Here is a 57,671-nt window from a genome sequence, read left to right as displayed (position 1 = left end):
GCTACCACCACCTACGCTACTGGAACCGCCGCCCCCGCCGCTACCCAGTGAAATAGGCTTTGTCGGATCAAACTTCGCCGTTAAATTCCTATCGCTGCTTTGAACTTTATGCTCTTTTTTCGGCTTAGGTTTTTCGACCGGTTTTGGTTTTTCTACCGGCTTTGGCTTAGGCTTTTCGACCGGTTTTGGTTTTTCGACTACGGGCTCTGGTATAGGCTCCGGTTCAGGAATCGGCTCGGGCTCCGGTATTGGCTCCGGTTCAGGCGGAGTTGGTTCCGGTTCGGGCTCGGGCTCCGGCGGAGTGGGCTCTGGCTCAGGATCCGGTTCGGACTGATCGGAAGGAGGCGGGATATTGGGTTCATCGGAGATATCGCCCTGCTTGGCCTCATCCATTATGCTATCGATAGAAAAGGCTATCATATCGGGCATGCTAGGCGGCTTCGGTGCCGACGATAAAAGAACAAAAACACCTACAGCGATGATGCAATGCAGCACCAAAGATACAATGAAGCCTATTGCGCTATCTTTATTCATTGCTCTTTTTCGGTCACGATCGCAAATTTTTCATGGCCCGCCTTTTTTAGGACATCCATGATAGAAATGAAAGAGGAAAATTTCGAGTCTTTATCGTTTTTCAATACGACAAGATCGTTTTTATCGAGTGCGGCAATTTTTTTCTCAAGCTCATCCTCGCTTATTGTAATATCGTCTAGGTAAATTTTAGATTCACTATCCACTTTAATGGTAACTTTTTTATCCTCTTGCGGGTTTTGCGAGCTTGAAGAAGATGGAAGATTTACCTTAATATGCCCCTGCGCAATGAAAGTCGAGACACTAAGCACGATCGCTAACAGCACCAGCATAATGTCGATGAACGGGACGATATTTAGCCCGTCTCGTCTAGGAATGCTCATTTATTTAACCTCATCGTAGCGGTTTAGAAGCACATCTACCTTGCGGACGAAACCGTTGTAGATGATGAGCGTAGGTACGGCGACGACTAGACCGGTAGCCGTAGCTTTAAGGGCAAGCGAGAGACCTTGCATGATAGCCTTGGTATCGATACCGCTTGCGGTACTCATATCAAAAAAGGTGATCATAATGCCGATGACAGTACCTAAAAGACCGATATACGGGGCATTTGAATAAACGATGTAAAGCGTCGTTAGATTTTTTGTCAGAGCCTCTTCGTAAAGCGCCTTGCTTTTGTAATTGCTCGCCTTAACCTTCGAATAAAAAAGCAGCCTTTCGATAGTAAACCACACGACTAAAAAGCTCATAAATCCGAGGATTGCAAAGATAATGTAATCCACGTAATGCGCCAAAAATTCCATAATGCCCATAAGCTCTCCTTAAGAATTTTAAAATTTTATAAATTTAGCAGATCCATTTGCTAAAAAATGAGCGATTTTATCAAAAGTAGATTTAATTTTTACTAAAATTTTGATGAGCGATATTTAAATTATATTTTATCATTTAGCTTTATTTAATGATAACAAAGCATTCGGAGATAAAATTCTAATGATTTTAAAATGTCTTGATAATTAATATAAAATAAAGGATTAATTTTATATTAATTACCGTTTTTTAATCTCATTATCATTTAGGAGTTTCGTATGAAAAAATTTCATCTGGCTTTGTCCTTGTGCGCAGTTCTTTGCTTAAGCGCACAAGCAGACGAGAAATCAAGCGCTACGGACGTATCCAAAAGCAAAGATTCAAATAGGCAAAGCCTGGACGTAATCGAAGTTACTAGCGATTCTAGCACACCTAGCACCGTGGATGATATCAAAATCAATACTCGCAACGCTACGCTCATCAAAGATGTATTTCGCGACATCCCAGGCGTTTATGTGGGCGGCACCAACGGCATGAATCAAAAAATTTATATGCGCGGCGTGAGCGATCGCGGTCTAAATATCACGATTGACGGCGCGAAACAAAACGGCAATACCTTCCACCACAACGCCGATTTACTAATCGATCCGGATCTTATCAAAGCCGTAGAGATCGATGTCGGCGCGCGCTCGGTCGTGAACGGCTCGGGCGCCTTGGGTGGCTCGGTAGCTTTTAAGACTGTGGATGCCAACGACCTGCTCGAAAAGGGTCAGGATATAGGCGCCAAGCTCAAAGTGGGCTATACAAGCAATAACGAAGGCTATTCGCAAAGCGCGATGCTTTATGGCAGGGCGTTTGATAGCCTAGATATGCTTGCTGCGTTTAAGCACTACGGATACGGCTTCGGCGAATCCGGCAATGGCAAACCTACGGGCGGTGATGGCAACGATATAAATTATCTATTCAAGGCGGGCTATAGCTTTTTGGATTTCCATAAAATTTCACTATCTACCGAGCATATGCAGTATAAAGGTCTCTATCCGCTGCGACCGGAATTCGGCTCTTGGCTGAACGGACAGCTGGATAACCACAAATACGAGCGCGATACGCACACGATCAAATACACGTATAATCCAAGCGACTTGCTAGAACTCGACATCACGGGATATTACACCAAACATCAACGCATCGGATCGACTTCAACGAACGTAAAATGGGGCGTCGAGACCAAAGGCAGCAAAATCGGCGCTAAGAGTAAATTTGAAACGGGCGATTTAGCGCATACGTTGCGTTATGGCTTTGATTACTACCGCTCCGAAAACTACGTTAAGCCCGGCAATCTACGCCCCGAAAAGGTCGATAATTATAGCTTTTATATCGAGGATGCTATGCGCTACGGCGGGCTTACGGTAACTCCCGGCGTGCGCTACGAAAGGCACGAGCTAAAGACTTATAACGGCAGAGGCGCTAATATCTCTAGCTACAAATATAAATTTGACGAAGTAAGCCCCGCCTTGGCGCTTGATTACGAGATTGGCGCTGGATTTGGGGCATTTGCGAGCTATGCGCGAGTATTTAGAGGACCCGACGTAATGGAGAGCATGATGGCTGCGGGCACTAGCCGTGGCAGACCGCTAAGCTGGATGGCTAACGAAAATTTAAAAGCCACTACGGGCAACGCCTACGAAATAGGCGGTCGCTACGAAAGCGAGCTAGGAGAGAATTCCTCGGTAAGCCTAACTGCGAAGTATTTCAGGACGGAATATAAAAATCTCATCGTAGATAACAATGCTCGCGGCGGCGTTATCGGCTGCCCGGGAGGAGCAGCAAATACCTTATGCAGGGCTAATGCAGGCGGCGCGGACATTGACGGCGTCGAGCTTTTCGCAAGATTGATATTAGATGATTTGAGCCTTGCTGCGGGTTACACCCACCAGCACGTAGAATATAAAGACCGCGTGCGCAGCGGCTCGGGCTATCTAAGCTCAAACATCATCGGCTACCGCGACTATGGCGATAAATACACCTTCAATGCCGAGTACGCAATCTCTGCGGCGGATCTACTGCTGGGCTATAACTTACTATTTTTCAACTCCAAAAACGTAGCCTCCGCAAATAGCGACGAAAAAACAAAAGTGCCTAGCTACGCGGTTCACGATCTATATGTGACCTACGCTCCGGATAGTGGGCGATTTAAAGGGCTTGAGATCAACGCGGGCGTTTACAATCTCTTTGATAAAGCCTACGCATCGCACTCGCAGCGCAGTACCGATTTCACCGGAGATTCAAATGCTATCGACTGGGAGCCTGGACGAAATTTCAAGCTAAGCGTGGCGTATAAATTTTAAAGCTTACGCGAGATGACGGTACGAAATTTTGCACGCTAAAGCGGCGAAATTTTAAAAATTCAAAGCCCTTGGAATTTCAAAATTCCTAGGGCTTTGTAAATTTGAAATTCTTAGACTTAGAATTTCAAGCTTTTAAATTCTACTAACAAAAATTTTTCTCGTAAAATTCTCATTCGCAATGAAATTCTAGCTTACGGCAAAATCCCCAAAATTAAAAGCGATATCCGCAGCGCTTCACATCCGAAGTTCGTTTAGAATTTATAAAATTCCTCCCGCTTAAAGCGCCGTCCGTTTACTCTTCATCGTTAAAATTCTGTTTTAAATTCTACTTAAAAGGAGAGCCTTTGTTAAATTCTACTAAAAATGCCATTCGCGGGGCATTTTGGACGAAACCGTTCATAGTTTTAGTGCTGCTTTTGCTGCTGCTAATCCCACTAAGCTTTATCGATAATCTTACCTACTCGCGCTCCGAAACCAAGCAGCTCGCGCAGGATTCGATCCTCACACCGGTGGGCGGCGAGCTGCAAATCCAGGGTCTCGCGATCGTCGTGCCCTACGCAGAGATAATCGAAGCGATAGATAAAAGCAACAACGAGCTCATAAAAAGGCGCGTAGAGAAAAATTTCATCATCGTACCTAAAAACTACTCTCTCGCGGCGGAGATCGACCCCACCTATCTAAAGCGCGGGATTTTTCGCGTTCCGATATATAACGGCGATTTTGCGCTTAAGGCGGACTTTGAGGCGATAAACTATACCGAGCTCGGCGTCGATCCTGCGCGGCTAAATTTCGACGAAGCCGTGCTAGTGCTCGGCGTAGGCAATCAAAAATCTTTCACCGCCTCCCCCGCTTTAAGCTTAAACGGCAAGGAGCTTAAGCAATATCACGGCAACACCGAAGCTAAAATTTTTGATCGAAGCCTAATCTACAAGCTCCCCGCTTCCGCGCTGTCGTCTGATTTTAGCATCAGCGGTACGCTTAAAATCCAAGGCGGCGAGGCGCTTCATCTAGCTCCGATCGCACAAAATAGCCGTTTTGAAATTAGCTCTACTTGGTCATCGCCTAGCTTTGGCGGCGGCTTTATCGCCAAATCGCGCGAGGTAAGCGCTAGCGGCTTTAAAGCTTCGTGGGAAGTTACAGGCTTAGCCGCGGGCATTGCTCCTGCGTGGCTAGCAGATCAAGACACGCAGATTGCGATGACGAGCCGGCGCAGCTACGACGATAGAAACGACGCCGTAAGTATCGGCTTCATCGAGCCCGTGAACAACTACTCGCTGATTAAGCGCTGCACGGATTACGCGTTGTTATTCTTAGCGGTGCCGTTTTTAGCGATCTTTTTGTGCGAGGTTTATACTCACGAGCGCATCCACCCGATCCAATACCTATTAATAGGACTTGAGGACGTCGTTTTCTACCTGCTTGTGCTCTCGCTCTCCGAACACATCGGCTTTGCGATCAGCTACGCTATCTCGGCGATCGCGGTAAGCGCGATAGTATTTTTCTACGCAAGCGCGATTTTCAAAGGCGCGCGCTGGGGCGTTTTCATCACTTGCGTTCAGCTCGTTTCATATGCGATCCTCTATGTTATCTTAAATTCCGAAGACTACGCCCTATTAATGGGAAGTTTGATGATCTTCGCGGTGATTTCTTTGGTAATGTATTTTACGCGCAAGCTCGATTGGTACGACACCGCGATCCCAAGCGGCGAGAAAAAACAAGAGCAAGAGCCCGAAATTTAGCCTTTAAATTTGCCGCTAAATTTAATCGCAATGGCCTTTGGAGCTTTAAAATCCAAAGGCCTTTTTAAATTTGCCCGCTAAATTTCGACTGCCAAAATTTCATCTATTTAAAATTTTATCCGCCGCGGCAGACAAACTGCGACCGAGCCGAACGACGCATTTTAAAATTTTGCCCCGCGAGCGGAAGTACGTCGCGACAAAGACAAAATTTAAAGCGCGCCGTTTTAAATTTTAAAATTTCATCTGCGCCGATTTTTGAGTATAATGAGCGAAAAATTTTAAGGATTTTGTGTGATACTTGCTATTGAGAGCAGCTGCGACGACAGCTCGGTCGCGGTGATGGATGAGCGCAGTTTCGAGCTGAAATTTTACGAAAAAATAAGCCAGGAGGCCGAGCACGCCAAATACGGCGGCGTCGTGCCCGAGCTTGCCGCGAGGCTGCATACGGAGGCGCTGCCGCGGATTTTACAGCGTGCAAAGCCCTATTTTAGCGAGCTTAGCGCCGTCGCAGCGACCAATACCCCAGGGCTTAGCGTGAGCCTGATCGGCGGCGTGAATATGGCAAAAGCGCTCGCACTCGCGCTAAATTTGCCGCTCATCGGCGTAAATCATCTCATAGGCCACATTTACTCGCTGTTTTTGCACGGCGAGGCGCGATTCCCGATGGGCGTTTTGCTCGTTAGCGGCGGACACACGATGGTTTTGGATATCGACGCGGCGGGGGGTATCGAAATTTTAGCGACCACGGGCGACGACAGCTTCGGCGAGAGCTTCGATAAGATCGCCAAAATGCTGGGTCTCGGCTACCCGGGCGGCGCGCTCATCGAGGAGCTTGCAAAAGGCGGCGAGCCGAGGTTTGAACTGCCCGTACCGCTAAGGGGCGACAGGCGGCTGGAGTATAGCTTTTCGGGGCTTAAAAACGCCGTGCGCGTGCAGATAGAGAAGCTAAAAGAGGCGGGCGAGCTGGATGAGCAGGCGATGCGCGATCTGGCGCGCTGCTTTGAGGATGCGGCGTGCGCGCACATACTGGATAAATTGCAGCGGATCTTTGAGCTGCGCCGCTTTACGCGCTTCGGCGTCGTGGGCGGAGCGAGCGCAAACCTGCACCTGCGCGGACTTCTAACGGATCTGTGCGAGCGGGCGGGCTGCGAGATACTTTTCGCGCCGATGAAATTTTGCTCCGACAATGCCGCCATGATCGCGCGCGCAGCGATAGAAAAGCTGCGTAAAAAAGAGTTCACGGCACCCGCAGAACTGCAAATCGTTCCGCATCTAAATCTACGCTCGGCATTTGAGTGAAATTTTAAAATTTACAAATAGTCTGCGCCCGCTAGCGAATTCTCGCGCATTGGGCGTTTGAGTAAAATTTTATCTCGCGCTCGCTCACGGTTAGGTTTTGGATAAATTTCGCTTTGAATTTACATATCGCGTTTAAGGCTAGCGCCACGTTTTGTTAAATCTCTTTCATGCTCGCACCGTCATCGGTGCCGCTACCGTTGCACATCCTCGCTGCTTGCAATGTCTGCTAAATTTTGATCAGTTTTGTTAGCTTGTCATTTTTTGCACTTTCTTAATCGTGCAGGAAAGTTACGACTTCGTGTTCTTTTGGCAAGAACTTTCTACCGTGTATACCGCTTTCGCCATATTCTATTAAAGCTTCACCAAGCACCTTATAGAGCTCATCTAAAGAAATTCCGTAAGTGCTGGAATTTATACTTTCTAACTTATATTTGATAAAAAACGGATTATCGACTAGCATTTTACTGGTAGTTTCGTCGTAAATTCGCCTTATATCAAGCTCAATAACATTTCCCTTATAACATAAAATATAAATCTCCTCACCCGTAAATCCATCTCGCGGATCCGGTAAGTGCGGATCACACACAAAGATAAACCAAATATCCCTCTGCCTATCGATGACCCAATCAAGCTGCTCTATACGTTGATCGCCCAATGGAAGTTCACCAAAATTTGCCCTGGAGCTATTTACTATGTCAATAACGCCATATTTCTCAATATCCTCTTTAGAGATATATTCTGCTACGAATGCCATTTTATTTTTCCTTTCTTACATCTATTAACGCTACACTAAAATCATCCTTATCCTCCCAGCCTGGTCTAAATTTAAAATCAATCAAAATATCTCTCAATATTTTAATAACTTCATTATCTGGAATAATAGAATTTATAACATTTACCTCGATAATTTTCCACACCCTTTGAAATTTGCGTCCATCCACTTCTTGATCATATTCGTAGTCCAAAAGAATATCTAAATTATTTCCTTGAATATAAAGCCTCCATAGCTTTTTGCTCCCATAACCATAATCATACCCTTCATTTGGTAGTCTTTTAATTAAAAGAAACCAAATATCTTTTTGTCTATCAACAACAAAATTTCTAGGTAGTTCTTCATAATACGGACTATATTGATAAAAAATTTTACTCAACCCGTACTTTTCATCATCCTTTTTAGTGATGATAGCATTTTCAAACGCCATTCTCTCCTCCTTAAAATTTAATTCTCGGATTATACTACGATATGTTTATATCCGCCTATGCGCTAATAAATATATCGTAGGGTTAAATTTATAATTGATTTTCGCCTCAAACCGCATGCAACGCTCGCATTAAAATTTTTCAAATTCCGAAGCGCAGTTTAAATTTACAGCCACAGCTCGGCGCGCGCCAAAGTGCAGGCCGCCGCACGTTTAAATCTAGCCGCAAATCATATGGCGCTACGCATTCAAAACCCGCGTATATCAGGTGCTGCAATGACGCGCCGAGCTATGCGGGCTCGGTAAATTTCGCCGCGGTGTACCTAAACTTCTATCGCATAGGGGATTTTATCCTTCGCGCAGGCGCCCGCAAAGCCTTTAAGCCGCAGCAAGCAGCTGTCGCAAAGCCCGCACGCAGCGTCCTCGCGCTCGTAGCAGCTCCACGTAAGCTCTAGCGGTACGCCGATTTTAAGCGCTAACGAGACAATCTGCGCCTTGCTAAGGTGCACGAGCGGGGTTTTGATGCGCGGATGAAAGTCGCGGCTCGTGCCCAGCTCAAGCGCTCGCTCAAACGCGCCGATGAAGCCCGCGCTGCAGTCGGGGTAGCCGCTACTGTCCTCCTGCACCACGCCGATGAAGATCGCGTCGCAGCGCTCCTTCTCGGCAAGGGCGGCGGCGATGCTCAAAAACACGCCGTTGCGAAACGGCACGTAGGTGCTCGGCAGATCCGAAAACACGCTCTCGCCGCTTGGCGGTGAAATTTTATCGCTTTGGCTTTGCGATGAAATTTCACCCTCTGCGCGCTTCGATGAAATTTTATCGCCCTCTTGCGGCCCGGCTCCGCTTTGAGATAAAATTTCACCTTCTTGAACCAGAATTTTGCTGCCCTGCGACGGGATTTTGTCGTCGCGAGCTAAAATTTTACCGCCTTGCGGCGAAGGCTCATCGCCCCCTAGTAAAATTTCAGCGTCTTGAATTAAAATTTCACCGCTCTGCACGCAGCTGTCTCGCGCCGAATCTACGGCGAGCGTAGCGCCCGCGGGGCTCGTCAAAAAATTTGCCTCGGTAAAATTTTGCCCGCCAATCTCGGCATTAATATAATTTGCCGCGATAGAATTTTGCTCGTATAGTTCGGCGGCGGAATTTGTCTCGATAAAATTTAGCTCTCCGAGCTCGGCACTCTTGGAATTTGCCGCGCTGTCAATCTCGGTGCCGGTAGTATTTGTTGCGCCGCAAAGCTCCGCAGCACCCTTTCTGATCGGCAAAGTACCGTCCGTAAGGGCGCTTCCGCCGATTTGCGCGATGAAGCGAGCGTCTAAAACGAACCTCTTTGCGACCCCCAAATCGTCGCAAATTTTACTGAAGCACTCGCGCTCCTTGTCCATCGTGCGCTGATTATAATCAAAGTGCAGCGCCACGATCTCGTAACCTTCGCGCTTTGCGATATAGGCGCAGGTCGCGCTATCCATGCCGCCGCTGATCACGCATAAAGCTCTCATTTTCGTCCTTTTTTTGCTAAAATTATACGAAAATTTTATAAAAGAGGGGTAAAAATGATACTTTGCGAGCAGCCCTATCCCGAAATTTTGGACGCTATCGCGGCGGAGCTGGGCGGCGGGAGCGTCGAGCTAATTTTCGTGCGCGGCGAGGAGATGCGGCAGCTAAACGCGCAAACGCGCGGCATCGATAAGACGACCGACGTGCTGAGTTTCCCGCTCGATCCTGCGGCGTTTGCGGGCTTCGGCGAGGATTTGAGCGAAGAGAGCTCCGCGCATGAAAACAGCGGCGGCAAAATTCTAAACGCTGCAAATTCTGCTAGTGAAAATACAGACGCCGCGAATTCTGTGAGCGAAAATTCCAATACCATAAATCCTGAAAATTCCGAGGGCGAAAGTCCTGGCGATGAAAATTTTAAAAATGAGAATTTTGGCGGCGAAAATTTCGCCCCCGCGCTACTCGGCTCGGTCGTGATAAATTTAGACCTCGTAGAGCTGAAAGCCGCGCAGCTAGGGCACGGCAGGGATGACGAGACGGCGCTACTTTTTACGCACGGTCTGCTGCACGTGCTAGGTTACGACCACGAGAGCGACGACGGACAGATGCGCGCCAAAGAATGTGAGATCATCGAGAAATTCCGCCTTCCAAAAAGCCTGATCGTACGAACGGATGAAAGCGAGGAGTAAGCGCTGCGGATAGCAAGCTGCGCGGTAAGCTCTATATGGATCACGAAGTAAAGTTTATATTCGAGCAATAAATTTGAAGTGTCGAGGCATGAGTGAGAAAAATTTTGCGATATATTGAAAAAGTTTATTTGACGTTAGCAGAATGAATTCCTGCGCGTATTTTTAAGTAGAATTCTTATCGCATCAGATATTGCGGAAACGTTATACGACATATTTATGCCCCTTTTAATGAATTTTTATATGCTTTATTTAGTTGAAAAAATGTAAAAAATAAAACTAGCGCCAAGATAATTCCGCTGAATAAAAAGAGTTTTTGTTCAAAGAAATTTTGCCTAAGATCAACTTCGATGATTACTTTATTATCACAATCTCCAAATTCTACGATATGAAGATTTATCATTTTTAAGATTACGCATTTATTATTAATGTATCTACTAAATATAAAATCACAAAAGTATTTTTCTTCATAGTCGTATTTGTTTGTATCAATATGAAAATCGATAAATTCCCAAGAAAAGATTTTGCCATTTCCCGCTACAGATATCTTGCAACCATTACCGCTTTTATAACTATGAAATCTAAAAAATTTCTCTACTGTTCCGGAGAAAATATATGGATTCTGTAAGGACTTCTCACTGGGTACAACTGCATAAGCGGCCAAAAAACATATAGGCATAAGAACCATAGAAAATACGGCAATCATAGCTAAAAAATTATGCTTTTTAGCAAAGCCGAATTTTATTAAATCATTACAATAATCCACGTAACGAAGCGGATTTTTCATTATGTTCCTTTAAATAAACATAGATGGCAGCCCAAAAAGCGCACGCTATCGCAAGTTCGGTACTTAGACTTAACGGCTACCCTCGATACCCACAAAGTGCGAATGAGCGTACAAAATCCAACTGCACTTTCATTAAATTTCGAACGATACATTGATGTATTGTATTGTGCGGCGGATTAAATGCTGCTTAATATTTTTATTACAAACGCGAAATAAAAAGCCTAGAAACAAAGGTTTGTACGAGCTAGCTTCTACATCGCAATTATCAAATACCTTTTCTTGCGGCCTTCTTAATATTTAAGACCGCTATCTTTCGTAGTAAAATAAATTTTTACATTCGAAAAAATAGGCAAATCTTGTAAATTCTCTAGTTCTACCTTATACATACCTTTTTGTAAGGGCGTGCAGGCGATCGTCGCACTATATGCGTCATAGTGTTTCTCGCCCCTATAAATACTCGTTTGCATATACGCGGGGCGTAAATTCCTCGCCTCTGCAAACACGGGTTTTAACTTATAATAAAAATACTCCTTTCCGCGTCCAAATTTATTCGGCTCATTATCTATTTTGTATATCTTTAGACTTAGCGGTATTTTGGTACCGCGCAGCAGCGTTTCGTTCACGTCGTATTCCCCTCCTATATACGTATTTGCGAACTCATCATCCAAGAGCTTCATATCTCTATCGTAATCGTATGAGACAAAATCCAAAGTAAAATATCTACAAATTTTATCATCTTTGTTATTTATATATAATTCCGCTTTATTGCCGGCTTTAGTTAAATTTATATCGGTAAATTCCATAGGAATGCGCGGCTTAATTATCAAATAATTTATAAGCTCCTCCGCCACATAACAAAACAAAATAGACGCCGCTATTATAAAAATAAATTTTAATACTCTCATATTGCTCCATTTATAGGCATTTTAGCGGATTTATCCTTTCGCTTTAAGCATAATAGATTTTATTCACATTCATGAATATATGGATCTTTTAGGGTAAATTCGCCATGATCTCCCAACCAAAACGTCGCATACTCAAAATTATCAATAGCAAATGTCGCATGGTGCTCGCTATACACTCTGCGCGATCTGCATTTTTTGCCTTTGTAATCATAGTGATCTGATAGCTTTTTATAAAACTCGATGCTTTCGTTATCAAAGTCGTAGCCCAGCGCGATATCTTGATTTCGCCCGTCGTAAAAATGGATATAGTCGAAATCGAGGTTGTAATAAACCTTGCAATAACCATTTTCGCCGTTTATTATGGCATCGCTGCAATATTTTTCTAGTTTTAATTTCTCTTTTTCAAACTCATGCCTTAGCTTGGTTTGCTCAGACGGGTCTAAATTTTGTGTTTTCTCAGTAAAAAATTCCTCTTCATACCTAAGCGCCTTCTGCAATAAAATAGCCGCATATTCGGCTCTTTTGGAATAAAAATATAGAAAATAGGAGGTGTATAACATAAAGATAAAACCCGCAAAAATCATAAAATTTCTAAGTAGTTTTTTCAAATCGTTGCCTTTATATGCTCTATATCGGTGCAAATAGTTTTGCCTCTTTCAAAAAGAGCGATGACTTATTATATCCCGTTAAGATTAAAACGCTGCAATTTGATATTATATTTTGATTTTAATCGGATATAAGAACGACAAGACGTAAAATTTATCGTCGTATCATGTAAATTACGCGAGCAAAATTTAGGTGAATAAAATTCGCTTAACTGCACGCCTAGCCAATACTCACGGAGTCTATATTTGTTCCTGCGGACAAACCCTCAAGCGCACCGATTTAGAATTTAAATTTCTTAAATTCTATCTTTTCATCGAAAACCGACATCGTGCGCCGCAGCTCGTCTATATCGACATTTAGCACGGCTAAGAAATACTCTCGTAGCTGCACATATTCATCTTTGTTTGCCATCAAAATATTCATTATATCGACGCTGGCGTTTTCTTTATATAGCACAAGCTGATCGTGAATGCCGAAAAATCCGAGGCTGCCATTATGTAGATGCATAAATATCTTAGAGCCGTAAAGCAAGGTAAGTACCATAGTAAAAATACAAACTATATTTCTAATATTAACACTCACGCTTTCGTCGTCTCCGCCAAGCTTAAGCGCGAGTAAAACCCAAACGGCGATAACGATCTTAAGGGCTAACGGTATTTGCTGCCTCCAACTCCATCTGCAATCGAAGCTAACCGCCATCGCACCGATCTTTTGTAGCTCAAAAAATTTCACAATTTCGCCCTTTTTATAATACGCGACGGTAGAGTTCGTCATCACGAAATATGCTTCGCCCTCGCGCCTAGCCGCCTCTATGAGCGGCAAGGGCACTAGGATAAACATTCGCAATACGCCTAGCTCTGGCGGCCCCACCACGATGATGGCAAAAAACAAAAATATTAAAAATACGCAGCACATCGCAGGGAATTGATATTTAACGTAATCGCGATATAGATGATCCGTGATGATTAATGGGGCTCTGTCATAATCTATGATTATGGTATTATCCTTACTCGAAAGGCTCGCGTCCTTGTCGGTATATGTTTCTGCGCTATCATCCGCAAGCTCCAAGCGGCCTAGCTTTAAATTTGGTTTTAAATTTAGATCGCAAGCATCAGGCTTGTCACTATCTGTCTGCGATCCGCAAGACGCCTTCGCGCGCCTTCTGCGCAAGGCCTCTCTTAGCTCATCTAAATTATCGCTCAAATCGTCTCCTTAAATTTTGCCCGAAATTTTGCCACTCTTTTTTAGCCCGTTCCGCAAACAAACGCTGCAAAAAAGCGTCCGCAATGAATAAAATTTCGCTCGAATTTTAAAAGCTCCGTCTAGCCGAAGTTTACGGGATCCATATCGATTTCGACGGGCAGATGCTCAAGCGCGCGCGCGGCGTTGATTAGCGGCACGTGCGAGCTAGCGCGCAGCAGAATTTCAAAGCGAAATTTCGACGCGATATAGGCGATGCCCGCCTTGCCGTAGCCGATGATCTCAAAGCTCTCGCTCGCCTTCTCTTTCAAATACTGAGTGGAATTTTCGGCAGTATTTTCGGCCGCTAAATTTATAAAATTTTGCGCGATCTCGTTTCTTTCAGGCTTTAAATTCACGTTGTCCGCTTCCTCGTCGCAAGCTGAAATTTGCGCGGCATTTTTTAAATTTGAAGCGTTTTTTTGGGAGCTTAAATTTACATAACTCTCGCGCAAATCCGAGCCTTGAAATTTAAAATTTGGCATCTGTTTACCGTCCTGCTGCGCAGAATTTTGTAAATTTAAAGCGCTTAAATTTGCTCTCCTAGCGTCTAGCCCGTCACGCGATGCAAACGCGCTATCTCCCGCCTGTTTGCGGCGCAAAAGCTCAAGCGCGGCGTTCATTATCTCGCTCGCCGTCTTTTCATTTTTATGCGAGATCAGCACGCGCAAAAGCCGCATATACGGCGGATAGAGCCCCTCTCGAAACTCCGCCTCGTCGCGCAAAAAATCATCGTAGTTTTCGATATAATCCCTAAAAAAGCTGCTCTGGCGCGTCTGTATGACGACCCTGCCCTGCCCCGAGCGACCCGCGCGGCCAGCCACCTGCATCGCAAGCGCTAACGTCTTTTCGCGCGCCCTAAAATCGGGATAGCTCAGATGCTCGTCAATCCCCATTATCACCGCAAGATCCACGCCGTGGTAATCGTGCCCCTTACTAAGCATCTGCGTGCCTACCAAAATGTCGATTTTATGGGCGTTGAAGTTATTGAGTAGCGCCTCTAGCTTGCGCTGCGTGGTGATCTCGTCGCGATCAAATTTTGCGATGCGAGCGCTCGGGAAACGCGCCGCAAGCTGTGCCGCAAGCTCGCCCGTGCCGATCTTGCGCGCCTGCATCACCTCGCCGCCGCAGTTTTCGCAAGACGCCCTGTAAAACGTGCTAAAGCCGCAGTAATGGCACTTCAGCGCTGCAGCGTCCGCGTGATAGCTCATCCCGACGGCGCAAAACGGGCAGCGCACGATCTGCCCGCAGTTTTCGCAAACCATATATTTGTAGTTCGCGCGCGTCGGCAAAAACACGACCGCCTGCTTGCCTGCATCTAAGCTGCGCCCGATCTCGGTTAAAATTTTGGGACTCAACCCCGTTTCGCTCTCGTCGAAAATAAAGCGCTTGGCGCTGCTAAAGTAGGTGCCGCGCAGGCGGAAGTGCGGCTGCTTCGCGTAGGTGCTAAGCGCGGGCGTCGCAGAGCCCAAAACCACGCGGATGCCAAGCTTCTTGCCGACGAAAATTGCGGCGTCGCGGGCATTTAGGCGCGGCGCGGCAGCGGATTTGTAGCTGTCGTCGTGCTCCTCATCCACGACGATGAGGCCCAGATCGCTAAAGGGCAAAAACAGCGCTGAGCGGGCGCCCGCGATGAGCCGAATTTCGCCTGCGTTAAATTTTTCTAAAATTTCACGCTTTTTCTTGGGCGAAATTTTGGAGTGCCAGACGCCGAGTCGCTCGCCGAAATAGCTCTGTAGCCGCTTCGTCATCTGCGGTGTTAGCGAAATCTCGGGCATCAAAAACAGAGCCTGTTTGCCCGCAGCGAGCGCCTGCGCGATCAGCGCGATATAAATTTCGCTCTTGCCGCTGCCCGTATCGCCGAAAATCAGCGACGTCTCATTGGCTTCGGCAAATTTACGCGCTTGCTCCTGCGCGGGGGTGAGGTTTGGAATTTTACCTATTTGAAGCGGGGGTAGCGGCTGCGAAATGGGGCTTTGCGCGGTAGTGTCGAAATTTTGAATTAGGGCAGAATTTTGCGCTGAAGTAGAATTTTGAATCGAAATAGAATTCTCTCTCTCAGTAAAATCCCGCTCTTGGATCGAATTTTGCGCGATAGCGAAATTTTGTTTGTGTGTCGGCTCGAGGGCGGCAACAAAATTTATTGTCGTAGCGGGATTTTGAGCCAATGTAGAATTTTGAATTGAAACGGAATTTTGCTCATCGACAAAGTCCCTCTCTTGGATAGAATTCTGTGCGGCGGTAGAATTTGATGCCAAATTTTGTGAGATAATATTTTGCGCCTGCTTTAAATTTTGCTTTTGCATGGAATTTGGCGCGATGACGGAATTTATGACGGTAACAGAATTTTCTGCGGTAGTAGAATTCCTCCTCAATTCAGAATTTTGAATTGAGGCGGAATTGTGTGTGGCATTAAAATTCCCATCGAGCGTAGAATTTTGTGTGGTGATGGAATCCTGCTCGAAAATAAAATTTTGTTCGCGGGTAGAAGCTTGTTTGCAAGCGGAGACCAACTCACTAACGGGAATTTGCTCGCAAGCGCAATTCCGCTCGGTCGTAGGATCCTCCTGCGAATTCCGCAAATTCTGCGTCGTCTCACTTGAAGGCTCAAAGATCCCGAATGCAACGCCCTTTTCGCAAACATAATAATGCGCTATAAAATTTGCTAGTATAATTTGAAACTGCGTAAATTTAAGCTGCGAAATCTTTAAAATTTTCTTAGTTTTGAAGCTCGGCTTTGCAACCTCGCGCAGAATTACGGCGGATTTGATACTTGATTTTATGGGAACGGATACGATTTGATAAGCTGGGATTTTAAAATTTAAACTATAAGTAAGCGGCTTTAGGCTGGCGCCCAAAACCGCAACTTCATAATAGAGCATTTAGCTATTGAGCTAAGGATTGGCAAAGCTCGTCTTTGTGATCGCAGTCGAATGAACCTACGTTTCTACCCGCTGCCGTAGCCAAAGCCGATGTCGGATAGTAATCAAAAGTAGTACTCTTGCCTGCTACGCTAGCCCTATATGTAGACGTTGCGTTAGCATTGCCGTTCGTAACCAAAGCCCAGCCGTTCCTACCGCCATCTCTCATAGGATAGATAGGTTGCTGCAAAACGCCTTCAAAAAGAGTGGCATTGTCTGAACCCTCCAAAGCAGGCCACATAGTCACGCCCCTCATCATATTCTCGCTTCTAACTAGCGAAAGTCCGCTTCTAATGGCGGCGATATCCCCACGCATCTTAGCGATTGTAGCATCATCGCGCGTAGCGGCTAATCTAGGCACCGCAATGCCCGCCAAAATACCTAAAACGACGATGACAAAAACAAGCTCTATCATCGTAAAAGCTTTTAAATTTTTCATGTTAAATCCTTTGATTTAAAGTGAGATGATTATAGCCAAATTTAAATAAAATTAATTTTAGTTAAAGAAAAAATCCTGCATTTTAAATGGAATTTTGTGAAATTTCATTAAATTCTGCGATTTTTTGTCCGAATTTTACGGACGTATCAGCCGGGGTTTCAAATTTTAAAAACTCGCTTTGCGCTACGAGTACGATCGTTGAGCCCAGCTCGAAATTTCCCAAATGATTGCCCTTTTTAAATTTTAAATTTTCATATTCGTAAAGCGCCTCAGCTCTACTTGCGCATGCATTCGTCTGTATTCGCGTATCGAAATCAAATCTCATCTTGCCGACGTTTAAAGCACCCACGAAAACCATCCATAAAATCCCGCCGTTTCGCATTTTGCACTTCAAAATCACGCGCTCGTTTTTAGCGTAGAGGTTTGGAATTTTAAGTAAAAGCTTCTTCGCCACGCTGTAGAGATCGGCAGGGATATAAAGCGCCTGCAGCACGCCCAGATCGCACGGCGCGTGATAATGATGATAATCACGCGGGCTTAGATAGATATTTGCGTAGCTTAAATTTGCGCCGCTTGTATTTTTGCGGCATTGGGCGTCCTCTGCGCTCGTTTCGCGGCTCGCGCTATTTTCATCTCTGTAAATTTCAGCTCGCACGCCGCTTGCGGCATAAGTTGCGCCGCCGCCTATGATTTTCGCTTGAGCGGCGTCCGCGGCGTCATCTAATTTTTTAACCGCGCCGCTTTCGCTTGCAGTAAACGTGCGCCCCAATAGCTCGCTAAGGCTATATTCACAGCCCTTTACGCTAAAAGCCCGCAGATCGTCGCAGCATCCGCTCTCAAAGACCACACCGTCGCTAGGGCTTATAAAAGCCGCCTCGTCTGCCGCTATCTCGCGCGGGCGCAGCAAGCGGCGGGTAAAAAGCGCGTTTAGGCTCGCGTAGCTTTGCGGCGGATCAAATTCGCTCATATCGATTTTGAAAAATTCCACATATTTGCGGTTGATAAAATTTTGTATAAATTTAGGAAATTTCACCGCGGCGATAACCCCAAAAATCCTCGAAATAAAACTTCTCATCTATGCCTTTCTAAGCTTAAGCAGCGCGATTTCGGCATCCGCAAAGACCCTTATCGGCGGGCCCCAAAACCCTACGCCGCTGCTTACGTAAATTTGCTTCAGCCCGTCGTTATACAGCCCGTAAAGATACTTCTGGCTAAGCAGCACCAAAAGCGTCCACGGGAAAATTTGCCCCGCGTGCGTGTGTCCGCAGATACACAGATCGACCTCGTCGCGCACGAAATCCACGACGTATTTGGGCTGATGCGCGAGTAAAATTTTAGGCTTATCGGGGTCTGCCTGCGCTAGCGCAGCGCCGAGATCGGGCTGCATGTATCCGAAGCGAAAGCCGCTAAGATCGTACACGCCCATTAAATTTAGCCCTTCAAATTCCACGCTTTCGTTTTGCAGCACCCGCACACCCGCTTTTTGCATCGCCGCTATAAGCCCGCTTGCGTCGCCGCGGTAATATTCGTGGTTGCCCGTGACGAAAAAGATAGGCTTTTTGATCGCCTCAAGAGGCTGCAAAATATCCCCGAGCTCATCCGAGCGCAGATCAAACATATCGCCCACGATCAGTAGCGCATCATAATTTAGCGAGTTTATCTGCGCTACGACGCCTTGCAAAAATTCCTTTTTCAAAAACTCGCCCAGATGCACGTCCGAAATAACGACGAAGCTTAGCTCGCGAGCTAAGTTTTTGATTTTTATTTCGCGCTCGGTGATTTTTGGAATTTTTAGTGCATTATAAAGCCCCTTAAAAATATAGCTAAACGCCATTATTACAAAGGTTACGTCTATAAAGGTTTTTAAAAATTTTCGCCTGTTTTGGCTAAATTTAACTACATGCGCAGCGGCGCTTAGCACATCGTAAGCAAGGCAGATAAAAAAGAGCGAAAAGGACGCTGCCATGCAAAATACGCAAGCTTTATAAAGCAGCTCATTTTTAAAGCTTCCATTAAGCCCAAAACCCACAAAAAATATCGCATCTAAAATCGCCAAAGCTACGCAAAGCAAGCTCAAGGCAGGGCGAAAGATCACGAAATTTTTATATGGCGTAAAGCGCGCGCCGATCGACTTATAAACGTAAAGATTGAAAAACAGAAATAAAACCGTACCGACGATCGGAAAAATATAGGCGCTTTTCAAACTCTAGCCTTGGATATACTCGTCCAGCTTATCTTTATCAAAGCCCGTGATTTCTTGCTTATCGTCCAAAATTAGCGCGCCACTCTTTTTAAATTTAGTGATGGTGCGCGAAAATGTTTCGGGGGTAACATTTAGAATTTTGGCTATTCTAGTGTATTTTGTGCTCATAAAAATATCAAAATTTTCGTTGATAAACTTAGCGATTTTGCCGTCGCAGCTAAGCACGACTTGATTATCAAAGACCGCATTTAGCGCGCGGATCTTTTCAGACATCGATTTTAAAAGCTCCAGGCAAATTTTAGGATCGCTCATAAACTCGTTTTTAAATTTTTCATAATCGATCTTTAGCACCTCGCCGTTTGTCGAAAACACGCCACTTGCAGGATAGCTCGTCTCTTCGAAATTTACCATCTCCGCCACGAGCGAGATGGGGCGGATCTCGCGCATATGGATCTCGCGCCCCTTTGCGGAGGTTTTATAGATTTTTAAAATTCCTTTTAGCAGGATTAATAGATACTGCGAGCGCTCGCCCTCGAAAAATAAAATTTCGCCCTTTTTGTAGCTTTTATGGATGCTAATCTGCTCCAAACGATCGATTTGCGCTGCGCTTAGAGCTTTAAAATAAGGAATTCTCTCAAGCATCGCCGTAACCTATTTTTTAAGCAGGTCTCTTATCTCGGTAAGAAGCTTAATCTCTTCGCTAGGCTCCGCAGGTGCTGCCGGCTCAGGCGCAGGAGCGGGCTTTTTAAGCTTATTGATCGCCTTGATCGCGCAGAATATACAAAACGCGATGATGATAAAATCGACCGTTACCTGGATAAACGAGCCGTAGTTTATCGTAACGGCCGGGGTCTGCCCCACCGCTTCTTTTAGCACGATCTTAAGATCGGTAAAATTCATTCCTCCCGTAAGAAGTCCTAAAACCGGCATCATAATGTCGCTTACGAGCGAGGTTACGATCTTGCCGAAAGCCCCGCCGATGACGACGCCCACCGCCATATCGATGACGTTGCCTTTCATCGCAAATTCTTTAAATTCCTGAATGAAACCCATATTTTCTCCTTAGATAAGATGCGCCGATATTAGCCTATTTTTGCTTTGTTTTTGCTTTTTATTAGGAAGTAAAAAGTATAATCCCAGCTTAAATTTAAACCCAAAGGACCTAAATTGTATCGCTTCGCTCCATCGCCCACCGGCGATATGCATATCGGAAATTTACGCGCGGCTATTTTTAACTACATCTGCTCTCTACAGGATAAAAGCGGCTTTATTTTACGCATCGAGGATACCGACACTGCGCGCAATATCGAAGGCAAAGATCAAGAGATCATCGAAATTTTAAAGCGCTTCGGCATCTCGTGGCAGAGTCTGTATTATCAAAGCAAAAATTTAAAATTTCATCAGCAATTTGCCGCTAAGTTACTCGCCGAGAAAAAGGCGTTTTGCTGTTTTTGCAGTGAGGAGGAGCTTGAAGCGAAAAAGCAAGCCGCCAAGGACGCGGGCGAGGCTTATCGTTACGACGGGCACTGCGAGCATTTAAGCGATGAAGAGGTGCTAAACTGTGAGAAGCCTTTTACCATCCGCCTTAAAAAACCTGATCACGCGCTGGAATTTACCGACGCAATCAAGGGCCGTATCGCATTTGAGCCGCAGAATATCGACAGCTTTGTTATCATGCGTGCGGACAAGACGCCAACTTATAACTTCGCCTGCGCCTGCGACGATATGATGCAGGGCGTGAGCTTCGTAATCCGCGGTGAGGATCACGTCTCAAACACCCCGAAGCAAAACTGGATCCGCCAAAGCCTCGGCTACGAGGGCGAGATCAAATACGCGCACCTACCGATCATATTAAATTCCGAAGGCAAAAAGATGAGCAAGCGCGAGGATAGCTCGTCGGTAAAATGGCTGCTTCAAAGCGGCTACCTGCCCGAAGCGATCGCGAATTATCTGATCCTACTGGGTAACAAAACGCCGCGCGAGGTCTTTAGCATGGATGAGGCGGTGGAGTTTTTCGATATCGCTAAAATTTCAAAAAGCCCGGCGAAATTTGACGAGGACAAACTCGCCTTTATAAACCGCGAGCATATCAAAAGAGCGAGCGAGCAGCGCCTGGCGGAGCTTTTTGAGCTTGAGCCAAAATTTTCGCCTTTGATAAAATTTTACACTCAAGAAGCGAGCCTAATCCCACAGATCAAAGAGAAGATCGCAGCGATCTACGGCGCGAAAGATATCCCGCAGGAGTGGGCGGCGCAGGCGCAGGCGCTGCGAGAGGCGATCTTAAATTTATTAAGCTCAAACGGCGCAAGCGCGGAATTTAATGATTTCAAAGCGGCGCTTTCGCAGGCTACAAGCTTAAAGGGCAAGAGCCTGTTTATGCCGCTTAGGTTTTTACTAACCGGCGCGCCCCACGGACCGGAGCTTAGCGAGCTGTATCCGCTGATCCGCGCCGATCTGAAGGAGATCGTATGCTAGCAAACAGCCTGATCTACGGCGCGCTCATCACTCTGCACTACGCGCTGCAAGCCTATATGATCGTGATCTTTATCGCGTGCGTTTTGAGCTTCATCCGTCCAAATCCGTTCGGTAAATTTTATAAAATCTACCGCGTCATCTCTGCGCTTACCGAGCCCGCGTTCGCGCTGGTGCGCCGCTATCTGCCTACGACTTTCGGCGGGTTTGATCTTTCGCCGCTTCTTATCCTACTCGTGCTTAATTTCTTTGACAGCGCGATAATCTATATCATCAATAGGACGGTCATTTGAAAATATTTCTGAAATTTAGCCTTGTTTTAGGACTGCTGTGCGCCGCAAGTAGCGGTAAAATTTTAAGCTACGAACAGATCAAAGACGAGCCAAAATCCCTAGCCAAGGACTATTACATCTATCGCCTAATAGATGAGACGAAATACAACAAAGCGGAGATTAGAGCCTTAAAACAGAGCATCTTTCGCTACAAGGGCAAACTAAAAGAGAAGCTAGATAGAATTTTCGGCGCCATTCGCCCTCCTAAGCGTCCGGATCGCTGCGCAGGAGTAACGGCGGCAAATATTTTAGATGCAAATTTAACCTGCAAAAAGGCGCGCTCCTATCCAAATTTTATCGCCAAGCTAAGTCCGTCCGTGCGCGAGACACTCGCTTCGCAACTAGAGAGTCACCAAGACGCGGCTTCGCGAAACGCCGTAAATTTACTGCGCGGATTTAACGACGAAAATCCGAGCGAGTATTTTATGCAAAGCCGCAATGCGCAAAACTACTTTTTATATTACGACTACTTAAAAGGCGCGGGCAAAGACGCTCTGATCGACATCGACGCCGACGCAGCCTTCGTAAGCGAACTAGCTTCACAAAAAGGCTTCAAAGCGGTTCTTAACGACGCACTAATCAACCGCAAATACCCACGCTTGCGCCGCTCGCTCACGGGCGTCGATCCGCTAACCGCGGAGAAGGACGTAGCGTTTATGCTCGGCGTAAATGCCGTCATGCAGGGCGACGAAGGGGCGGCGCTTGCGTTTTTTAGCCGCGCAGCAGCGAGCTTTGAGAAGCCTCACGATGTACACAATGCGAAATTTTGGATCTACCTGCTAAATGGAGATCAAAATGTCTTGCGCCAGCTTGCTAGCAGCGATTATTACAGCCTCTACGCGCTGTACGCCAAAGAGGTCTTGGGAAATAAAAATTTAAACATCATCATCCCAAACCCCGCTAAAAATTCCATCGAAGGCTACGATATCACCGATCCTTTCGCTTGGGTTCGCACAAAAAATAGCGCCGATAGAATGTCTCGCGAGCAGCTTTTGGAATTTGCCAAAAAATTCGACACCAAGCAAAGCATCGGCGAGTACTCATATATCATGAATAAAGCAAGCGGCGGCAAGGACAACTTCTATCCGACGCCGTTTATGGAGTATATCGGCGACGGCGACAACCGCCGCAAGGCGCTAATTTTAGCGCTCGCTCGCCAAGAAAGCCGCTTCGTACCCGCATCGGTATCTACGTCGTATGCGCTTGGGATGATGCAATTTATGCCGTTTTTGGCTAACGAGATCGGCAAAAAGCAACTCAAAATCGACGGCTTCGATCAAGACGACATGTTCCGCCCGGAGGTCGCTTACCGCTTCGCCAACATCCACATCGACTGGTTAGAGCGCAAAATTTACAGCCCGGTTTTCATCGCATACGCTTACAACGGCGGGCTCGGGCTCGTCAAAAAGATGCTTCAGCGCGGCGATATGTTTAATAAGGGCAAATTTGAGCCGTGGCTTAGCATGGAGCTCGTGCCGTATGCCGAGAGCAGAGACTACGGCAAAAAGGTGCTCGCAAATTTTATCATCTATTCGCAGATCCTCGATCCGCGCGCGAAAGTCTCGGTGCAACAGGAGCTGCAAGATCTGCTGGTACCGAGCAGAAGCGACGATTTTAGATAAATTTACGAAGCGGCGAAATGAAAGCAAAGCGAAATCTTATAGTTAAAATTTTAGCCGCTTCGGCTTTTATCTGCGAAATTTGCGCGGCGACTCAAAATTTTTCGGCTACTAAAGATGCCGCGAAATCGCTTAAAGAGGATGAAATTTTAATCCTTAAAAGCGATCTTGCCGCTGCCAAAAAACAAGGCGGCGCGCTGCAAGAGCTAAATTTAGAGGAAAGGGAGATTGCAAAAAACGCGCTTAAGCTTCCGTTTGAAATTTACGAGCTGCGCCTTTCGGAGGATCAAAATACGCTCTTCGGTTTGGGCGACGACAAGGGCGGTATCGTCCTGATCGATGTTACCTAGCCGCACACTCTAAGGCTTGCGGGCATATTTTCTTTTCCGCAGCATGAGCTTGATCCCGCTTACATAGATATCGCGCAGAGCAAAAACGGCGAAAGTCTATTCGTCGCCGATCCGAATTTCGGAATTTATAAGCTGGATCTTAGCGACCGAAGGGATATTAAAATTTCGGCTCGGCTTGAGGCGCGATTTGTAAATAAAATAGAGCTTTCAGCCGACGGACACACCCTTTTTGCGAAGGATTTTTTTAGCACCCTTACCGCCTATGATGTAAAAGATAATAAATTTACGCAGCTTGCTTATTTTATCGCCCCTTCCAAAGTCGATAAGCGGGAATACGATTACGCTTGCGCACCGCATAGATTATCCGAAATAAAGGAGCTCGGCGATCTAAAACTGCTATCTGAGAACAAACTCTTGCTGGCAAGCTGGACGGGGTTTTATATTTTAGACATATCGGATATGGATAAGTACCGTACAAATGCCGCGCAAAGCTTTAATATCTTAAAGCAGGTCCGCTATATCGCTCATCCGCATTTAGAAATCGATAAAATGACGCTATCCAAAGACGGCAAACGGGTATTTTCATCAAATTGGAGCGAATTTGGGCTGTATGATTTAGGCAAAAACGACACGGCCCAATCAAGCGCGTATTACAGCGGCGCGCACTTAAATAATTTTAAAGTCATAGAGGATCTAAATTTAGCCTACTTAGGCAAAAAAATATCCGAAAAGGGGGAGTTTCCAAGCATAGATCTGATCGATTTTAGCAACAAACTCGACCCCGCCCCGATAAAAAGATATCTCTTTCCGCAGAGCCTAAAAGGCGTAAGCGTCGAGTCTCGCGGCAAATATCTATTCTTTTCCTATTTTACGAAAAACGGAGCGTTCATAAGCGGGCTTGATCGCGCTTCGTTAAGCTCCGCCGAAAAATCCGCGCAATCTGCGCAGATGCAAAATGAAAATTTAGCCGAAAAAAGCCCTGAAGGAAAAGGCGCGATCTGGGAACTTCCTTACGCTAAAAACGGCTTTAGAACCGTCGATAACATAATAAAATCTCCGCAAGGATATCTGCTCCTTGCAAGCGCAAACGATGAATACCGAGTCTCGCTAGTTGCGTTAAGCGAGCAGGGAGCTGAGCTTTGGCGCAAAAAATTAAATATGGTATCCGCAGCCAATATGCCGGTAGCGGCGATGGACTCGTACGCGCTTTTGGATAATCAAATTTTAGACGCCGAAACGAAAAAGATAATCTACGAATTTTCTATTAAATTTAAAGAAGTAGCGAGCTTCGGCGATAAATTTGCGGCGATAGACGAAAACGACGATCTGTGCTTTTACGAGAGAGAAAAACTGCTATGGAAGAAAAAGCTAAATATCGCAAAGAGCAAAAGGCCGTTTGACGGCACCATGACAAAGATAGCCAAAATATCCGAAAGTGAAATCCTGCTCATCATCAAAAAAGACGGATTTTTAAAATTTAACGCCAAAGGCGAGGAGCTTTGGCATAAGAGCGTAAATTTCGCCCGCACGAAGGATGGCGGCGTCTCGGACGAACTCGTAATGGATCAAAAAGCGCAGCCGTTAAAAGCAAAGGACGGATCGATATTTCTGCTGGCAAAATTCGGCGCGAATATCGCAAAATTTGACGCTTTCGGCAATGAAATTTGGAGAAATCAGATTTGTGGAAGAGATCGCAGCGTCTGCGATCTGCCCGATACGCTAAACGCGACCTATAAATTAGCAAACTACAAAGAGGGGCTACTTCTAATCGGCGCAAACGACGCTTCGGAGGATCAGACGATATTTTTAGAGCTTAATCTGGACGGCAATATATTGCGCGAAAACAAAGCGAAATTGTAAGATTTTTGGCTCAAAAGCGCCGTAAGCACGGATGACGGAGGCGTTTTAATAGGCGGAGGCACTCACGGCGACGATACGGTCATAATAAAAATCCGCTCCGACCTGCCGCTGGATCAACAAAAGATCAAAAATTTAAACAGATAAACTATCCGCAGCTTATCCGCCGCAAAGGCTGTGGCAGGTTTAAATTTAGCCGCTTTTGCGGTCTGCTTGCGGTGATTTAAAATTTCGTAACTTCTGATATGCAGGTCGCCGTTTAAATTTCGGCAAGCTTTAAATTTTAAATTTGCGCTTGCCGACTGCGACGTTTTAGTTAAATTTAACGGCGCGGGGCCTGTAAGCGCGAGATGATTTAATCGCGATTTAAATCGTGCGGCTCCGCGAGCCGTTTTAAAATTTAGCGATCAAATTTACTATTTAAAAAGCCCTTTGATCTTGTCAAAAAGCGACTTTCCGCCGCCTGCGGAGGTTTCATCTTTATGATCTTCTGCGGCGGAATTCTCGCCGCCGTCTTCTATCGTATCGCCGCTGTACGGGGCGGAATTCTCGCCGCCTGCTTGCACTGTGCTGCCGCCGTCCGTTTCTATTGCACTGCCGCCCGCTGCATTGACGCCGCGCGAGGCGGAGCTTTTTTCGTCGCGTTTCTCGCCGCGCAAGGTAAAATTCTCTCTGACCATCCTAACGCCGCCGCCTGCCTTATCTCGCTCTATCGCTTCGCCGATCTGCTGCGCAGCGATTTCCGCATAGATCAGCGCGCCCTGAGTATCGCAATTAAAAAGATTTGAAAACGACTCGGACCTATTAAGATCAATCGGATTGGGCTCAACCACTTCGGTAGCCTCAAGTAGCCCTACTTCAAGCTCGCGCGCCAAATTTAGCGCCTTTAAAAACACGGGCAAATTCTGCGCATAAAACTCATCTATCGCCTCTTTTATCTCGCCGCCCGCCTCATAATCGCGCAGCAGTTTCTGCACGCTAGCAGCGCTAAGATACGCGCCGCAGCAGTAATTTTCGATGATCTCGTTATGAATTTGCCCGCTAAATTCCGCTAGAAATTCCGCCGGCAAAACCTCGCGCCAATCGCTTATGTAGGTTTTAAATTTAAAGCTTTGCTCCGCCAAAAAGCTAAACGCCGTGCCGCGCGTGTAAAAATACTCTCTAAAATAGCCCTGCGCCACGGCTATATGAAATCCGTGCGTTTTATTAAAAATCCTCTGCGTGCCGTACTGCAGCGCCGAGCGGAAGCCGTCCGCGTATTTTTCTACATAAAATTCATCCATCTCTACCTCGCGCGCGATTTTAGCGATAGCCTCAAAATCGCCTTTCTGCGCGAGCTTTAGCGGCTCAAAATACCACTGCGAAATTTCCTCTTTGCCGATCGCGTGGTAGCTTATGTCGTAGCCCACCTTCTCTCCTTTAATCTTTCAGATCGATCTGCGGCTGCCAATACAGCGACTTTGAAACTTTACGAAATTTCATCGTGGCGCCCAGATCATTTGAGGTGCGGTAGCTAAGCACCAGCTCGTCCTTATCGCTCTTAGGCGCGGTGATCTTGTAGCGGCTCGACCACGCGATCTTAAAAAGCTCCTTTTGCAAAAGCGGATCTCCGTCGTGCAGCGGCACTACGTTTGCGTTTACGCCGTTAATCTGCACCGCACGGATCTGAATCTCTTTAGGATAGGAGGTGAGCAAAAATACCTCGTCCTCCGCGGCGTTTCTAAGCTCGGGCGCGACGGGATTTAGATAGGTCGCCACTCCCAAATATCGATCGCCTGCACGCACCGATTCAAATTTTTGCGTGTAGGCCAGAAACTCGTTTTTAAGCGGATCGTGACGGGGATCGTTTGCGGAGCAGGAGTTTAAAAATAGCGCTAGCGCGGCTAGGAGCGAGCCCTTTAGCAGGCCGTTTAGCGCGCCGCTAAAATAAAATTTCTTCATCGATCTTCCTTTGAAATTTTAGGCGCATTTTAACGAATTTTGCTTTTTAAAAGGCTAAATTCGCTACAATCGCTCATCTTAAAAAGCCGGATTTTAAAAATGAAAAGACTTGCTATCGCATTTTCAGGCCCTTCCAACAGCGGCAAAACGACGCTAATTTGCAAGATCGCTAAAATTTTTATCGCTAGCGGACTTCGGACTGCGATCGTAAAGCACGATCCGGGCGATAAGGCGCGCTTCGACGTAGAGGGCAAGGACAGCGCCAAATTTAGCGAGCTCGGCGCCGAGACCGTCGTGATGAGCCCAACGCGGACGAGCTATTTTTCGCAGCGCTGTATGCAGATTGACGAGGTCGTGCGGATGCTCGGAGATTTTGACATCCTGCTCGTAGAGGGGCTAAAGACGCTGCCGCTGCCGCGCATAAGCCTGTTTCGCGACAGGATCGATCCGGCGTATCTGCCATTTTCGGATGCGATCGCTTCAAATTTAAGCGGCGAGCAGATGGATAAATTTTGCCGCGTAAATTTCGACATCAACGATGCTGCGGGCATTAGCGAATGGATCTTAAAAAACGCCAAAAAAATGTAAAGGAATAAAATGCAAGAGATCGTAAAATCAATCCAAAATATCGCGCTACAAATCGCCGAGGAGCTGAAATACGCGGACTTCGGCTACACAGATCATCACAACAGCACGGGCGATACGCAGCTCAAACTCGACGTAAAAAGCGACGCCATAATCGAGGCGGAATTTCGCAAAAACCCGCTCGTACGCGCCCTAATCAGCGAGGAAAAAGATGAAATTTTAACGCTGCGAGAGGACGCGCGCCTAATCATCGCTTACGATCCGCTCGACGGCTCTAGCTTGGTGGACGTAAATTTTGCTGTGGGCTCGATATTTGGCATCTACGAGGATGAAATTTCGCCCGCAAACTTAAAAGCGGCGATCTATTGCATCTACGGACCGCGCCTTGAGATGGTCGTTTGCGAGGACGCGCCGAAGCTTTATCGCCTAAATCGCGAGGGCAAATTTAGCTTCGTAAAAGAGCTGCGCCTACAGCAAAAAGGCAAGCTAAACGCCACCGGTGCGACGCAAAAGGGCTGGAGCGATCTGCACCGAAAGCTCGTGCGGGCGCTGTTTGATGAGGGCTACCGCCTGCGATACAGCGGCGCAATGGTAAGCGACCTGCATCAAATTTTATTAAAAGGCGGCGGACTTTTCAGCTACCCCGCTACTAGCGATCATCCGCGCGGCAAGCTTCGCGTAACCTTCGAGGTTTTGCCGTTTGCGTTCATATTCGAGCGCGCTGGAGGCGCCACCAGCGACGGCGCGAACGGATCGCTTTTGCAACTTAAAATCGAGAAAATCCACCAAAGCAGCCCTTGCTTTTTCGGCTCGAAATACGAGATCGCAAAGATGCATGAAATTTACGGCGAGAAAAACTGATGGCTGATACCGAGAGCAGCGCGCCGCGCGACGTTTACGACGAAATTTTGGATAAAAGCTTAGCCGCGCTGCAAGCGTGCCAAGCCGAGCACAACCTCACCAGCTGCCTGGAGTGCGAGAAGCTGCTAGATTGCGCGGTGCGCGACAAATACGTCAAGGCGGTCTATGAGAGCATGTCGCACGGCGCGACGGGGGATTTTTCGTTTTAAATTTAGCTATTGCGATCGCGGAATTTTACGAAGCAGGCTACTTAAAGCCCTTGCCTCGCGGGCTTTTCACGAAGATGGCTACGGCGTGAAATTTACTCTGCGGCGTAAATTTAATACGGCGGCGCGCAAGATTTGCTTTGCGGCGCGGAATTTGCCCCGCAGCGAAACGATAAAATTTACGGCGCGTTAGCCTCGCGGCGGGGTCTGCTTTGTGGCGCGTCTGTTTTGCGGGCAAGGTTCTGCGGCTGCCGATAAAAATTTAAAATGAGGGCGTAGCCAAATTGCGGGCGCGGCTAAATTTCAAACGCACATACGGTTAATTCGGCACGCGGCTAATTGAAGCGGACAAACGTTGATCGGGCTCCGCGATCGGATTTTTAAAATTTACGGATAAAATTTTAAGGCGCGATTTCGCTTCGCAAAATTTCAGCCGCGATTTACGAGCGCGGATACGCAAATGTCTGAAATTACGCAGAGCCCCGGCGGGCTAAATTTTACCGCCGCGATCTTAAAATTTACGCGACTAAAACTTACCGACTTGCGCGAGCCGCCGTTTACCGCCGATCTAAATTTTGCCTTGTTAAATTTAGCTCACGACTAGAGTGATGGCTCTGCTACCAGCGATGAAATTTAAATTTCGACTTGCGGAATTTAACTCGAAAACTTAGCGGCGCAGGCGAGACGACGGATTTTGCCTCGCAAAATTCTAGCCGCAAAATTTAAAGTGCAAATTTAAACTACGATCTATGCGTTAAAATTTAAAAACTAAATTTGAAGTCTAGTGAGCGGGTCCGCCACACAAATGCTCGTATAAATTTCAAGCACTAATGCTCATATTGAAATTTTGCGACTGAGCGTGCCGCGCGAAGCGCTCGCCAAAATTTCAAAGCCGAGCGCGCTACGACGCACGCGTTAAAATTTTAAGGCTAAGGCGCATTGCGGCGGCGGTTGCGTTAAATTTAAAAACCGATCGGCTGGCGCGCGGAATTTTAGGATTGATCCATTCGCGAAGCTGTGCGTCATTGATCTGTTCGCAAAGGCGCGCGTCATCGCTCTATCTGCAGCGCCGCGCATTGAAATTTTAGACAGATTTGGGGGATATAAACAGAGGAATGCAGCCATTCGTACAAGGGGTTTTGATGGGGTTGGGCGTTAGCGTGCCGATCGGCCCGGTAAACGTACTGATAATGTCCTACGCGCTACGAAGCTACACCAAGGCGCTGTGCCTGGGCCTCGGCGCCATGAGCGCGGATATGCTCTATCTGGCGCTCTCGGCATTCGGGATATCGCAGTTAGCCAAAATTCCGATCGTTTTTACCTGCATATCGGTATTTGGCGCGTGCTTTTTGCTCTACATGGCGTACGCGATCTGGCATGGCGCGGCTAGCTCGGTGCAACCTGCAAGCGTCGAGGCTTGCTCAGGCGCGGCGCTTTATGGCAAAGGCTTTTTAATAAATTTACTAAATCCATACGTCATTATGTTTTGGCTCAGCGTCTCTGCCGGCACCGCGCGAGCAGATTTTGCGCTTGCTCTTGCGGGGCTTGTAAGCGGAATCTTAGCTTGGATCACGCTTTTCCCGCTTGCGATATATCTAGCTCGCAGCAAGCTTCCAAATATAGTAGTGCGGGCATTTGCATATATCTCGGCGTTTATTTTGGTATTTTTCGCACTAAAGCTTTTATACGCTATAATTTTTGCTAAAATTTAAACCAAAGGATGGCTTATGAAACCGATTGAAATTCTAAAAGAGCTCATCAAATTCCGCTCGCTCACGCCTAGCGACGACGGAGCTTTCAACTACGTCTCGATGCTGCTGGCGGACTTTAGCGAGGATAGATTCGAGCTAAACGGCGTAACTAACGCGATTTTTACCAAGCGCTTCGGACAGGGTCCGCATCTGTGCTTTGCCGGGCACATCGACGTAGTCCCTCCGGGCGAGGGCTGGGCGAGCGATCCGTTTGTGCCGGTGGAAGCGGACGGCTTTTTATACGGGCGCGGCGCGCAGGATATGAAAAGCGGCATCGCAGCGGCGATCTGCGCGCTAGCGGCGGCACACGATTTTAAGGGCACGCTAAGCCTACTACTAACCAGCGATGAGGAGGGTGACGGCATCTACGGCACGCGCGAAATGCTCTCTAAATTGCGCGAGCAAGGTGCCCTACCCGACTTCGCAATCGTTGCGGAGCCTACATGCGAAGTGCGCTTCGGTGATACCATTAAGATCGGCCGTCGCGGCTCGATTAACGGCGTCCTCACACTCACGGGTATCGGCGGGCACGCAGCCTACCCAGATAAATGCATCAATCCTGTCCACATTTTAGCGCCGGTGCTAGCAAGCCTCGCGGGGCATGATCTGGACGCGGGTAGCGAGGATTTCGCTTCGGCTAAGATAGTCATCACCGACATTCGCGGCGGTTCGCAGGTAGTAAACGTAACACCCAAGGACGTACGCGTGATGTTTAACGTACGCGGCGGCGTAGGGCTGGGGCTAGAAGACGTGCGAGACTACGTACTGAGATTATTTGAGCTAGATGCAAAAGACACGCTGTGCAACGAAAGCGAATCCTGCGGCAAGCTAGAAATGAGCTGCACCGCGCAGCTGCGAGCAGGCGCGTCGCTACACCTTGCGCTAAAAAGCTCCTCAAAGTCTTTTTTAACTCAACGAAACTCCAAAATCGTGCAAAAACTAAGCGCTAGCGTGCAGAAGATCTGCGGCGCAGCAGCCGAGCTAAACACCGCAGGCGGCACGAGCGACGCGAGATACTTCGCGGAGTTCGGCGTGGAGACGGCGGAGTTTGGCGTGCGAAACGACACTATCCATCAGATCAATGAACGAGTAGAGATTAACGACGTCGAAAATTTAACTAAAATTTTTAGCGATCTGATAGAAAATTTCGGCTAATTTAGGAATTTGGCAAAGTTGCGTAGATTTGATAAAAATTCTTCGTTCTGCCAAGCTTTGCTGAATTTGCCGGGTTTTCGCTCGTAGTTGCTTGGCAAATTTTATCTTTGCCGCGCGTATTGCGTAGAAATTTTGCCCTGCTACGCCGCTTTTGCTAAGAAGAATTTTATCTACAGCACGCTCGCCGCTTTTACAATTACTTTGCTATGCAACGTCGCTTTCGCAAGAAAGAAGCCTTAGCTAAACGTCGCCACTTCGAAGGTGAGCTTTGACGACGAACGCTACCGCTGCTAGGAATTTTTTAAAAGAATACTGCTTTTGCGCGAATTTCAGCAAATAGCGCGGTCTTTGCGCAAATTTCCCTCGCTCTCTTCGCGCAAAATTCCATCTTCGCTAGGTGTCTCTAGCAGCATACTGCTGTACTTCGCCGCCTCCGCGAGAAATTTTATCTTTGGCGCACCCGCCGCTTTCGCAAGAAGCTTGCTAAGATAATGCCGTTTCTGCTGGGATACCGCCCGCTTCGTGGATTTATAAAATTTTACTTAGTCACGTTACCGCTGGGATAAATTCTGCCCCGGTTACCGCTTCTGCGCGGATTTTAACCCCGCTTCGGCAAGCGCAATTAAAAATTTACTTTGCCTTAATACGGCGGCGTTGAATTTTACCCTTGCAGCGCGGCAGCATAGAATTTTTAGCCTCTGCAAAACTCCACAACAAAACCTTGCTATCCTTGCCTATTTTCACGAAATGGATTCAAAATTTTGCTGCTTTACGCGCTGCTGCACAAAATGCACGCAAGATGAAAATTTATCGAAGGACTTCAGCGCAGAATTTCGCGAAGCCAAATTTTATCACTGCGAAAAATTTCAACCGCTCATAGCAGGCGTCTAAGGCGCGATAAATTTAAAATTAGGGCTTTAAGTCAGCATAGCAAGTTTCGCTTCTTGCAAAATTTTAACTGCTTTGGTCGCCGCAAAACTAGAAATTTACAAAATCGATTTATGAAATTTCGCAGCGTCTCGCGGTAAAATTTTAAAATCAGCGCCGTGCCTGCAAGGCAGAATTAACGAAATTTTACTTGCCAAATTTGGTTAAATTTTCTCTTTCGAAGTTTAGCAGCCACGCTTTGGTCGCTACGCCGCCCGCGCCGCTGTATCCTCCGAGCCCGCCCGCAGCTACGACGCGGTGGCACGGCACGATGATGGGAATTTTGTTTTTGCCGTTTGCGCCGCCTACTGCGCGGCTTGCGTGCGGTCTGCCGATAGCCGCGGCTAGCTCGCCGTATGTTACGACCTCGCCGTAGGGGATCTCTAAAAGCGCGCTCCACACGGACTTTTGAAACTGCGTGCCATTTTGGCTCAGTTTAACGCTAAAGCTTTCAAGCTCGCCCCTGAAATATGCGCCAAGCTCGTCGGTGCAAAGAGCCAAATTCTTTCTTAAATCGCTAAGCCTTAAATCGCGTCCTTTATCATCCGCTGCACGCACAAAGCCGAATTTAAGCTCTGCGTCGTGTTTTTTAAAGATCTCATCATTGGGGCTGCAGGCAGAGCTTTTGACCCAGTCGATATTGCAGATCCCGATCTCGTCATCCCAAATTTCAAGCATTCCAATGGGCGAATTAAAAAAGGCTTTTTGCATCTCAATCCTTTCAAATTTTTACTGGTTTGATCAAAAAAATTTTAAAAAGCGCTTACTGCCAGTGCAAGCTAAAGCTCGAAAACGGCAGAATTTCATGCGGTAACGCTAATTTTTTAAAATTTATCTGCAAGGCGCTGCAAAGCCCCTACTCAAACCGCATGATGTTTACTAAAACAATTCTATTAGATAGCGGAGTGGATAAAGAAAAAACTACTCAAACCGCATGATGTTTACTAAAATCCCGTCGAAAACATCTTGCTTAAAAAGCTTAATCTCGCGCACGATATCTGCATTGTCGTCGTCGATGACGCCGTTTTTAACGAGGCTGTCCTCGATGAGCTTAAAGATAAAGGCGTGGTTGCTGACGTCAGAGATACCGCTTTTAAAGCCCATTTCAAGGCGCACCGGCACGCCTATGTGCACGCCGCGCAGATCCTTGGCGATGTAAAGATCAGCGATCGTGCGCACCATCTTTTTCGCCATTTGGTAGCTCGCCGTGGACGACAAAATATCATTAAGACCGAAATTCTCCATCAAAAGTGGAATACGAACGCGCGCCAAAACCCCTTCGCCCGGCTCGCTCGCGCTCTTTTTCAAAAACGAAATTTTAATCCTGTGCACGATACCTATGAAGCGCGGCTTAAGCTCGATGAGCCTAGCTCTAGGCGCTTGCGGTAGCGAGATAGGACGCGAAGCGCTTGCAATAGGCAGAGCCTGCGGACGCTCTCGAAGGCTCTCGCGCTCTTTCGTAGGCACTTTGCGCTCAGGCTTGCCATAGAAATTTACGGGCTTAGCCGCAAAAGTTGATTCGCTCCCAAAAGCAGCAGACGCAGGCTCATCACCAAGCGCCCCCTCCGCCATAGAAGAAGCAAACGTAGAATTCTCACCCGTTAACGCAGACTGCGCGGATTGCTCAAATTCGGGCACAAATTTATTTCCCGCTTGCGGCGGCAAATTTGAAGGGTGCCGCTCTTGTGCGGAGATTTTCTGTGCTAAATTTTGCTCGTCGGAATTTTTTAGCGCGTAATTTTGCCCTTTTGCCAAAAATATTGAATCCTCACCGACGAAATTCTCATCTTGAGGCGCGAATTCCAAGGCATTTTCTAAGGCAAAATTTGCGGCACGGCAGCTAGCGGAATTCGCGATTTGCCCCTTAGAAAACTCGGAGCCTTGAGGCCCACAATCATTTGCGCACTTTATATCAAGCGCAGAATTTGCGAAAGTGGAATTTTTTGATGCAGAGCTTTGCGCCGTAGAATTTTTACTTCGTAAGTTCGCGCCCTGCTCTGCTACAAACGAATTTTCAGCTGCAAAATTCTCCGTTTGCGCCATAAAATTAGAATTTTGCGCCTCAAATGCGGAATCTTTCACGAGCGCAGAGCTTTGCGCGGAAATAAAATTTCGCGATGCAGGAATGAAGCTTTGTCCTTTGGCAGAATTCATAGACGCAGAGCTTTGCAGCATAAAATTTTCACTCCTCGCATTTGCGCTCTCTTCGAAACTAGCAGCAAGCCCCACACTCATGTCATCCTGCGCAGCATCATTTTGCAAAATTAAATTCTCGCGCGCCGTATCCCACGCGGTATCTGCGCAAAATTCCGCCCGAGCCGCACCATAAAATTCTGCTTGCGAAGCATCTTGAAATTCTGCTCGTGAAGCAAAATCTCGCACACTCTGAGCGCTGCGCGCAGGAAAATCTCGCTCGCCGCGCCTTGCATTTGTGGCATACGAGGTCTTTGCCAAGCTGTCGCCAGCCTCGGGCGAAACTGCGCCCGAATCTCCTTCGCAAAAGCTACCAAAATCGCAGGCGCCGTCAAACTCCGCATAACCATCTGCCGCGCGGAGACGATCTGCGCGGGCTTTCTTTTTAGGCGTAGAAGAGAGCGTGAGCCTACCTGCAAGCTCGCGTCCGCCAGAGTTTAAAATCCCAAAAATTCTAGCTCTAAAGCGTTCGAACTGCTCGCCACTGAGCGAAATTTTGTCATTTAGGCTCTGCACGCCGAAGTCTGCAGCGGTAAAATTTACGATCGCTCCGTCCCTACTCGCGACGCGCACACGACCTTTGACCGAGCCTTTTAGCTTAAAATCGCTACCTGCGAGAATTTTTTTCATTAATTCCTTCGGATTGTAGGACATTTTAGCGCTCGCCAAAAACCACTTCGTTGAATTTAGCGACGAAGCTTAGCGGATTGACGCTCACGCCGTTGATCGCGATGCCGAAGTGCAGATGCGGGCCGCTGACTCTACCGCTCTCGCCCGAAAGCGCGATTTCATCGCCTTTGTGAACGTGATCGCCAAGCGCCACTTTGATCTCGCTTAGATGATAGTACTGCGAATAGATGCCGCCGCCGTGATCGATCACGACCGAACCGCCGGCGTAGTAGCGGTCTTTGGCGATGACTACGACGCCGTCGTTGGCGGCGCGCACCGCAGTGCCTACCGCGGCGCGATAATCGGTGCCGCTGTGATAGCTTTTAAGCTCGCCATTAAAGGTGCGGGCATTGCCGAATGCAGAGGTTATTTTGGAGTTTAAAGGCAACTCAAACGGCGTGGAAAAAAGATAGCGTGGCGTGGTGATCGCATAGATCGCGTTGGCTTCGTCGAGCTCTTTTTTGATACGTGCGGCGGCTTCTTTGGGCGGTTTAACTTTACCAGGAGCGACACTTAAGGCCTCTTTTTTATACTCGCCCTTTTTCAAAGCGACGATCTGCTCGTGGCTGCCGCTTTGATCTACTATCCGCAGCGCGAAATCCCCCTTAGCGCGGTAGTTTGCCGCCAAAACGGCGATTTTATCGCTAGAATTTGGCGCCGTGATGAGGGGGATTTTCTTTGAGCCAAAGCTCAACTCGGTCGTGCTTTTATCTAATTTTAAGATAACAACATCACCGTTTACTATGTCTAAAGCGAAAATTTTGATCGCCAAAAGTGCAAAAATAGCTAGAAATTTCATAAATTTTCCAAAATTCGTTATTTTTCATCAATTTTTTGTTAAAAATTAGCTAAAACAAATGAAATTGCTGTTATAATAACGAAAATTCAATTTTAAAAGGATTAAATGATGAAAAAGTTTTTGCTTCTAGCATCTGTTGCACTTTGCGGTCTTTTGCACGCGGACGTCGTGGCAAATCAAGAGGTTATAGCGGCGACTAACGTCGTTAGATCTTTCGTAGCGGCTAATAACTTCGGCACCGATGAGCGCTATCTAACCAGCGCCAAAGCCGTCGCAATCCTAACCGACGTAAAACGCCTAGCTGCGGGCGCATCGCTGCAGTACGGCGATGGAATTTTTAGTGTCAAAGGCGAGAACGGTGAGTGGAGTTCACCGATTTTTATCAAATATAAAGGCTACGGCGTGGGCTTACAGGCAGGCTACGAGACGAGCGACATCGTGATGATCTTTCATACTACGAAGTCATATCAAGACATTTTTACTGGCACAGACACCCTTGAGATCAATGTAGGTGCTGCAGCAGGCGGCGTAGGTAGAAGAACCGGTCGCGCAACCGATCTACCTGATATTTCTGCATGGATGGTAAGCCCGGGCGAGCAAACAGGCGTCTACCTAGGCGTATCGATCGACAACGGCAGAATCACTATCGACGATCAACTAACTAACGACTTCTATGAGAGAATTTACGACTACGAGGATATCTTAAACGATTCTCCGCGCGCGAATAAATACGCAAAAAGATGGAAGGAAGTGATGAGGAAGTATTTCACAAACGGCGAGAAATATGGCGCTAGCAGCAGTGCAGCGATACCTGTAAGTCACGTGCAGAAAAAATACCCTGATGGTAAGCCAATCATCTCAAACCGCTCTCCTAGAACTCATGCTAAGGCTACGCGAAGCAAAAAGGCTAAAAAAGCAAAATAAATTATCGAGCCAAGCCCCGCCTATGGGGCTTCTTGTTTTGGCTTTGTGTTGAGTTTGTGCAAGAGCGCCTAGATGTGAAATTGAAGCGCATAGGTTATTTTTTTAAAAAATTTATTGATTCTTTACTAAAGTATTTTATTTAATTTTTATGAGTCATTGGATATATAAAGACTGATATAATTTTATGAAATTTAACGAAATTTTTATAAAATTTAATCAGTTTTTTATATTTTTATCACTACAATTACAGTTCTTGTCTCGTTAGCTCAGTTGGTAGAGCATCTGACTCTTAATCAGGCGGCCGTAGGTTCGAATCCTACACGGGACACCATTTTTACTGCTCAAATAGATCAAAATTTTATCTACAAATTACCTAAATTTTAAAATAGCTGTCGCTTTTGCAAAATAGGCATTTTAAAATTTTAAAATATGTCAACGCGGAAACGAGGATAAAATTCATCTGCTTTGCGTAAATTTTACATAGTAGTATTCGCGCAAAAGCGGAAAGCGGCAGTGAAATTTATCAGGTAGCGCTATTTTTATGTGTGCTTAAACAATATGATTAACGGCTAATACTTTTCCCGCGATACTACATAATCTTGGTCGTCTGCATTAAACTATCACCATTTTTGCATAGTCTTATTTTACGCAAGCATGCGATGAAATTTCAAAATTTCAAATTTTGCACTGCAAACTCCTAGCTATTGCCGCGCGATTGTATTGTTATATATGATTTTAAATAGTGCAAATTTAGCCTCAAGCGATTCTAATATCTCGATCGAAGCGCCGTATTAAATTTAAAATTTATCTCAAAAGAGGCAGCCCCGTTTTAAACTCTATAAACTATCAGCTTGCCCCTTCGCGCGCCAAAACGACTTTGAAGGTTTTTAAAATAATTACGATGTCGTTCCAGATCGACCAGTTTTTCATATACCACGTATCCATGCCCGCCCTGGTCGCAAAATCCACATCGCTGCGCCCGCTCACCTGCCAAAGCCCCGTAATGCCGGGCTTGACGGCCAGGATGAGATCGGCGTATTCGCCCATATCTTTGCGCTCGTATTGCGCGCACGGGCGAGGACCTACGATGCTCATTTCGCCCTTTAGGACGTTGATCAGCTGCGGAAGCTCATCGAGCGAGCTTTTGCGCAAAAAATCGCCTAGCTTCGTGATGCGCGGATCATGCTCGTATTTATGATATTTTTCAAAATACTCCACTTCTTGCGGATTTTGCTTTAGATACTGAGCTAAAATTTCGTCCCCATTCTCTTTCATCGAGCGAAATTTCAGGCATCCAAACGGCTTGCCGCCAAATCCCATCCTTTGATGCGAAAAAAATATGCGTCCCGCGGGCTCTTTTAGCTTCATCATCAGCGCGATTACGCCAAAAATCGGCACCAACAAAGGAAGCGCCAAGAAAATTAGCGCCAAATCAAGCCCGCGTTTAAGAGCTAAATTTAAAGGGCTTTTCAGAGAATTTCGTATCGCAAAGAGGCTGGTGCGCGAAGCAAAAACGCTGTAAATATCCGTCTGCGTAAAGTCGTATGAGCGCAACACGGGGGTGAATAAAATTTCTTTGTTTTTTCTGATGTTATGTTCGATAAGCTCATTCAAAGCCTCCGCACCAAGCCTGCTTCCGCCGATAAATAACACGTCGTAATCGCCGCCAAGAGCTCTAACATATCCTAAATACGCGCTTTCTAAGACGGCGCTCTCAAACTCCTCGCCCTCGCCTAAAATTTTCGCCCTCTTCTGCCATAATCCAAATTTAAAAAGCTTCCTTTTCGTTACGAGCTTAAAAAGCGGCAAAACCACCGCCATAAAGGTAAAGCTCAAAATAAAGCTGGCACGCGAAAATTCGTAATTGACTTTGATTAAAGCAAGTAGCGCTAGGCTTAGTAAAAGCCCCAAGAAGCAGCTTTTTACTAAAATTCTACTCTCGTGCCAAAAATCATATCGCCTCGAATAGATCCCCTGATAGAAAAATAGAAATATCATTATGACATAGGACGGCGCGAAGCCCTGATACCTGCCAATGTCCAGTAGCACGCTATCGCCGTAGAGCAGATTTTTAAGCACCACGGCAAGTCCGAAGCAAAGCCAGATGCCGAAAATATCGACAGCCAAGATTATCAAAACGCAGAGTTGCTTTTTCATCCTAGCTCCTATTAAAATCATCTTGCAGGCGCACGATATCATCCTCGCCGGTGTAGCTGCCGACTTGAGCTTCGATTAGCACGACGGGGATTTTGCCCTCGTTTGCGAGGCGATGGACCTCGCCCATCCTAATGAACGTAGATTCATTCTCGCGCAGCAAGAAATTTTGCTCACCCACAGTCACAGTCGCAGTGCCGCTAACGACAATCCAGTGCTCGTTGCGGTGGTAGTGCTTTTGCAGCGATAGCCGCTTGCCAGGCTTAACGACTATACGCTTGATCTTATAGCCGCGCTCATCTTCGAGCACCGTATAGCTGCCCCACGGGCGGTGCGTCGTTACGTGCACGCGCGCTAGATCGCCACCGCCTAGCCGCTCCACCACCTGCTTTACCTTTTGGGTAGAGCCTTTTTTACATACGAGCAGGGCGTCTTTGGTATCGACGATAGCAAGATCCTCGACGTCTATGGCGGCTATCGTACGGCCCGAGCCGATGATGAGATTGTTTTTAGAATTTAGAGCGATATTTTGCTCGCTTGCGGTGTTGCCGTTCGCGTCTTTGGGCAGCTCGGCGTCCAAGCTATCGAAGCTTCCCAGATCGCTCCAGCCGATATCTGCGGGTACGACCTTAGCAAGGCTCGTGCGCTCCATAACTGCGTAATCGATACTATCTGCGGGGATTTCTTGCATATCGCCTAGTTTAATTCTAATCGGATTTTCCGCGTTAGAATTTCCGTGCGCGCGAACGCAGGCTTCGTAAATTTCAGGGCTCTGCGCTTTTAGTTCGCCTAAAAATACGCCCGCTTTAAACATAAACATGCCGCTGTTCCAGTAAAAATTCCCCGCCACTATGTAGCTTTGCGCTGCCGCAAGCTCAGGCTTTTCGTGAAATTTTAACACGTCCTCGCCGCTTGCTTCGATATAGCCGTAGCCCGTATTTGCATCCGCGGGCTTGATACCAAACGTCACCAAAAACCCCTGCTTCGCAAGCTCGCGTGCGCGCAAGACGCTGTTTTTATACGCCGCCTCATCTCTAATTAGATGATCGCTCGGCGTTACAAAAACAATCTCCTCGGCCTTTAAACTCAAACACGCAAGCGCGATCGCAGGAGCCGTATTTCTGCCGACGGGCTCGAGTAGAAATTTTACGCCGCGCGCGCCTAGGGCCTCAAGCTGATCGAGCGCCAAAAAATACTGCTGCTCGTTCGAGACGACGAGCGTGCGCTCGCATAGAGGAGAATTTCGCTCGTAGCTCATCATAAAAAGCGAGCGGTCGCCAAAGAGGCGCACGAACTGCTTCGGCATAAGCGTGCGGCTGATGGGCCACAACCTCGTACCGCTGCCGCCGCTTAGGATTATATTAGTCATTTAGGCCGTCCTTAAATTCCTCATATTTTTTCTCGACGTAGCTTTTGATCTCGGCTTCAAAGCGCGCGCGCGAAAATTTTAAAGAATTTTCTCTGATTTTTACAGGCTCAAATTTATCATAATTTTGCTCAAATTTAGCTACGGCAGCGAGCAGCTCCTTTGTATTTTGCTCCATAAAATACAGCCCGCTCTCGCCATCAATCACCGTCTCGCGAGCACCGCCGCGCCCGAAGCAGATCACCGGCGTGCCGCATGCCTGCGCTTCCACCGGCGTAATGCCGAAGTCCTCCTCAGCGGCAAAAACAAACGCCTTAGCCCGCCCCATAAGATTCGCCATCGTTTCATCATCTGCGAAGCCCAAAAGTTCGACATTTTTGCCCGCTTTTGATTTTATTTTCGCCATATCGGGCCCGTCGCCGATAACGAGCAGCTTTTTATCAGTCTGCGAAAATGCCTCTACAATGAGATCGATCTTTTTGTACGGTACCATGCGTGAGGCAGTGAGGTAGAACTCCTCTTTGGCTTCGCGTAGCGTAAATTTATCGACGTCCACGGGCGGATAGATGACGTCGCTAAGCTTGCCGTATGTTTTTTTGATACGGCGCGCGATGTAGCGACTATTTGCGACGTAGTGATCCACGCGGTTTGCGGTGCTCGCGTCCCAAAGCCTAATTTTATGCAAAAAATACTTCGCCAACGCACCCTTTAAACCACGATCCAGCTCACTTTCGCGCAAGTACTGATGATATAGATCCCACGCGTAGCGGATCGGCGTATGTACATAAGCGATGTGGAGTTGATTTGAGTGTGTGAGAACCCCCTTTGCTACGGCATGCGAGCTAGATAGCACGACATCATAGCCGCTTAGATCAAACTGCTCGATCGCGAGCGGAAATAGCGGCAGGTAGTTGCGGTATTTATCCTTTGCAAAGGGTAGCTTCTGGATAAAGCTCGTGTGGGCGCGCTTGCCTTTTAAAATTTTATCTCGGTCGGCACCGCTTAAAAAGTCGATGAGGCTGTAAATTTCAAAATCATCCCAGATATCGGTAAAACTCTCGACGCATTTCTCCGCGCCCGCATAGGTGCTAAACCAGTCGTGAATAAGGGCTTTTTTCATTACTGCTCCCTAATTGATCTATTTATTTTCAAATATCTGCTCGTAAATTTTTTCCACTTTACGAATCGCGATGCCGATATCAAATTTATCTTTAAAATTTAGCAACGCTTCGCTTCGCATTTTACCGTATATTTTCTCATCATTTAATAAAATTTCTATATCCCGGCGCGCCTGCTGTGCGCTCTCAAACAAAAATCCGCTTTTGCCGTTTTCTACGACTTCGTTATTTCCCACGACGTTTGTCGCTACTATCGGGATGCCGAGCGACTGCGCCTCTATGAGCGCATAAGGCAGCCCCTCCCACCTGGACGTAGACAAGTAGATGTCCGTAGCGGATAGATACGCTGGCATTTCATCGGTAAAGCCCGTAAAGATTATATTTGCGCCGTCTTTTTTTGTCATAGATTCAAATTTCGCCCTATCGTCGCCGTCTCCGAGCCACAAAAAAACGATGTCTGAGTTGTCTTTAAAATTTTTAGCTATCTCGTATGCCAAAGACATATTTTTCGCATAATCAAATCTCGAAATAGTCGTAACTACCCTTTTTCCCGATAGATTAAATTTTATCTTGGCATTATCGTCTTTCAAAAGAGCTTTTATGCCGTTATATACGACCTCGCACTTACTTTTTTTAAATAGTCTAAGCTTTAAACAAGCCTCATTTTCGCTCTTTGAGACATTTATAAATTTATCGGTAAATAACGTTAAAAATCGCTCCAAAAAAATATACGCGCTCTTTTTCAAAAGGCCGTATTCTCCGACATGAACGCCGTGTAAAGTATGGACTATTTTTAGCCTTGGATTTAAAATTTTAAGTATCCGCGAATATATGCCTGCGCCCTTGCCATGGGAATGGACTATCTCTATATCATTATCTTTTATAAATTTATTCAGCCCAAGGAGTTTTTTCACACTAAATTTTCTATGCGGCAAGATAAATATGTCTTTAATCTTTTTTGACTCGTTCCACAGATCATAGTAAGGCCTATCTTGCGGACAAGCAAGATATATCTCTATCTCGCTAGATAAATTATTTATAAGCAGATCAACGTGTTTTGGGCCGCCGCCGTGATCGGCTCTAAGCGTGATAAATAAAATTTTCATTTTTTGATCTCAGTAGTTTTATCTATTAAAAGCGCAGAATAAATGGAATCCTGCTCGCTAATTATGCTTTCAATGTCTCTATACTCTACATTTAAAAATTTTTGATTTACGCCTATTTGGTCCAAATCATTTATAATTTTAAGTCCGCATGCCAAATATTCATTTATTTTCGTTGGAGATGCGACAAAATTTATAAGATCGTCATTTCTTATAATGACTCCAAAGTCAGCGGCATTAAGATATAGAGGCACCTTATCGTAAGGGAGACTATCAATGTAAAAATTATCTAGTTTAATACTATTTTTATGACAAAAATCAAATACCCACTGTTTATTATTGGTAAGAACTATAAAGAAAAATTTTGTTTTATTTTCTTTGTTTATCTTATCAAATTTTAATAAAATTTTATCTAGATTTTGCCAATAATCAACCCCACCGACATAGACATAGCACAATCTCTCAGATATTTTAAGCTGCTTTCTTATAATATTTCTTTTTTCAGAAGAAACGTAGAATAACTTCTCGTCTACAATCGTAGGAAATACTGCACTATGCTGTTTAAAGCCGTATTTGTCCATATAGTATTTTTGCATATTATGGGATACAAAAAATAGGTAATCACAATATTTAAAAACATACCTCTCTATAATTTTCGTCTGAGTACAATAAAATTTAGACAGTAGCGTTTCCCGATTTAAAAGCTCCTCGCCTATAACGCCTCTGATATCTGCAATAATAGGCTTATCTATTTTAAGCATCTTTAATAAATTAATAGCAAAGGCCGAACTGACGTGCCCTCTGCAGTGTATAAGATCTGCGCTATTTAAAATTTTATTTAAAATATTTTTTGAAGAAAATGCCCTAAGCCGGTTAATTATCGGAATAAACATTTTTGGATAACGATAAAGCTTAACTAGCTCATAAAGGGCATCTTTCGGCTTTTCTTGCTTAATATCATGGATATTGCATAAAGCCAGAAGTGTAACATTGTGTTTTTTTGAGTGATAATTGCAAATTGTGTGGACTTGACTTTTAAAGACCGAAAGACTTAAATATGAATCAGAAATATACAAAATATTCATATCTTCATCAACTTCCCATATCCGTTCGAATATAACTCAAATTTACTATAATAAAATTCCCTATTTGCCATATCGATAATCTCCAATTTGTCCTCTTTTATCTCAAATTTTCTAATTATCTTTACGCCCTTGTATTCTGCGGCAAGGCTTATAAAATTTTCTCCAAAATCCGCCACTTCGCACCTGCATTCCGCAAACATTCCAAATAGTCCTATCGCTCCCTCGCCCCAACTATTTTGTTCCAGATCACCGACGATCGGTACGTTGTGAGCCTTGACGCTTCTAAATTCATTTCTTCTGCCGGGGATCGGCGTATAAAGATATGTACCGGGATCTCTTGCTATATCCAGCCCGTCTATCCACAGCTCGTAGCCCAGCTTATCATTGTGCGTATGTCCGCCGTGATCATTCTGCCCAAGCGGCGTAGCGCAGACGGCGAGGTAAAATTTGCTGGATTTGAAGATAAAAATTCCGCTGTCCGGATAAAATAGATTTTTGATCTCTTGCGAATTTGAAATTTTAAATTTCATGCTTTTTCGGTGCAGCAGTTCGCTAAATTTCACGCCTGAGGCGATCTGGCTTTTGTATGTTTTATCGCCTGCTTGCAGAGTGCGACCGGCAAGAGATCTCATAAAACTCTGCTCAAAGCGCATATCGTTTTTAAATATCTCATCGTCAAAAATTCCGCCCATGCAGCTAATTAGCGTGGAGTGATTTAAGATATTTTCGTCCCAAAACGGCTCATTACCGCCCTCAAAGCCACTTAAATTTAGATATTTTTGCGCGGCTTGTTCGTTGCTCAAAAACTCGCCGTTTGGGCTAAATTTAAAGAACCTGCCGCTGTCGTTATCGCCGAATTGCGGCACTTCGCCGTTTGGCTTTGTGATGTCGGCGGTAAACCTGCCGATTTTATACAGCCTGTCCGCGAACCACTGCGGCAACGATATTTGTCCGTTTAAAATTTTAAATTCCTGCTCCTCCGGCGGCAAAAGTTTCGGCTTTTTGCGCCAAAGCTTTGCGTCGTAATTTTGCAAAGATGAAATTTTTTCGCTTTTTAGACCCAGCATCAGAGCCGTGGCATACGCCATTAGCTCGCCGCTTAAGCGGTGATAGCTCGTAGAACTCTCGAAATTTCCGCCGTCTTCGTAAAATTCCTTTCTCATTTCGCTAATTACTTCTTGCACGGCAAACGCCAACCACGCGTCTGTCTCGCCGCCGCCGTTCAAATATGCGCAAGCTTGCAGCAAGCCCGCAATATCGCTTAGATAGTGATTTGACGTAAGATGCGGCGAATATTCCAGATTATTTACGATATGAAGCGCATGCTCGTAGACGCTATTTGAAAAGGTCTGTTTGAAATTTTGATCTAAAATTTCATTGCCGTCCATCTGGCAAAACATATCGTAAGCCGCCAGCATGTTGGCAACCCTGATACCCACATCCATCGTGCAGGTCCAATTTACGCCCATTCTAGGCGGATTGTTGCGGATAAAATCTAAAATTTGGTTTTTAAATTCTTTTAAATTTCGCTCTTTTAAACTCGGATTCGCCATCACAAAAATAGCAAGCTGCGGCAAGTGCTGAAGCCTCGCAAGCTCCCACGGCACCTTTATATCGCTACCGGGCTTATGGGCTATGCGCTGATCTTTGTACCATTTTTTCTCGCTCCACCGAAAGCCACTTTTAAAATCCTTTTGCCAATCGATCGGCTCGTAGTCTTCGGGCGCGCTCGTAGGAGCAGCAACGTTCATATCGTATTTGTAGCCCTCAAGCCCGAGCGCCGCGCTATCATAGCTATTTTTTACCCAGCCGCTACCGAGCAGATCAAATTTATGCTCGATGTACATTTTAGATAGATATTTTGCGACATCCGGATCGATATTTGATACATCTAAATTTTTTATATTTATATAGATAGTTTTTATGGTCGAAACGTTAAAATTTATGCGGCTACCATTCTTGATATGCATCCACTTTTGAAGACTATTATTAATCTTTCTAAATACCTTAAAAAATACTTTTTTAATAGTCTCTCTAAAACCAATAACTTTTATCTTTTTAAAATAGTATAATAACATCATTTTACTATACCGACAAATGATTTTTTAAGTACAAAAGATAACCTAAACATATATAATATAGACAATAACAAAGATATAAAAATTTTATCTATCATGCTAAAATCATAAAAACTTTTGAAAAAAAAGATTATGCATGGGATAATGAGTTGAACAGAAAAATACAAGTAGCTTATAAAAAATTTTGGTTTTATCATTTTTGCAACAATTAGAAAAGATAAAAAATTTATGAATGAAATGAATGCAACAGAATAAACAAGTATTAAAAAATTAGAAAAATAAGAGCTCATAGTTAATGTAACGACGGAAAGTATACATACAGAAATTTCTATATAAGAGCAATACTGATTTTTGCTAGAAATATTTATATTTAAAGCCAATATTCTGGAAATAATATAAAAATACCCGCTAATCAAAAAAGCTAACAGAGAATTTTTAAATTCTATATACTTTTCACCGGCGAATATTGATATAATTTGTTCAGAAAATATAATAAAAATGGACATTAAAAAACCAAATAATAATATTATTATAAAAAACATTTTTTGATAAGATATAAAAAAATTATTATCGGCATGATGCTTAAAAAACTTTTGTGAAAAAAACAAATAAAAAGGCTCAAATAATAAAAATAACATTGATGCCATTTTTTGATAGACAAAAAATGTGCCAATCAAATTTTGATTAAATGAAAAAATATTCATGATGATTTGTGGTGCAAAAGAGGTTAAATATACACAAAGATTTCCAGGTAATATTTTTAATGAAAAAGCGGATATCTCTCGAATTATATTAAAATCTATACAAAACCTCCACCGCCTAACAATTAAGATACATACTGTAATATATGAAAAAAGCATAGAATATATAATATATTTTGAATCTATTGAATTATTAAAAATACTTTTTAATAATAAAAAGTAAAAAACAGTAAAAATAACTTTTAACGCAACAATTATGCCATAATGGAAATCTTGTTCTAAGAATCTTTTTTTACATTGCATTAGATATAATATAACATCAAAAAATGATAACAATATAAAAGCGAAAAATAGTAAAAAATCTAAATTTAAGAAATATTTTAAGATGGCGATAAAAATAAAGCCAAACGCGATATGCAATATAAAAGTAAAATTTATAATGCTAAAGAAAAGCTTGTCCTGTTTTATATTATCATTATATTCATAATAATACTTTGTGTATCCGGATTTTATCTCTAATGAGCAAAAAAAGGATGCGAAGGTATAAACTATTATATACATATTATATCTTCCCATTTCGCTCACACTAAAATAATGTGCCAAATATGAGAAGAATATTACATTCGTCCCTTTTTCGAGGATTAAAAAAAATATATATATCGATACTGTTCTAAAAGATCTATTTAACATTTCTCTATGCAGACTCTGTATTGTATTTTTTATCTTCTTCAATTAAATCTTTTGTATATCTTTTAAATTTCATTATGCTATTAATATATTTAAGTAAAATATATAGTTTATATTTAAATGGCTTAATTGGGAATTTCCACATATAACCCACTTTCATAACCGAACCAAATCTCTCTTTAAATCTTTGCACTCCAAATATTGAGCTATCTTTTTTTACATTAATTCTAGCTCCCACAAAAACATATTCATCAAGACCTTTTGCTTTCATATCATTGATAATTTGCCAATGCATTAATGTTAAGGCTCCCTGATGGGGTTTTTCAATACTACCGCCATACAAATAATACGCTTTTTTATTATCCAATCCAATAATAGCGCCGCCTTGAGCTATTCCGTCATATTCTGATACATAAAATTCTAAATTAGCACCCACTCCTCTTAGTTCATTATCTATACTTTCTGATGCAGACTCAAAACCACGCCTTAGCATAGTACAATCTATCATATTTAAAGTATCGTTTTTGTATTGAATGCCTTTATTGATTTGCACACCATCTCTTTGGGCTTTGTTTATGGCATTTCTATGTTTTTGATGCATATTTTTAAAGAGAACATCTTTATCCTGAAGTAGATTTACTGGCAAAGAACCGAATTTACAATATATAGCATCATCAGGAACCGTATTAAAAACAACATTACTAGGCGCTCTTAATATAAAATCAACATATTTTAATTCTTTCGCTATTTTTTCTATAACTTTATTTAAAAAAAATTTTTCATCATCCAATGCTATATTATTTTTTAGATATATTGTTTCAGAGGGAAAGATCATATATCTAAAAAATAACTTTTTACAAATAAAATACGGTAAAATAAAATTATCGTCCACAAACCATCCATAGTCATTTGACTGAGCAGACAAGTACTCTTTACTAGAAAACAAATTTAAATCTTTATTGTTATATTCCTTCAAAATTCTTATCATTTAACTTTCCTTATATACTTTATACTTTCCTATTTTTAAATCATTAAAAAGCCATCTATTATTTTTCATAAAGCCTTCATAAATTTCTTTAGTTTGTATGTTTTGTAAATATCTATTATCCGAGATAAATGTTAGAAACATTTTCCAGTCACCTTTATATTTTATTTCGAACGCTCCATCGCCCATATCTAAAATATAGGTATTATTATAGCTCTCGTAATAATTAGCACATTCACTAAAAGTAGCATACCAAACATCTTTATTCCTTAAATAGCCGAAGAGAAAATCTAAAGAATTTATATCATTATAAACATTTGGTGTTTGCCTCTTTCCATCTGGTCTAGCATTCATAAAATGCTCCGCTATACTAATCACATATCTACTTTTCATCATTTTTTCTATCTTTACGATATTTAGCAAGTGTTTAATTTTACTTTTTATTGCATTTCCTCCATATATAAAAGCATCGCCGCTTATGTTTGATGGCATTTCTATAATTTTATCATCGCCATACTTCAAAGAAATATTATTAGTAAAAGGCTTAAAGTCAAAGGACCACCAACGAAATTTTAAGTCAATTAGTCCTCCAACCAAATCCTCTCTAAAACTATAGCACGGAGTTCTTCCTCCTAAAATTTGGTAGCCAAATCTTTTTTTGAAAAGATTTAAATCATTTTTTATAATATTAAAATACTCACCCGGAGAATACTGCTCAAATTCTCTGCACCATTTTCTATCCATCAATGTAGCATTGGAATATCCATGATTATGTCCATGGTATGCTATCTCATCAGATCTACCAAGAATGGAATTTAATAGCTTTAAAAAATCATCATTATTGTATATAGATCCAGTTTTACCGTTATCTAAATATGTTGAGTGCGAATTCATTACCAAAAAATATGTAACTCTAATTTCTGGATATTTATTTAATAAATAGTTTACAAAATAATTGTATAGACCTCCATCGCCTAATCCAAGATAACCACAATCACATTGCTCTCTTAAAAAACGTGACTGACATTTTGAATTTGTAATATCGTCTATACCGAAAATAATGGGAGAGGTTTTATCTAAAAACCATTTCGCTTTACTAATCATCTCTACTCTTTGCTTTAGCAATAAAAAATAGGCCATCATAATTTTGTCTTTTAGTGAGCCGGTATACTAATATTCTTTTCAAAATTTTAATATAATCTAAAAAGGATTTTGTCTTAAAAAACATATTTTTGTTTTCTGAGTAATAATAGTCATATTTTTTCTCTACATATCCTTTTCTATCCAGTAATTGCTTTAAGGTCTCAAAGCTATACCAACAAACATGCTCTTTATTTAACCATAAATTTTCGAGATTCCCAGACTTGATTAGCTTAATACGCTCATTAGACCAAGGATTCGGCGTAGTGATAATTAATAATGATTCATCGTGCATAAATCTTTTTATACCATCCAGCATTAAACCAGGATTTTCAATATGCTCAATCAGTTCTCCACATACCACAATATCAAATTTATCTTGATATTCAAGCTTATCCAGTTGAGTAACATCTGCGTAATATGCAATATATCCGTATTTATCTTTCAAAATTTCTACATCTTCTTGCAAATAATCAAAACCGACTAAGGAGCTAGCAACTTCTGCAATTTTGCTATGAAGCCAATCATTTGATTTGATTTTTTGTTCATACAACTTATGCTGTATAAATCCTAGGTGTAAAACTTTTTTATCACAACATATTTTTATTATTTCATCTTTTCTAAAAATCACATTATCTAACATAAAACATCCTTTACTTTATCATATAAATCATCTAAATTTCTATTTTTAAACAAAATTGTTCCCTCTGGCCTATCACATACATCACTAGCTATCGCAGGGCATTTAAAATATAAAGCCTCTCTAATACTAAGGGCATCGCCATCGGTATTTGTAGGTCTTATCATTAAACTAGCCTTTTTAAATATAGGCCAAAGCTCTTTTTGCCCAGTCAGAAAATAAAAATTTTCCTCTAAATTTAGCTCTTTTATTCGTAGGTGCATTTTATCTATATACTCCGTATTGACCTTTTCGTTTGCTAGCGCAAAAATAAATCCCAAATTTGGATATACGTTTTTTAGCTTAGCCGTAAGTTCTATGCACATATCAAGTCCGTATAGGTCGGTATTTTTATAAAAAGATATTTGAAATGCGTTTGCCGTTATTATCCGCGTCTTACTTTTTATAAAATCGTAAAAAGATTCGGGGTAGGTAGCTAAAATTTTATCTTCCTCCTCTAACGGCGGCGGCAAGAAAGCATGCTCGATTATAATGCTTTTTGGAATACGTAAATTCCTACTTTTGTAATCGTCCAAAATATGCTTATTAACCACCACCAAAACATCTATGCAATGAAAAAAGACTCTATAAATCAATGCCTTAAATTTAAAGCTCTCCTCAAACAACCTTGGATTATGGCTAGTGGCAATTAAATCAAAATTTTTAAAAAGTCTAGCAATCATAAGCACAAAAACTATCGTCATACTAAACGAGTGAATATTTACGGCTCGAAATTTTGTCCTGCACAATACCGCAAATAAATCGATATATTTTTTAAAACCATTTTTGGATACATCAAATACTTGCGAATTATCTAGCGACTTACTAAGTCTATAGATATAAACCGACACTCCGCCAAGAGGAGGCGGATACGGTCCGATTATTAAAATTTTATCGTATTTTTTAAGCCTATCTTGTACTAACGAACTCATATCAAAAATGAAATCTCCGTCGTCTGCACCATATCCCAAAACTCTATCGGCCAGCCTTTTTTACTTCCTTTTAGAGCCTCAAATAGCGCCTTAAGCTCTTCGAGTTGCCCCTTTTGGCTCACGTTTGTTGAAATTTCTTTTACTCCTACTCCGTATCCTTTAAGGCTTTTGTAATCGTCCAAAATGATGCTCTTGCCGTCGAAGTGAATCTCCATAAATTCCTTGCTCAGCTCCTTGCTGCCGTTTGCGAAATATTCGATATTTGCCACCGAGCCATCTTTGTATTTTAAGACGATAGATTTATTATCCTCGGCGCTATATTTTTCATTACTCGGCGTGATCGCCTGCGAAAATACGCTCTGTATCTCGCTTCCCGTTAGCGCCGTCATTAGATCTATTATGTGGCACGCTTCGCCCACCATTCTGCCGCCGTTTTCATGCACCCAGTGATCCATCGGTATGTAGCCCGCGTTCATTCTATATCTGATTATCATCGGATTTATTCTAGCGCTCGTGTGCTTTTTTATCTCCTGCACGTAGGCGCTAAATCGCCTGTTAAATCCCACGAATAAAAGGGGCTTGTCGCCTCCCCCTTCGTAAAATTTCTTTATCTTTTCAAGCTCTTCTTTGTTTGTCGCAAGCGGCTTTTCTACAAATACGTTTTTGCCCGCTTCAAGCGCCTTTAAAGTAAGCTCCGCATGGCTATCGTGCCTTGTGGAGATGATCACCAGATCAACGTTTTTATCATTTAAAATATCGTCTAAATTTGAAGTAGCGTAATTCGCTCCATATTGCTGCGCCACCGCCTTTGCTTTATGTCCGCTTCGGTTCATGATCGCGTAAATTTTATACTTATCTGTAAGCTTTGAGATATTAGGCAGGTGCATACCGGTAGCAAATCCGCCGACTCCGACGAACGCGACGTTTATCACATCTCTGTTTACGGGCGCGGAGCCTATGATGATTTTTTTATCGTGATTTAGATAGCTATCAAGCTCGGCTAAATTTGCCTCGCCGTAGTCGAGCAAAACCATAAGCGGCTTATTCTGCGAAGTCTGTAGCGACTCGAACGCCTCCGTTACCTGCTCGATAGGGTATTTCGCGTCTATGAGCTTATCCAGCTTTATCAAATTTTCATTTACCAGCCTTAGATACTCGCTCATATTTCGATTTTCCGTCCATCTTACATAGCTAAACGGATAATCAAGCCCCTGCTCTTCGTAGCTCTTGTCGTAGCGGCCAGGACCATAGGATGTGGAGATGAGGAAATCAAGCTCCTTTTTATACATATCCTCTCTATTTATCTGCATACCGGCAACGCCTACGAGCACCACTCTGCCCTTTTTCTTGCACATCTGAAAGCTTTGCGATAGCGGCTCGCTGCTGCTCGTAGCGGCGGTAAATAGCACTCCATCAGCGCCGTATCCGCCGCTCCAAGATGAAACGACGTCTAGCAAATCGTCTCTTGACGGATTTATGGCGAGCTCTGCGCCGTATTCCTTTGCTATCTGCAAGCGCCTATCATCAAAATCGCTGACCGCAACCCTGACGCCTGAAATTTTAAGCATCTGCACCGCAAGAAGCCCTAAAATCCCAGCTCCCACAACTACGCAGGTCTCGCCCAGCCTTAGATCAATCCGCCTAACGCCCTGCATCGCTATGCCGCCGAGCGTCACGGTGCAAGCTCGCTCAAAGTCCATATCCTGTGGTATTTTCATAACTAAATTTTTAGGCACGTCTACGTATTCTGCGTGGTTTGCAAGCCCTGCACCGGCTGCGGCGACGCGCTCTCCGATCTCAAAATTCAAAACGCCCTCTCCGATCGCTATGACGACGCCGCTAAGCGAATAGCCGGTCGGATTTCCGCTATCAAGCTTGCCCTTTACTTTCGCATAAACGCTAGCTATACCGTCTGATTTCACCATATTGATGACTTTTTTTACGTTCTCAGGCTGCTCCAAAGCCCTTCTTATCAGGCTTTTGCCGCTATTTGATACGCCGCTTATCTCGGTGCCCGCCGATATACAGCTATTTACTACTTTTATAAGAACACACCCCTTTGAAACGCTTGGAGCAGGGATCTGTTCTGCTAAAACTTTACCTTTTTTAACTATTGCTTGTATCATTTTAAAAATCTCCTCTCATTGATATAATTATCTATATAATAGATTGCAAAAATTACACTAAATGATATAAATCCTATTAGATAATTTATAGAAGGTATGACCAAAAATCCAAAAATAGAATTAAAGCATAATGCGCATAAACACGGAATAAGAAATTCTTTCTTCTTTTTATTTAGCGAGGCACAAAAACAATAAAATCCGATATTTGAAAAAATCAAAAAATATAAAAATATAACTCCAAATTTTGCTCCAAAATTTTGTATAGTAATTATTTTGTGCTCTTTTATAAATTTAAACACCTCTTTTCTTAAAATATCTTCATACGCCTTTGACAAAGGTTTTATATTCGCATCAATAGAATTAACCTTTTGCATAGCCACTTCATCGCTATAATGTGGTATATATTCATTATCCACATATCCAAAACCAATATATACAGAATGCCAAAAAACATGTTTAGTATTTAAATTGGCATTATGGTTTAACTGCAATAAATTATTATCAATATTTTTCTCATACTCTTTATAAATCACATTAGAAATAAATAACGTAGCAACCAATATAAATATATAAGAATATTTTTTATTATTTTTTAGATTTATAAGTAAATAAATAATTACAAAAAGTATAGTCGGAATAAAAGAATATGATCGTATTAAGTGTGATATCGTGGAAAAAATAGATAGGCTAAAAATAAAAAAAATCATGCTATTATTGTTGTTGGCTAGATATAAAAATATCGGTATAAAAGATGACATAAAGTAAAACATTACATATACATCACCTATTTTATAAACGCATACAGTAAGAATAGAAGTTGCTACAATAGAAATAATTTTACTTAATTTATTTTTTAGGATCAACATCCAGCCTATGCAAAAAAATATAAAACCAAAACCCACAAACAAAATATGAAAAGCGATAATTACTTGTTCCGCATTCCAATCAAATATTTTATGCATAACTTGTGCAAAATAATATAAACCTTTATCGTCTCCACCATTGGAAAGGCTATCAAAACCATAATCATAATATCCGACGCCTATACTTCCAGTCTTATCAAAACCATCAATTGCACATTTTATAGTATTAACTCTATCTCCCATGATATCCTTAAACATTTCAACTAAACCTCGCTTCATTTACTTTTATAAAAACCCATCTTTTAGATAGTATATATCCAACGGAAAGATAAGCTAAGTTGCCTAAAATTTGACTAGTATATACATTTATACAACAAACTCTATAAGAAAAAGACATAATGATTAAATTAAATGTATATGAAACTCCCATTGAAATTATAAATTTTAATATTTGCAACTTACTTTTTGTTTCGTCTTTAAAGCTATAATATTTATTTAAATAAAACGATATAAATATCGAAATAAAATAGCCGATAAAATTGCTTACTTCTGCAATTATTCCCACATAAAGTAGAATAAAAATTATGACATACCCAAATATGGAATTAATAATACCTACACACAAATACTTCAATAATGAGATATCGCAACGCATTAAATATACTTTTTGACAGAGATATAATACTGACCACCAAGCGGAAGCCATTTTAAAAATTTCTCTAAAAATGAAAGCGATTTTAAAATAGGAGGAAAAAATAACGTATAAGAGCTGCCATTATTTTTAAATCCGGCTTGTATAAAAATAGATTGCAATTCTTTTTTTGATAACAAAACCGCATCCTGATCAAAGTCGCATGTAGATACCATACGCCTCGTAAGTGGATTATATGGATTATGTTCAAAAACTATTACGTCACAATTGTTGGCTGCCAATTCGAATATATTTAATGTTACATTATTCCGCAAACTTGGTTCTATATGGTGATACACGCCCGCTATAAAAATCAAATCAAAATAATTCTTGTGTTTCATTAGCTCTTCTTCAGATTCTATAATCACCACCTCTTTATTACTTTGCTTTGCTATTTCTAAACTTTCTTTCGAAATATCAAATCCAAAAACAGATGATTTATGAAATGCTTCTAATATATATGGTAAATTTCTACCTATACCACAACCATATTCTAATATTTTTAAATTTTGACTATTTCTTTTTACTATACTACTTAATATTTTTATCTTATATTCCGCATAATATTTTATATCACCAAAATTCTTATGTTGGCTTTGCATTATATCATCGTAACTTTTACCGTATTCATCAAAATTAACTTTTTGCATCAACAATATCCTCTATAAAATATCTTGGCCTTCTCTTTGTTTCTTTATAAATCTTACCTATATATTCGCCGATTATTCCAAGAGACATTAGTTGGATTCCACCTATGAAATATATAGGTAAAACTGTCGAAGCCCACCCTTGAATCGTTTTACCAATAATTGCGGAGTAAACCACACCCCCCCCCATAACCAAACTACCTAAAAAAATAATAAAACCTATAAGAGTTATAAATCTAAGGGGAACCACACTAAATGACGTTATACCATCCCATGCAAAAGCTAACATTTTTCTTAACGGATATTTTGATTCTCCAGCAAATCTATCCAGTCTAATATAGTAAACCTTATCCGTTTTGAAACCCATACTAGGAATAATACCTCTAATAAATAAATTAGTTTCTTGAAATTTTAAAAAGCATGTATTAACATTAGAGCTTATTAATCTATAGTCGGCGTGATTATAGACTAGCTCTACTCCGAATATTCCCATAATCTTATAAAAATATTCAGCAGTAATTTTTTTAAAAAAACTGTCGGAATCCCTATTGCTTCTAACTCCATATACTATTTCATTGCCATCTAGATATTTTTCTATCATATCTCTTATAACAACAATATCATCCTGCAAATCCGCATCAATAGAAATTAAACAATCACATTTACCTTCTACATGCTCCATTCCTGCCAATAAAGCGTTTTGATGACCTTTATTTTTAGAAAGTTTAACTCCCCCAACAAGCAAATTTTGCGTAGCTAGAGATTTAATTATACTCCACGTATTATCTCCGCTACCATCATCTATGTATAAAATAAAACTATCCTTCTTAATTTTATTTTTACTAATCAAGTCTTCTAACACCGCACTTAGTCTTTTTGTAGTTTCATACAAGACCTGTTCTTCATTATAACATGGAACAATAACTGCTAATTTTGGAACCTCTCTCATTTTACAAAAACTCCGCAAAAATCCAAAACTTCTTTTTCTATTTTTAGCCCTTTAAATTCCTTGTGTCCGACTAAAAATACGATAATGTCCGAAATTTCAATAGCCTTTTTATAATCCACTATCTCAAAATCTTTGTGAGCCTTGATATTGGGCTCTACAGCGACCACATCGACGTCGTCTGCGATCAGGCGTCTGGTTATATTTAGCGCAGGCGACTCCCGTAAATCGTCGATGTCGGGCTTAAAAGCAAGCCCCATACACGCGACTTTTGCTTTTCTTCCGTTTTGCAGCTCAAATTTCAAAGCGGCGTTTTTGATTTTTTCAATACACCACTCAGCTTTATGATCATTCACCTCTCTTGCGGATTTGATCAGCCTCGCTTCGTAGCCACCCGCATGGACGATAAACCACGGATCGACCGCTATGCAGTGCCCGCCTACGCCGCAGCCCGGGTTTAAAATATTAACTCGCGGATGGCGATTTGCTAACGAAATTAGCTCCCAGATGTTAATGCCGAATTTAT

At 43.5% G+C, this 57,671-nt stretch carries 54 protein-coding genes, 1 tRNA gene and 4 pseudogenes (2 of these 59 cut by a window edge); 18 read left to right on the top strand and 41 right to left on the bottom strand.

From position 1 onward, the window contains the following. The 3 genes in view from Q0224_RS08215 to exbB are tightly spaced (each overlapping or abutting the next) and all read right to left on the bottom strand, a layout consistent with a single transcriptional unit that may run on beyond the window. A protein-coding gene (locus Q0224_RS08215; protein ID WP_297950434.1) for an energy transducer TonB crosses the window boundary here: on the bottom strand, positions 1-534 show its 5' portion. The gene continues 315 nt to the left of window position 1, outside the view; 534 of the gene's 849 nt are visible here — the first part of the coding sequence; it begins with the start codon at positions 532-534; the stop codon falls past the left edge of the window. Continuing rightward, entirely contained in the window at positions 531-914 is a 384-nt protein-coding gene (exbD, locus tag Q0224_RS08210; RefSeq protein ID WP_297950432.1) for a TonB system transport protein ExbD, read from the bottom strand. Before exbD ends, Q0224_RS08215 begins: the two co-directional genes overlap by 4 nt. Next, positions 915-1,334 carry a TonB-system energizer ExbB gene (gene exbB, locus Q0224_RS08205; protein WP_297950508.1) on the bottom strand — a complete coding sequence of 140 codons (420 nt, stop codon included), beginning with the start codon at positions 1,332-1,334 and terminating at the stop codon, positions 915-917. It lies immediately after the preceding gene. Between the two features lie 282 nt (positions 1,335-1,616). On the opposite strand from exbB, the gene Q0224_RS08200 reads away from it, so the two are divergent. The 3 genes from Q0224_RS08200 (at position 1,617) to tsaD (ending at position 6,724) form a co-directional block, all read left to right on the top strand. Next, a complete protein-coding gene (locus tag Q0224_RS08200) occupies positions 1,617-3,686 on the top strand; it encodes a TonB-dependent receptor (protein WP_297950430.1) in 2,070 nt (689 codons plus the stop codon). A 344-nt stretch (positions 3,687-4,030) separates the two neighbouring features. Beyond that, a complete protein-coding gene (gene creD / locus Q0224_RS08195; protein WP_297950428.1) occupies positions 4,031-5,425 on the top strand; it encodes a cell envelope integrity protein CreD in 1,395 nt (464 codons plus the stop codon). A gap of 291 nt (positions 5,426-5,716) precedes the next feature. Continuing rightward, on the top strand, positions 5,717-6,724 hold the full coding sequence (tsaD, locus tag Q0224_RS08190) for a tRNA (adenosine(37)-N6)-threonylcarbamoyltransferase complex transferase subunit TsaD (protein WP_297950426.1): 1,008 nt from the start codon (positions 5,717-5,719) through the stop codon (positions 6,722-6,724). A 271-nt stretch (positions 6,725-6,995) separates the two neighbouring features. Here the strand turns inward: tsaD and Q0224_RS08185 are convergent, their stop codons facing one another. From Q0224_RS08185 to Q0224_RS08170, 4 genes and pseudogenes are all read right to left on the bottom strand, one after another. Then, positions 6,996-7,478, bottom strand: coding sequence for a hypothetical protein (locus tag Q0224_RS08185; protein ID WP_297950424.1), 483 nt, complete (start codon positions 7,476-7,478; stop codon positions 6,996-6,998). A 1-nt stretch (position 7,479) separates the two neighbouring features. After that, positions 7,480-7,926, bottom strand: a complete 447-nt coding sequence (locus tag Q0224_RS08180; RefSeq protein WP_297880200.1) for a hypothetical protein — start codon at positions 7,924-7,926, stop codon at positions 7,480-7,482. Between the two features lie 320 nt (positions 7,927-8,246). Further along, a pseudogene (locus Q0224_RS08175) lies at positions 8,247-8,666 on the bottom strand (7-cyano-7-deazaguanine synthase); the annotation flags it as partial. A gap of 489 nt (positions 8,667-9,155) precedes the next feature. After that, positions 9,156-9,422: pseudogene (locus Q0224_RS08170) on the bottom strand (7-cyano-7-deazaguanine synthase); the annotation flags it as partial. 54 nt (positions 9,423-9,476) lie between these two features. On the opposite strand from Q0224_RS08170, the gene ybeY reads away from it, so the two are divergent. Next, positions 9,477-10,106: an rRNA maturation RNase YbeY gene (gene ybeY / locus Q0224_RS08165; protein WP_297880202.1), complete on the top strand. Its 630-nt coding sequence runs from the start codon at positions 9,477-9,479 to the stop codon at positions 10,104-10,106. A 214-nt stretch (positions 10,107-10,320) separates the two neighbouring features. Here ybeY and Q0224_RS08160 read toward each other — a convergent pair whose 3' ends face one another. The 11 genes and pseudogenes from Q0224_RS08160 to mscL form a co-directional block, all read right to left on the bottom strand. Then, positions 10,321-10,890, bottom strand: coding sequence for a hypothetical protein (locus Q0224_RS08160; protein WP_297950422.1), 570 nt, complete (start codon positions 10,888-10,890; stop codon positions 10,321-10,323). A gap of 290 nt (positions 10,891-11,180) precedes the next feature. Then, complete coding sequence (locus Q0224_RS08155; protein ID WP_297950420.1) at positions 11,181-11,795, bottom strand: hypothetical protein; 615 nt, start codon at positions 11,793-11,795, stop codon at positions 11,181-11,183. A gap of 59 nt (positions 11,796-11,854) precedes the next feature. Beyond that, positions 11,855-12,403 carry a hypothetical protein gene (locus tag Q0224_RS08150; protein ID WP_297950418.1) on the bottom strand — a complete coding sequence of 183 codons (549 nt, stop codon included), beginning with the start codon at positions 12,401-12,403 and terminating at the stop codon, positions 11,855-11,857. Positions 12,404-12,680: 277 nt separating this feature from the next. Then, positions 12,681-13,604 (bottom strand): hypothetical protein, encoded by a 924-nt coding sequence (locus tag Q0224_RS08145; RefSeq protein WP_297950415.1) that lies wholly within the window; start codon positions 13,602-13,604, stop codon positions 12,681-12,683. 632 nt (positions 13,605-14,236) lie between these two features. Beyond that, positions 14,237-15,577 (bottom strand): annotated as a pseudogene (priA, locus tag Q0224_RS11010) (primosomal protein N'); the annotation flags it as partial. A 693-nt stretch (positions 15,578-16,270) separates the two neighbouring features. Beyond that, a pseudogene (locus Q0224_RS11005) lies at positions 16,271-16,522 on the bottom strand (primosomal protein N'); the annotation flags it as partial. 4 nt (positions 16,523-16,526) lie between these two features. Beyond that, positions 16,527-17,000 (bottom strand): prepilin-type N-terminal cleavage/methylation domain-containing protein, encoded by a 474-nt coding sequence (locus Q0224_RS08135; protein ID WP_297950411.1) that lies wholly within the window; start codon positions 16,998-17,000, stop codon positions 16,527-16,529. 82 nt (positions 17,001-17,082) lie between these two features. Then, entirely contained in the window at positions 17,083-18,075 is a 993-nt protein-coding gene (gene asd, locus Q0224_RS08130; protein ID WP_297950409.1) for an archaetidylserine decarboxylase, read from the bottom strand. Continuing rightward, the gene (locus Q0224_RS08125) at positions 18,076-19,203 is read right to left on the bottom strand and encodes a metallophosphoesterase (protein ID WP_297950407.1); all 1,128 of its coding nucleotides are present in this window, start codon (positions 19,201-19,203) and stop codon (positions 18,076-18,078) included. A gap of 3 nt (positions 19,204-19,206) precedes the next feature. Next, positions 19,207-19,845, bottom strand: a complete 639-nt coding sequence (locus tag Q0224_RS08120) for a Crp/Fnr family transcriptional regulator (protein ID WP_297883312.1) — start codon at positions 19,843-19,845, stop codon at positions 19,207-19,209. Between the two features lie 9 nt (positions 19,846-19,854). Further along, complete coding sequence (gene mscL / locus Q0224_RS08115; RefSeq protein ID WP_297950406.1) at positions 19,855-20,256, bottom strand: large-conductance mechanosensitive channel protein MscL; 402 nt, start codon at positions 20,254-20,256, stop codon at positions 19,855-19,857. Positions 20,257-20,370: 114 nt separating this feature from the next. Between mscL and gltX the strand changes: the two genes are divergently transcribed. From gltX to Q0224_RS08095, 4 genes are read left to right on the top strand one after another with little or no spacing between them, the layout of a single operon-like run. Continuing rightward, positions 20,371-21,678 carry a glutamate--tRNA ligase gene (gene gltX / locus Q0224_RS08110; protein WP_297950405.1) on the top strand — a complete coding sequence of 436 codons (1,308 nt, stop codon included), beginning with the start codon at positions 20,371-20,373 and terminating at the stop codon, positions 21,676-21,678. Continuing rightward, complete coding sequence (locus Q0224_RS08105) at positions 21,672-21,968, top strand: YggT family protein (protein WP_297950403.1); 297 nt, start codon at positions 21,672-21,674, stop codon at positions 21,966-21,968. Before gltX ends, Q0224_RS08105 begins: the two co-directional genes overlap by 7 nt. After that, positions 21,965-23,629: a lytic transglycosylase domain-containing protein gene (locus tag Q0224_RS08100; RefSeq protein WP_297950401.1), complete on the top strand. Its 1,665-nt coding sequence runs from the start codon at positions 21,965-21,967 to the stop codon at positions 23,627-23,629. Before Q0224_RS08105 ends, Q0224_RS08100 begins: the two co-directional genes overlap by 4 nt. Positions 23,630-23,646: 17 nt before the next feature. Next, positions 23,647-23,976: a hypothetical protein gene (locus Q0224_RS08095; RefSeq protein WP_297950400.1), complete on the top strand. Its 330-nt coding sequence runs from the start codon at positions 23,647-23,649 to the stop codon at positions 23,974-23,976. A gap of 207 nt (positions 23,977-24,183) precedes the next feature. Here Q0224_RS08095 and Q0224_RS08090 read toward each other — a convergent pair whose 3' ends face one another. After that, positions 24,184-24,333 (bottom strand): hypothetical protein, encoded by a 150-nt coding sequence (locus Q0224_RS08090; RefSeq protein ID WP_297950398.1) that lies wholly within the window; start codon positions 24,331-24,333, stop codon positions 24,184-24,186. Positions 24,334-24,435: 102 nt separating this feature from the next. Between Q0224_RS08090 and Q0224_RS08085 the strand changes: the two genes are divergently transcribed. Next, the gene (locus Q0224_RS08085) at positions 24,436-25,836 is read left to right on the top strand and encodes a hypothetical protein (protein WP_297950396.1); all 1,401 of its coding nucleotides are present in this window, start codon (positions 24,436-24,438) and stop codon (positions 25,834-25,836) included. Positions 25,837-26,249: 413 nt separating this feature from the next. On the opposite strand, the gene Q0224_RS08080 is transcribed toward Q0224_RS08085, so the two are convergent. After that, positions 26,250-27,242, bottom strand: coding sequence for a hypothetical protein (locus Q0224_RS08080; protein ID WP_297950394.1), 993 nt, complete (start codon positions 27,240-27,242; stop codon positions 26,250-26,252). A 10-nt stretch (positions 27,243-27,252) separates the two neighbouring features. Continuing rightward, a complete protein-coding gene (locus Q0224_RS08075) occupies positions 27,253-27,774 on the bottom strand; it encodes a hypothetical protein (protein WP_297950392.1) in 522 nt (173 codons plus the stop codon). A gap of 99 nt (positions 27,775-27,873) precedes the next feature. Here Q0224_RS08075 and mobB point away from each other — a divergent pair, with 99 nt between their 5' ends. The 6 genes from mobB (at position 27,874) to dapE (ending at position 32,332) form a co-directional block, all read left to right on the top strand. Continuing rightward, on the top strand, positions 27,874-28,362 hold the full coding sequence (gene mobB, locus Q0224_RS08070) for a molybdopterin-guanine dinucleotide biosynthesis protein B (protein ID WP_297950390.1): 489 nt from the start codon (positions 27,874-27,876) through the stop codon (positions 28,360-28,362). A 9-nt stretch (positions 28,363-28,371) separates the two neighbouring features. Then, positions 28,372-29,220 carry a class 1 fructose-bisphosphatase gene (locus Q0224_RS08065; protein WP_297950388.1) on the top strand — a complete coding sequence of 283 codons (849 nt, stop codon included), beginning with the start codon at positions 28,372-28,374 and terminating at the stop codon, positions 29,218-29,220. After that, entirely contained in the window at positions 29,220-29,429 is a 210-nt protein-coding gene (locus Q0224_RS08060; RefSeq protein ID WP_295151906.1) for a hypothetical protein, read from the top strand. Before Q0224_RS08065 ends, Q0224_RS08060 begins: the two co-directional genes overlap by 1 nt. Positions 29,430-29,886: 457 nt before the next feature. Then, entirely contained in the window at positions 29,887-30,030 is a 144-nt protein-coding gene (locus tag Q0224_RS08055) for a hypothetical protein (protein WP_297950386.1), read from the top strand. A 538-nt stretch (positions 30,031-30,568) separates the two neighbouring features. Next, positions 30,569-31,138: a LysE family transporter gene (locus Q0224_RS08050; RefSeq protein ID WP_297950384.1), complete on the top strand. Its 570-nt coding sequence runs from the start codon at positions 30,569-30,571 to the stop codon at positions 31,136-31,138. Between the two features lie 15 nt (positions 31,139-31,153). Continuing rightward, a complete protein-coding gene (gene dapE, locus Q0224_RS08045) occupies positions 31,154-32,332 on the top strand; it encodes a succinyl-diaminopimelate desuccinylase (RefSeq protein ID WP_297950383.1) in 1,179 nt (392 codons plus the stop codon). Between the two features lie 1,074 nt (positions 32,333-33,406). On the opposite strand, the gene Q0224_RS08040 is transcribed toward dapE, so the two are convergent. Further along, entirely contained in the window at positions 33,407-33,970 is a 564-nt protein-coding gene (locus Q0224_RS08040) for a methylated-DNA--[protein]-cysteine S-methyltransferase (protein WP_297950382.1), read from the bottom strand. 26 nt (positions 33,971-33,996) lie between these two features. Here Q0224_RS08040 and Q0224_RS08035 point away from each other — a divergent pair, with 26 nt between their 5' ends. Continuing rightward, positions 33,997-34,197 carry a hypothetical protein gene (locus Q0224_RS08035; RefSeq protein WP_297950381.1) on the top strand — a complete coding sequence of 67 codons (201 nt, stop codon included), beginning with the start codon at positions 33,997-33,999 and terminating at the stop codon, positions 34,195-34,197. On the opposite strand, the gene Q0224_RS08030 is transcribed toward Q0224_RS08035, so the two are convergent. Both Q0224_RS08030 and Q0224_RS08025 read right to left on the bottom strand, forming a co-directional pair. Continuing rightward, positions 34,181-36,082, bottom strand: a complete 1,902-nt coding sequence (locus Q0224_RS08030; RefSeq protein WP_297950380.1) for a hypothetical protein — start codon at positions 36,080-36,082, stop codon at positions 34,181-34,183. The genes Q0224_RS08035 and Q0224_RS08030 overlap by 17 nt on opposite strands. 25 nt (positions 36,083-36,107) lie before the next feature. Further along, positions 36,108-36,920, bottom strand: a complete 813-nt coding sequence (locus tag Q0224_RS08025) for a M23 family metallopeptidase (RefSeq protein ID WP_297950379.1) — start codon at positions 36,918-36,920, stop codon at positions 36,108-36,110. Between the two features lie 108 nt (positions 36,921-37,028). Between Q0224_RS08025 and Q0224_RS08020 the strand changes: the two genes are divergently transcribed. Together Q0224_RS08020 and Q0224_RS08015 are read left to right on the top strand one after the other, a co-directional pair. Further along, a complete protein-coding gene (locus Q0224_RS08020) occupies positions 37,029-37,844 on the top strand; it encodes a lipid-binding SYLF domain-containing protein (protein WP_297943234.1) in 816 nt (271 codons plus the stop codon). Between the two features lie 255 nt (positions 37,845-38,099). Then, positions 38,100-38,175, top strand: a tRNA-Lys gene (locus Q0224_RS08015). 515 nt (positions 38,176-38,690) lie between these two features. Here the strand turns inward: Q0224_RS08015 and Q0224_RS08010 are convergent. From Q0224_RS08010 to wecC, 17 genes are all read right to left on the bottom strand, one after another. Further along, the gene (locus tag Q0224_RS08010; protein ID WP_297950378.1) at positions 38,691-40,001 is read right to left on the bottom strand and encodes a sugar transferase; all 1,311 of its coding nucleotides are present in this window, start codon (positions 39,999-40,001) and stop codon (positions 38,691-38,693) included. Position 40,002: 1 nt separating this feature from the next. Next, positions 40,003-41,367: a mannose-1-phosphate guanylyltransferase/mannose-6-phosphate isomerase gene (locus Q0224_RS08005; RefSeq protein WP_297950377.1), complete on the bottom strand. Its 1,365-nt coding sequence runs from the start codon at positions 41,365-41,367 to the stop codon at positions 40,003-40,005. Beyond that, positions 41,360-42,484, bottom strand: coding sequence for a glycosyltransferase family 4 protein (locus tag Q0224_RS08000; RefSeq protein WP_297950376.1), 1,125 nt, complete (start codon positions 42,482-42,484; stop codon positions 41,360-41,362). Before Q0224_RS08000 ends, Q0224_RS08005 begins: the two co-directional genes overlap by 8 nt. A gap of 18 nt (positions 42,485-42,502) precedes the next feature. Then, positions 42,503-43,588: a glycosyltransferase gene (locus tag Q0224_RS07995; RefSeq protein ID WP_297950375.1), complete on the bottom strand. Its 1,086-nt coding sequence runs from the start codon at positions 43,586-43,588 to the stop codon at positions 42,503-42,505. Further along, positions 43,585-44,670, bottom strand: a complete 1,086-nt coding sequence (locus Q0224_RS07990; protein WP_297950374.1) for a glycosyltransferase — start codon at positions 44,668-44,670, stop codon at positions 43,585-43,587. The genes Q0224_RS07995 and Q0224_RS07990 overlap by 4 nt, the downstream gene beginning before the upstream one ends. After that, positions 44,667-46,640 (bottom strand): alginate lyase family protein, encoded by a 1,974-nt coding sequence (locus Q0224_RS07985; RefSeq protein WP_297950373.1) that lies wholly within the window; start codon positions 46,638-46,640, stop codon positions 44,667-44,669. The genes Q0224_RS07990 and Q0224_RS07985 overlap by 4 nt, the downstream gene beginning before the upstream one ends. A 107-nt stretch (positions 46,641-46,747) precedes the next feature. Further along, on the bottom strand, positions 46,748-48,181 hold the full coding sequence (locus Q0224_RS07980) for a hypothetical protein (RefSeq protein ID WP_297950372.1): 1,434 nt from the start codon (positions 48,179-48,181) through the stop codon (positions 46,748-46,750). Continuing rightward, on the bottom strand, positions 48,144-49,124 hold the full coding sequence (locus tag Q0224_RS07975) for a peptidoglycan bridge formation glycyltransferase FemA/FemB family protein (RefSeq protein WP_297950371.1): 981 nt from the start codon (positions 49,122-49,124) through the stop codon (positions 48,144-48,146). Before Q0224_RS07975 ends, Q0224_RS07980 begins: the two co-directional genes overlap by 38 nt. Beyond that, positions 49,125-50,225, bottom strand: a complete 1,101-nt coding sequence (locus Q0224_RS07970) for a hypothetical protein (RefSeq protein WP_297950370.1) — start codon at positions 50,223-50,225, stop codon at positions 49,125-49,127. Further along, on the bottom strand, positions 50,218-50,904 hold the full coding sequence (locus tag Q0224_RS07965) for a methyltransferase domain-containing protein (protein ID WP_297950369.1): 687 nt from the start codon (positions 50,902-50,904) through the stop codon (positions 50,218-50,220). The genes Q0224_RS07970 and Q0224_RS07965 overlap by 8 nt, the downstream gene beginning before the upstream one ends. Then, positions 50,898-51,872: a glycosyltransferase gene (locus Q0224_RS07960; protein ID WP_297950368.1), complete on the bottom strand. Its 975-nt coding sequence runs from the start codon at positions 51,870-51,872 to the stop codon at positions 50,898-50,900. Before Q0224_RS07960 ends, Q0224_RS07965 begins: the two co-directional genes overlap by 7 nt. Then, positions 51,869-53,998: a bi-domain-containing oxidoreductase gene (locus Q0224_RS07955; protein ID WP_297950367.1), complete on the bottom strand. Its 2,130-nt coding sequence runs from the start codon at positions 53,996-53,998 to the stop codon at positions 51,869-51,871. The genes Q0224_RS07960 and Q0224_RS07955 overlap by 4 nt, the downstream gene beginning before the upstream one ends. Continuing rightward, on the bottom strand, positions 53,995-55,104 hold the full coding sequence (locus Q0224_RS07950) for a hypothetical protein (RefSeq protein ID WP_297950366.1): 1,110 nt from the start codon (positions 55,102-55,104) through the stop codon (positions 53,995-53,997). Before Q0224_RS07950 ends, Q0224_RS07955 begins: the two co-directional genes overlap by 4 nt. Positions 55,105-55,120: 16 nt before the next feature. Next, positions 55,121-55,516: a GtrA family protein gene (locus Q0224_RS11000; protein ID WP_366939509.1), complete on the bottom strand. Its 396-nt coding sequence runs from the start codon at positions 55,514-55,516 to the stop codon at positions 55,121-55,123. Further along, positions 55,516-56,202 carry a class I SAM-dependent methyltransferase gene (locus tag Q0224_RS07945; protein ID WP_297950365.1) on the bottom strand — a complete coding sequence of 229 codons (687 nt, stop codon included), beginning with the start codon at positions 56,200-56,202 and terminating at the stop codon, positions 55,516-55,518. The genes Q0224_RS11000 and Q0224_RS07945 overlap by 1 nt, the downstream gene beginning before the upstream one ends. After that, positions 56,189-57,148 carry a glycosyltransferase family 2 protein gene (locus Q0224_RS07940; RefSeq protein ID WP_297950364.1) on the bottom strand — a complete coding sequence of 320 codons (960 nt, stop codon included), beginning with the start codon at positions 57,146-57,148 and terminating at the stop codon, positions 56,189-56,191. The genes Q0224_RS07945 and Q0224_RS07940 overlap by 14 nt, the downstream gene beginning before the upstream one ends. Continuing rightward, positions 57,145-57,671, bottom strand: the final stretch of a protein-coding gene (wecC, locus tag Q0224_RS07935; protein WP_297950507.1) for a UDP-N-acetyl-D-mannosamine dehydrogenase. It continues 670 nt past the right edge of the window; only the last 527 of its 1,197 coding nucleotides appear in the window; its start codon lies off the right edge, out of view; its stop codon occupies positions 57,145-57,147. Before wecC ends, Q0224_RS07940 begins: the two co-directional genes overlap by 4 nt.

The sequence above is a fragment of the uncultured Campylobacter sp. genome (assembly GCF_938002845.1).
In the GTDB taxonomy this organism is placed as follows: domain Bacteria; phylum Campylobacterota; class Campylobacteria; order Campylobacterales; family Campylobacteraceae; genus Campylobacter_B.
Note: the sequence above shows the minus strand (reverse complement) of the source record. Positions and strands in the feature narration are given on the sequence as shown.

Excerpts from the sequence above, each read along its gene's own strand:
- exbD (WP_297950432.1), bottom strand. The coding sequence starts at position 914 with ATGAGCATTCCTAGACGAGACGGGCTAAATATCGTCCCGTTCATCGAC.
- exbB (WP_297950508.1), bottom strand. The coding sequence starts at position 1,334 with ATGGAATTTTTGGCGCATTACGTGGATTACATTATCTTTGCAATCCTC.
- Q0224_RS08200 (WP_297950430.1), top strand. The coding sequence starts at position 1,617 with ATGAAAAAATTTCATCTGGCTTTGTCCTTGTGCGCAGTTCTTTGCTTA.
- Q0224_RS08185 (WP_297950424.1), bottom strand. The coding sequence starts at position 7,478 with ATGGCATTCGTAGCAGAATATATCTCTAAAGAGGATATTGAGAAATAT.
- Q0224_RS08180 (WP_297880200.1), bottom strand. The coding sequence starts at position 7,926 with ATGGCGTTTGAAAATGCTATCATCACTAAAAAGGATGATGAAAAGTAC.
- ybeY (WP_297880202.1), top strand. The coding sequence starts at position 9,477 with ATGATACTTTGCGAGCAGCCCTATCCCGAAATTTTGGACGCTATCGCG.
- Q0224_RS08160 (WP_297950422.1), bottom strand. The coding sequence starts at position 10,890 with ATGAAAAATCCGCTTCGTTACGTGGATTATTGTAATGATTTAATAAAA.
- Q0224_RS08155 (WP_297950420.1), bottom strand. The coding sequence starts at position 11,795 with ATGAGAGTATTAAAATTTATTTTTATAATAGCGGCGTCTATTTTGTTT.
- Q0224_RS08135 (WP_297950411.1), bottom strand. The coding sequence starts at position 17,000 with ATGAAAAATTTAAAAGCTTTTACGATGATAGAGCTTGTTTTTGTCATC.
- asd (WP_297950409.1), bottom strand. The coding sequence starts at position 18,075 with ATGAGAAGTTTTATTTCGAGGATTTTTGGGGTTATCGCCGCGGTGAAA.
- Q0224_RS08120 (WP_297883312.1), bottom strand. The coding sequence starts at position 19,845 with ATGCTTGAGAGAATTCCTTATTTTAAAGCTCTAAGCGCAGCGCAAATC.
- mscL (WP_297950406.1), bottom strand. The coding sequence starts at position 20,256 with ATGGGTTTCATTCAGGAATTTAAAGAATTTGCGATGAAAGGCAACGTC.
- Q0224_RS08105 (WP_297950403.1), top strand. The coding sequence starts at position 21,672 with ATGCTAGCAAACAGCCTGATCTACGGCGCGCTCATCACTCTGCACTAC.
- Q0224_RS08095 (WP_297950400.1), top strand. The coding sequence starts at position 23,647 with ATGAAAGCAAAGCGAAATCTTATAGTTAAAATTTTAGCCGCTTCGGCT.
- Q0224_RS08090 (WP_297950398.1), bottom strand. The coding sequence starts at position 24,333 with ATGCGGTGCGCAAGCGTAATCGTATTCCCGCTTATCGACTTTGGAAGG.
- Q0224_RS08085 (WP_297950396.1), top strand. The coding sequence starts at position 24,436 with ATGGATAAGTACCGTACAAATGCCGCGCAAAGCTTTAATATCTTAAAG.
- Q0224_RS08075 (WP_297950392.1), bottom strand. The coding sequence starts at position 27,774 with ATGAAGAAATTTTATTTTAGCGGCGCGCTAAACGGCCTGCTAAAGGGC.
- mobB (WP_297950390.1), top strand. The coding sequence starts at position 27,874 with ATGAAAAGACTTGCTATCGCATTTTCAGGCCCTTCCAACAGCGGCAAA.
- Q0224_RS08065 (WP_297950388.1), top strand. The coding sequence starts at position 28,372 with ATGCAAGAGATCGTAAAATCAATCCAAAATATCGCGCTACAAATCGCC.
- Q0224_RS08060 (WP_295151906.1), top strand. The coding sequence starts at position 29,220 with ATGGCTGATACCGAGAGCAGCGCGCCGCGCGACGTTTACGACGAAATT.
- Q0224_RS08055 (WP_297950386.1), top strand. The coding sequence starts at position 29,887 with ATGTCTGAAATTACGCAGAGCCCCGGCGGGCTAAATTTTACCGCCGCG.
- Q0224_RS08050 (WP_297950384.1), top strand. The coding sequence starts at position 30,569 with ATGGGGTTGGGCGTTAGCGTGCCGATCGGCCCGGTAAACGTACTGATA.
- dapE (WP_297950383.1), top strand. The coding sequence starts at position 31,154 with ATGAAACCGATTGAAATTCTAAAAGAGCTCATCAAATTCCGCTCGCTC.
- Q0224_RS08040 (WP_297950382.1), bottom strand. The coding sequence starts at position 33,970 with ATGCAAAAAGCCTTTTTTAATTCGCCCATTGGAATGCTTGAAATTTGG.
- Q0224_RS08030 (WP_297950380.1), bottom strand. The coding sequence starts at position 36,082 with ATGAAAAAAATTCTCGCAGGTAGCGATTTTAAGCTAAAAGGCTCGGTC.
- Q0224_RS08025 (WP_297950379.1), bottom strand. The coding sequence starts at position 36,920 with ATGAAATTTCTAGCTATTTTTGCACTTTTGGCGATCAAAATTTTCGCT.
- Q0224_RS08020 (WP_297943234.1), top strand. The coding sequence starts at position 37,029 with ATGAAAAAGTTTTTGCTTCTAGCATCTGTTGCACTTTGCGGTCTTTTG.
- Q0224_RS08010 (WP_297950378.1), bottom strand. The coding sequence starts at position 40,001 with ATGAAAAAGCAACTCTGCGTTTTGATAATCTTGGCTGTCGATATTTTC.
- Q0224_RS08005 (WP_297950377.1), bottom strand. The coding sequence starts at position 41,367 with ATGACTAATATAATCCTAAGCGGCGGCAGCGGTACGAGGTTGTGGCCC.
- Q0224_RS08000 (WP_297950376.1), bottom strand. The coding sequence starts at position 42,484 with ATGAAAAAAGCCCTTATTCACGACTGGTTTAGCACCTATGCGGGCGCG.
- Q0224_RS07995 (WP_297950375.1), bottom strand. The coding sequence starts at position 43,588 with ATGAAAATTTTATTTATCACGCTTAGAGCCGATCACGGCGGCGGCCCA.
- Q0224_RS07990 (WP_297950374.1), bottom strand. The coding sequence starts at position 44,670 with ATGAATATTTTGTATATTTCTGATTCATATTTAAGTCTTTCGGTCTTT.
- Q0224_RS07985 (WP_297950373.1), bottom strand. The coding sequence starts at position 46,640 with ATGCATATCAAGAATGGTAGCCGCATAAATTTTAACGTTTCGACCATA.
- Q0224_RS07975 (WP_297950371.1), bottom strand. The coding sequence starts at position 49,124 with ATGATAAGAATTTTGAAGGAATATAACAATAAAGATTTAAATTTGTTT.
- Q0224_RS07970 (WP_297950370.1), bottom strand. The coding sequence starts at position 50,225 with ATGATTAGTAAAGCGAAATGGTTTTTAGATAAAACCTCTCCCATTATT.
- Q0224_RS07965 (WP_297950369.1), bottom strand. The coding sequence starts at position 50,904 with ATGTTAGATAATGTGATTTTTAGAAAAGATGAAATAATAAAAATATGT.
- Q0224_RS07960 (WP_297950368.1), bottom strand. The coding sequence starts at position 51,872 with ATGAGTTCGTTAGTACAAGATAGGCTTAAAAAATACGATAAAATTTTA.
- Q0224_RS07955 (WP_297950367.1), bottom strand. The coding sequence starts at position 53,998 with ATGATACAAGCAATAGTTAAAAAAGGTAAAGTTTTAGCAGAACAGATC.
- Q0224_RS07950 (WP_297950366.1), bottom strand. The coding sequence starts at position 55,104 with ATGGGAGATAGAGTTAATACTATAAAATGTGCAATTGATGGTTTTGAT.
- Q0224_RS11000 (WP_366939509.1), bottom strand. The coding sequence starts at position 55,516 with ATGCGTTGCGATATCTCATTATTGAAGTATTTGTGTGTAGGTATTATT.
- Q0224_RS07945 (WP_297950365.1), bottom strand. The coding sequence starts at position 56,202 with ATGCAAAAAGTTAATTTTGATGAATACGGTAAAAGTTACGATGATATA.
- Q0224_RS07940 (WP_297950364.1), bottom strand. The coding sequence starts at position 57,148 with ATGAGAGAGGTTCCAAAATTAGCAGTTATTGTTCCATGTTATAATGAA.